General features: G+C 63.0%; 51 protein-coding genes and 2 pseudogenes (1 of these 53 running past the window's edge). 28 read left to right on the plus strand and 25 right to left on the minus strand.

Annotation, left to right across the window (positions count from 1 at the left end; translation table 11 throughout):
* From B0G74_RS29415 to B0G74_RS29435, 5 genes are all read right to left on the minus strand, one after another.
* Positions 1-581 carry the 5' portion of a phytoene/squalene synthase family protein gene (locus B0G74_RS29415; RefSeq protein WP_132378819.1) on the minus strand. 466 nt of this gene lie to the left of the window's left edge, so only the first 581 of its 1,047 coding nucleotides appear in the window; the start codon lies at positions 579-581; its stop codon lies beyond the left edge, outside the window.
* Between the two features lie 119 nt (positions 582-700).
* Positions 701-1,585, minus strand: coding sequence for an amidohydrolase family protein (locus tag B0G74_RS29420; RefSeq protein WP_132378821.1), 885 nt, complete (start codon positions 1,583-1,585; stop codon positions 701-703).
* 34 nt (positions 1,586-1,619) lie between these two features.
* Positions 1,620-3,458, minus strand: a complete 1,839-nt coding sequence (locus tag B0G74_RS29425) for a feruloyl-CoA synthase (protein ID WP_243658376.1) — start codon at positions 3,456-3,458, stop codon at positions 1,620-1,622.
* A gap of 107 nt (positions 3,459-3,565) precedes the next feature.
* Complete coding sequence (locus B0G74_RS29430; RefSeq protein WP_132378825.1) at positions 3,566-5,017, minus strand: aldehyde dehydrogenase; 1,452 nt, start codon at positions 5,015-5,017, stop codon at positions 3,566-3,568.
* Between the two features lie 81 nt (positions 5,018-5,098).
* Entirely contained in the window at positions 5,099-5,926 is an 828-nt protein-coding gene (locus B0G74_RS29435; RefSeq protein WP_132378827.1) for a p-hydroxycinnamoyl CoA hydratase/lyase, read from the minus strand.
* 137 nt (positions 5,927-6,063) lie between these two features.
* On the opposite strand from B0G74_RS29435, the gene B0G74_RS29440 reads away from it, so the two are divergent.
* The 9 genes from B0G74_RS29440 (at position 6,064) to B0G74_RS29480 (ending at position 16,981) form a co-directional block, all read left to right on the plus strand.
* On the plus strand, positions 6,064-6,564 hold the full coding sequence (locus tag B0G74_RS29440) for a MarR family transcriptional regulator (RefSeq protein WP_132378829.1): 501 nt from the start codon (positions 6,064-6,066) through the stop codon (positions 6,562-6,564).
* A 347-nt stretch (positions 6,565-6,911) separates the two neighbouring features.
* The gene (gene mhpT / locus B0G74_RS29445) at positions 6,912-8,141 is read left to right on the plus strand and encodes a 3-(3-hydroxy-phenyl)propionate transporter MhpT (protein ID WP_132379486.1); all 1,230 of its coding nucleotides are present in this window, start codon (positions 6,912-6,914) and stop codon (positions 8,139-8,141) included.
* Positions 8,142-8,204: 63 nt separating this feature from the next.
* Positions 8,205-9,344, plus strand: a complete 1,140-nt coding sequence (locus B0G74_RS29450; RefSeq protein WP_132378831.1) for a porin — start codon at positions 8,205-8,207, stop codon at positions 9,342-9,344.
* 10 nt (positions 9,345-9,354) lie between these two features.
* Complete coding sequence (locus tag B0G74_RS29455; RefSeq protein WP_132378833.1) at positions 9,355-11,088, plus strand: tannase/feruloyl esterase family alpha/beta hydrolase; 1,734 nt, start codon at positions 9,355-9,357, stop codon at positions 11,086-11,088.
* Between the two features lie 360 nt (positions 11,089-11,448).
* The gene (locus B0G74_RS29460) at positions 11,449-12,924 is read left to right on the plus strand and encodes an ATPase domain-containing protein (RefSeq protein ID WP_132378835.1); all 1,476 of its coding nucleotides are present in this window, start codon (positions 11,449-11,451) and stop codon (positions 12,922-12,924) included.
* 6 nt (positions 12,925-12,930) lie between these two features.
* Entirely contained in the window at positions 12,931-13,281 is a 351-nt protein-coding gene (locus tag B0G74_RS29465; RefSeq protein WP_132378837.1) for a response regulator, read from the plus strand.
* Positions 13,282-13,482: 201 nt separating this feature from the next.
* Positions 13,483-14,916: an MFS transporter gene (locus B0G74_RS29470; protein ID WP_132378839.1), complete on the plus strand. Its 1,434-nt coding sequence runs from the start codon at positions 13,483-13,485 to the stop codon at positions 14,914-14,916.
* Positions 14,917-14,954: 38 nt separating this feature from the next.
* A complete protein-coding gene (locus tag B0G74_RS29475; protein ID WP_132378841.1) occupies positions 14,955-16,154 on the plus strand; it encodes a CoA transferase in 1,200 nt (399 codons plus the stop codon).
* A gap of 2 nt (positions 16,155-16,156) precedes the next feature.
* Positions 16,157-16,981: a citryl-CoA lyase gene (locus B0G74_RS29480; RefSeq protein ID WP_132378843.1), complete on the plus strand. Its 825-nt coding sequence runs from the start codon at positions 16,157-16,159 to the stop codon at positions 16,979-16,981.
* Between the two features lie 15 nt (positions 16,982-16,996).
* Here B0G74_RS29480 and B0G74_RS29485 read toward each other — a convergent pair whose 3' ends face one another.
* Positions 16,997-17,761, minus strand: coding sequence for an IclR family transcriptional regulator (locus B0G74_RS29485; RefSeq protein ID WP_132378845.1), 765 nt, complete (start codon positions 17,759-17,761; stop codon positions 16,997-16,999).
* 280 nt (positions 17,762-18,041) lie between these two features.
* Between B0G74_RS29485 and tehA the strand changes: the two genes are divergently transcribed.
* Positions 18,042-19,058 (plus strand): dicarboxylate transporter/tellurite-resistance protein TehA, encoded by a 1,017-nt coding sequence (gene tehA, locus B0G74_RS29490; RefSeq protein ID WP_132378847.1) that lies wholly within the window; start codon positions 18,042-18,044, stop codon positions 19,056-19,058.
* A gap of 47 nt (positions 19,059-19,105) precedes the next feature.
* Here the strand turns inward: tehA and B0G74_RS29495 are convergent, their stop codons facing one another.
* Positions 19,106-19,570, minus strand: coding sequence for a DUF4126 domain-containing protein (locus B0G74_RS29495; protein ID WP_132378850.1), 465 nt, complete (start codon positions 19,568-19,570; stop codon positions 19,106-19,108).
* Positions 19,571-19,828: 258 nt separating this feature from the next.
* A complete protein-coding gene (bla, locus tag B0G74_RS29500) occupies positions 19,829-20,776 on the minus strand; it encodes a class A beta-lactamase (RefSeq protein ID WP_132378852.1) in 948 nt (315 codons plus the stop codon).
* A 100-nt stretch (positions 20,777-20,876) separates the two neighbouring features.
* On the opposite strand from bla, the gene B0G74_RS29505 reads away from it, so the two are divergent.
* Positions 20,877-21,755 (plus strand): LysR family transcriptional regulator, encoded by an 879-nt coding sequence (locus B0G74_RS29505; protein ID WP_132378854.1) that lies wholly within the window; start codon positions 20,877-20,879, stop codon positions 21,753-21,755.
* On the opposite strand, the gene B0G74_RS29510 is transcribed toward B0G74_RS29505, so the two are convergent.
* Together B0G74_RS29510 and B0G74_RS29515 are read right to left on the minus strand one after the other, a co-directional pair.
* Entirely contained in the window at positions 21,752-22,009 is a 258-nt protein-coding gene (locus tag B0G74_RS29510) for a hypothetical protein (protein WP_132378856.1), read from the minus strand. The two genes, B0G74_RS29505 and B0G74_RS29510, sit on opposite strands and share 4 nt — an antisense overlap.
* A 68-nt stretch (positions 22,010-22,077) precedes the next feature.
* Positions 22,078-22,575, minus strand: coding sequence for a lecithin retinol acyltransferase family protein (locus tag B0G74_RS29515; protein ID WP_132379488.1), 498 nt, complete (start codon positions 22,573-22,575; stop codon positions 22,078-22,080).
* A gap of 471 nt (positions 22,576-23,046) precedes the next feature.
* Here B0G74_RS29515 and B0G74_RS29520 point away from each other — a divergent pair, with 471 nt between their 5' ends.
* Together B0G74_RS29520 and B0G74_RS29525 are read left to right on the plus strand one after the other, a co-directional pair.
* Positions 23,047-23,334, plus strand: a complete 288-nt coding sequence (locus tag B0G74_RS29520; protein ID WP_132378858.1) for a hypothetical protein — start codon at positions 23,047-23,049, stop codon at positions 23,332-23,334.
* 5 nt (positions 23,335-23,339) lie between these two features.
* Positions 23,340-24,110 carry a protein phosphatase 2C domain-containing protein gene (locus tag B0G74_RS29525; protein WP_132378860.1) on the plus strand — a complete coding sequence of 257 codons (771 nt, stop codon included), beginning with the start codon at positions 23,340-23,342 and terminating at the stop codon, positions 24,108-24,110.
* Between the two features lie 24 nt (positions 24,111-24,134).
* Here B0G74_RS29525 and B0G74_RS29530 read toward each other — a convergent pair whose 3' ends face one another.
* The 9 genes from B0G74_RS29530 to B0G74_RS29570 all read right to left on the minus strand — a co-directional run bounded on the left by B0G74_RS29530 (position 24,135) and on the right by B0G74_RS29570 (position 36,818).
* Positions 24,135-25,490 carry a sigma 54-interacting transcriptional regulator gene (locus B0G74_RS29530; protein ID WP_132378862.1) on the minus strand — a complete coding sequence of 452 codons (1,356 nt, stop codon included), beginning with the start codon at positions 25,488-25,490 and terminating at the stop codon, positions 24,135-24,137.
* Positions 25,490-28,546 (minus strand): peptidase domain-containing ABC transporter, encoded by a 3,057-nt coding sequence (locus B0G74_RS29535; protein WP_132378864.1) that lies wholly within the window; start codon positions 28,544-28,546, stop codon positions 25,490-25,492. Before B0G74_RS29535 ends, B0G74_RS29530 begins: the two co-directional genes overlap by 1 nt.
* A 67-nt stretch (positions 28,547-28,613) precedes the next feature.
* On the minus strand, positions 28,614-29,366 hold the full coding sequence (locus B0G74_RS29540) for a peptidylprolyl isomerase (protein WP_132378866.1): 753 nt from the start codon (positions 29,364-29,366) through the stop codon (positions 28,614-28,616).
* 37 nt (positions 29,367-29,403) lie between these two features.
* Entirely contained in the window at positions 29,404-30,777 is a 1,374-nt protein-coding gene (locus tag B0G74_RS29545) for an HlyD family efflux transporter periplasmic adaptor subunit (RefSeq protein WP_132378868.1), read from the minus strand.
* Positions 30,755-33,337: an FHA domain-containing protein gene (locus B0G74_RS29550; RefSeq protein WP_132378870.1), complete on the minus strand. Its 2,583-nt coding sequence runs from the start codon at positions 33,335-33,337 to the stop codon at positions 30,755-30,757. The genes B0G74_RS29545 and B0G74_RS29550 overlap by 23 nt, the downstream gene beginning before the upstream one ends.
* 229 nt (positions 33,338-33,566) lie before the next feature.
* The gene (locus B0G74_RS29555; RefSeq protein ID WP_132378872.1) at positions 33,567-35,021 is read right to left on the minus strand and encodes an efflux transporter outer membrane subunit; all 1,455 of its coding nucleotides are present in this window, start codon (positions 35,019-35,021) and stop codon (positions 33,567-33,569) included.
* A 226-nt stretch (positions 35,022-35,247) separates the two neighbouring features.
* Complete coding sequence (locus B0G74_RS29560) at positions 35,248-35,529, minus strand: hypothetical protein (RefSeq protein WP_132378874.1); 282 nt, start codon at positions 35,527-35,529, stop codon at positions 35,248-35,250.
* A 303-nt stretch (positions 35,530-35,832) separates the two neighbouring features.
* A complete protein-coding gene (locus tag B0G74_RS29565; RefSeq protein ID WP_132378876.1) occupies positions 35,833-36,267 on the minus strand; it encodes a DUF4399 domain-containing protein in 435 nt (144 codons plus the stop codon).
* 47 nt (positions 36,268-36,314) lie between these two features.
* Complete coding sequence (locus B0G74_RS29570) at positions 36,315-36,818, minus strand: DUF4399 domain-containing protein (protein ID WP_132378878.1); 504 nt, start codon at positions 36,816-36,818, stop codon at positions 36,315-36,317.
* A 367-nt stretch (positions 36,819-37,185) separates the two neighbouring features.
* On the opposite strand from B0G74_RS29570, the pseudogene B0G74_RS29575 reads away from it, so the two are divergent.
* Positions 37,186-39,160 (plus strand): annotated as a pseudogene (locus tag B0G74_RS29575) (SUMF1/EgtB/PvdO family nonheme iron enzyme).
* Between the two features lie 54 nt (positions 39,161-39,214).
* On the opposite strand, the gene B0G74_RS29580 reads toward B0G74_RS29575, so the two are convergent.
* Positions 39,215-41,359, minus strand: a complete 2,145-nt coding sequence (locus B0G74_RS29580; protein WP_132378880.1) for a serine/threonine protein kinase — start codon at positions 41,357-41,359, stop codon at positions 39,215-39,217.
* Positions 41,360-41,775: 416 nt separating this feature from the next.
* Between B0G74_RS29580 and B0G74_RS29585 the strand changes: the two genes are divergently transcribed.
* The 13 genes and pseudogenes from B0G74_RS29585 to B0G74_RS46830 form a co-directional block, all read left to right on the plus strand.
* Positions 41,776-42,054, plus strand: a complete 279-nt coding sequence (locus B0G74_RS29585) for a hypothetical protein (RefSeq protein ID WP_132378882.1) — start codon at positions 41,776-41,778, stop codon at positions 42,052-42,054.
* Between the two features lie 88 nt (positions 42,055-42,142).
* A complete protein-coding gene (locus B0G74_RS29590) occupies positions 42,143-42,427 on the plus strand; it encodes a hypothetical protein (RefSeq protein ID WP_132378884.1) in 285 nt (94 codons plus the stop codon).
* A gap of 183 nt (positions 42,428-42,610) precedes the next feature.
* Positions 42,611-42,820, plus strand: coding sequence for a hypothetical protein (locus tag B0G74_RS29595; RefSeq protein WP_132378886.1), 210 nt, complete (start codon positions 42,611-42,613; stop codon positions 42,818-42,820).
* 316 nt (positions 42,821-43,136) lie between these two features.
* Positions 43,137-43,343 carry a hypothetical protein gene (locus B0G74_RS29600; protein WP_132378888.1) on the plus strand — a complete coding sequence of 69 codons (207 nt, stop codon included), beginning with the start codon at positions 43,137-43,139 and terminating at the stop codon, positions 43,341-43,343.
* A 675-nt stretch (positions 43,344-44,018) separates the two neighbouring features.
* Positions 44,019-44,297 (plus strand): hypothetical protein, encoded by a 279-nt coding sequence (locus B0G74_RS29605; RefSeq protein WP_132378890.1) that lies wholly within the window; start codon positions 44,019-44,021, stop codon positions 44,295-44,297.
* A gap of 88 nt (positions 44,298-44,385) precedes the next feature.
* The gene (locus B0G74_RS29610) at positions 44,386-44,670 is read left to right on the plus strand and encodes a hypothetical protein (protein WP_132378884.1); all 285 of its coding nucleotides are present in this window, start codon (positions 44,386-44,388) and stop codon (positions 44,668-44,670) included.
* A gap of 183 nt (positions 44,671-44,853) precedes the next feature.
* Positions 44,854-45,063: a hypothetical protein gene (locus tag B0G74_RS29615; RefSeq protein ID WP_132378892.1), complete on the plus strand. Its 210-nt coding sequence runs from the start codon at positions 44,854-44,856 to the stop codon at positions 45,061-45,063.
* A gap of 399 nt (positions 45,064-45,462) precedes the next feature.
* The gene (locus B0G74_RS29620; RefSeq protein ID WP_132378894.1) at positions 45,463-45,750 is read left to right on the plus strand and encodes a DUF3303 domain-containing protein; all 288 of its coding nucleotides are present in this window, start codon (positions 45,463-45,465) and stop codon (positions 45,748-45,750) included.
* Between the two features lie 7 nt (positions 45,751-45,757).
* Positions 45,758-47,395, plus strand: a complete 1,638-nt coding sequence (locus tag B0G74_RS29625) for an MFS transporter (RefSeq protein WP_132378896.1) — start codon at positions 45,758-45,760, stop codon at positions 47,393-47,395.
* A 152-nt stretch (positions 47,396-47,547) separates the two neighbouring features.
* A complete protein-coding gene (locus B0G74_RS29630) occupies positions 47,548-48,129 on the plus strand; it encodes a TetR/AcrR family transcriptional regulator (RefSeq protein WP_243658343.1) in 582 nt (193 codons plus the stop codon).
* A gap of 93 nt (positions 48,130-48,222) precedes the next feature.
* Positions 48,223-49,449, plus strand: coding sequence for a YbfB/YjiJ family MFS transporter (locus B0G74_RS29635; RefSeq protein ID WP_132378898.1), 1,227 nt, complete (start codon positions 48,223-48,225; stop codon positions 49,447-49,449).
* A gap of 154 nt (positions 49,450-49,603) precedes the next feature.
* Positions 49,604-49,759: a DUF3309 family protein gene (locus tag B0G74_RS29640; RefSeq protein WP_012429014.1), complete on the plus strand. Its 156-nt coding sequence runs from the start codon at positions 49,604-49,606 to the stop codon at positions 49,757-49,759.
* A 150-nt stretch (positions 49,760-49,909) separates the two neighbouring features.
* Positions 49,910-49,996, plus strand: a pseudogene (locus tag B0G74_RS46830) (sugar dehydrogenase); the annotation flags it as partial.
* Between the two features lie 13 nt (positions 49,997-50,009).
* On the opposite strand, the gene B0G74_RS29650 reads toward B0G74_RS46830, so the two are convergent.
* The 5 genes from B0G74_RS29650 to B0G74_RS29670 all read right to left on the minus strand — a co-directional run bounded on the left by B0G74_RS29650 (position 50,010) and on the right by B0G74_RS29670 (position 56,294).
* Entirely contained in the window at positions 50,010-51,356 is a 1,347-nt protein-coding gene (locus tag B0G74_RS29650) for a four-carbon acid sugar kinase family protein (RefSeq protein ID WP_132378900.1), read from the minus strand.
* A 26-nt stretch (positions 51,357-51,382) separates the two neighbouring features.
* Positions 51,383-52,681, minus strand: a complete 1,299-nt coding sequence (locus B0G74_RS29655) for a ribulose-bisphosphate carboxylase large subunit family protein (RefSeq protein WP_132378902.1) — start codon at positions 52,679-52,681, stop codon at positions 51,383-51,385.
* Complete coding sequence (locus B0G74_RS29660) at positions 52,678-53,217, minus strand: VOC family protein (protein WP_132378904.1); 540 nt, start codon at positions 53,215-53,217, stop codon at positions 52,678-52,680. Before B0G74_RS29660 ends, B0G74_RS29655 begins: the two co-directional genes overlap by 4 nt.
* 102 nt (positions 53,218-53,319) lie before the next feature.
* The gene (locus B0G74_RS29665) at positions 53,320-55,206 is read right to left on the minus strand and encodes a TRAP transporter large permease subunit (protein ID WP_132378906.1); all 1,887 of its coding nucleotides are present in this window, start codon (positions 55,204-55,206) and stop codon (positions 53,320-53,322) included.
* A 62-nt stretch (positions 55,207-55,268) separates the two neighbouring features.
* Complete coding sequence (locus B0G74_RS29670) at positions 55,269-56,294, minus strand: TRAP transporter substrate-binding protein (RefSeq protein ID WP_132378908.1); 1,026 nt, start codon at positions 56,292-56,294, stop codon at positions 55,269-55,271.
* A 198-nt stretch (positions 56,295-56,492) separates the two neighbouring features.
* Here B0G74_RS29670 and B0G74_RS29675 point away from each other — a divergent pair, with 198 nt between their 5' ends.
* Entirely contained in the window at positions 56,493-57,548 is a 1,056-nt protein-coding gene (locus B0G74_RS29675) for a LacI family DNA-binding transcriptional regulator (RefSeq protein ID WP_132378910.1), read from the plus strand.
* Positions 57,549-57,671: the final 123 nt, after the last annotated feature.

A 57,671-nucleotide genomic window follows, 5' to 3' on the forward strand; every position in this document is an offset into this window, starting at 1 on the left:
CGCCGTGCCATCGTCTCGGACCGCTCCTTCAGCGTGCCTGGCATGTGCGCGTAGGTCATGGTGGTCCAGAATTCGCCGACGCAGCCCGCCACCAGATACGTATAGCGGTCGAGTTCGTCGTATTCGCGCAGCGACGCGATCTGACCGGAACGTTCGTCGGGGAAGGTGCGAAGATCGAACTCCATGCCTTCGGTCAGCGTCGAGACGATCTCGCGCACGGCCTTGCGATCCGATTCGCTCAGCTGCGACAACACATCGAGCGCAGGGCCGAGCGATTCGAGCAGCACTTTCTCGTCCGACTGGATCTGCTGCCCCGCCACTTCGGCGGCCATGCGCTGGAACAACGCGCCGTCGTCGGTTGCGCCATTCACCTGAGCACGCAGCGACAACAGCAAGGCGAGTCGTTGTTCCGGCGAGATCAGCGAGGTGTCCGCAATCGTATCGGCCGCGCGTGCCAGCAGGTAGGCGAGTCCGATCGGATCGCGCATCCCGACGGGCAGCACGCGCAAGGTGAGATAGAAGGAACGTGAAACGCCTTTCAGGAGCGGGCCAAGAAGGAAGGCCCGGGTCGGATTCGGCATGGATGGGATCAGGTCGGTATTGGGCAAAAAAACAGGCAAAAATCAGGCGCTGCCGAATTGTATACGGCGAAGCGCCTCTGCCGTGCGCAGTGGACCTGCACTGCTACCCACCAACGCTTTTAGGTGTCGTTCTGAAGCCCCAGCAGGCCGATCGCGTTCTGCTTGAGAATCAAAGGCTGCACCTCTTCCCTGAAACCGACCTGCCTGAAATCCTCCAGCCAGCGGTCCGGCTGGATCAGCGGAAAATCCGAACCGAACAGCATCTTGCGCTTGAGCACCGTATTTGCGTGGCGGATCAACTCGGGCGAGAAATATTTCGGCGACCAGCCAGACAGGTCGATATAGACGTTGGGCTTATGCAATGCGATCGACAACGCCTGCTCCTGCCACGGCCACGACGGATGCGCGATCACGATGTTCATATCGGGGAAATCCGCCGCGACGTCGTCGAGATGAATCGGCTCCGAATATTTCAGGCGCAGTCCGCCGCCGCCTCGCATGCCTGACCCCATGCCGGAATGGCCGCTGTGAAAAACCGCCGTGAGCCGGTGTTCGGCGATCAGTTCGTAGAGCGGATAAGCAAGCCGGTCGTTGGCGAAAAAGGCTTGCATCGTGGGATGAAACTTGAAACCGCGCACACCGTATTCCTCGATCAGCTTGCGCGCCTCACGGACTCCCATCTTGCCCTTGTGCGGATCGATACTCGCGAAGGCAATCATGATGTCGCTGTTTTTCTGCGCGAATTCGGCGATCTCCTCGTTTGGGATGCGCGGCCGTCCGAGGTTCGCTTCACAGTCCACGGTGAACATCACGAAGCCGATCTTGCGCTCGCGATAGTGTTCGATGGTCTCGGGAATCGTCGGCCGCCGGCCGAGTTTCAGCACGGTGCCGAAGTACTTGTCGGCGGCATCGTCGAATTCCTTGCCGAACAGATCCGGCGGCTGGCAGCACGAAACTTCCGCGTGCACGTGAGTGTCGATTGCGACGAGTTGGTCGAGATTCATCTAGCCTTTCCTGTCTGATCCTGCGGCGCACGCGTCACGTCGCGCCGCATGCACTCGCGACGATCACGGCCGGATCGCGCTGTGCCGCGTCATACATCGCCTCGACGAGCGCGGCGCGATGCGTCAACACCGCGCGTTGATTGATCGAGCCTTTGTCCGTGATCTCACCGAGATCGAGCGACGGCGCGACGTCCATGAGCCGCAGCCGCGCAATGGTGGTCGCGCCGCCCGTGGCACCGCGATTGAGCGTGTCGAGCAGAGCCGCGAAGTGCGCGCGCACGGTGGGTGCTTCGACCACCTCTTGCGCGCTCGCCGAAACGGGCAAACGAGCCAGCCGCTTGCAATCGTCGAGACGTGGGAAGACCAGCAGCCCCACATCGTCGCGATTCATGCCGGCGACCACCACGTCCTGCACATACGGTGCGCCTTCAGAAATCACGCGCGCCCGCATCGGGCCGACGCTCACGAAAGTGCCCGAGCTCAGCTTGAAGTCCTCGGCAATGCGCCCATCGAACAACAGCCCAAGTTCCGGCTGCGCCATGTCGACAAAGCGCAGTGCGTCGCCGCTGCGGAAGTAGCCTTCTTCGTCGAAGACGTTCTCCAACTCGGCCGCATCGGCGCGCCAGTACCCGGCCATGACGTGCGGCCCGCGATAACGCGCCTCGAGCTTGTCGCCGACCAGCGCTAGTTTGACTTCGCAACCGTGCGCGGGCAGGCCCACATAGCCCGCGCGCATGATCGGCCCCGTGGTGAACAGACACGACGGCGACGTCTCCGTCATACCAAGTCCGGCCATGATGCGTATCCGCTCGCCGCAATACGTTTCAGTGACGCGTTCGAGCCTGTCCCACGCCGCTTGCGACAAGCCGGCACCGGAGAAGAAATACACCTTCACGCGCGAGAAAAAAGTCTCGCGCAATTGCTCGTCGCGCTCCAGCGCGATCGCCAGTTCCTCCCAACCCTTCGGCACATTGAAGTAGATAGTCGGGGCGATCTCGCGCAGATTGCGCAGCGTTTCCTCGAACTTGCCGTTGACCGGTTTGCCGTCGTCGATATAGAGCGTGCCGCCGTTGTAGAGCGCGATGCCCACGTTATGGCTGCCGCCGAACGTGTGATTCCACGGCAGCCAGTCGACCAGCACCGGTGGCTCCGTCGCGAACTCGGGGAACGTTTCGAGCAGCATCTGCTGGTTGCTGCATAGCATGCGGTGGGTGGTCGGCACCGCTTTCGGCAGTTTGGTCGAACCCGAGGTGAAAAGGAATTTGGCGATCGCGTCGGGGCTCATCGTGGCGTGCACGGAATCGACGGTAGTGGGCGTTGTGTTCAGCAGGTCGCCGAACGAAGTCAAGCTACGCGCGGTCCGCTGTTCTCGTGGCAAGTTGACGGCAATTACTTCGACATCGGCCGGCACGACCGCCTCGATTGCCTTGGCGAACGTATCGTAGCTGCTTGCAAACACGAGACCTGGCGTCAGCAGGTCGATCGTATGGCGCAACTTGCCGAAGTCGCCGGAAGCAAGCGCATAGGCCGGCGAAATCGCGGCATAGGGAACGCCGGCCCACATTGCGCCGAGCGCAATTTGCAGATGTTCGAGATCGTTGCCCGACAGAATCACGATGGGCCGTTCAGCGGAAAGATCGCGCGCGAGCAGCGCCTGGCCGATTGCGCGAGCGCTTTGCAACGCCTTTGCGTAGCTCAGGCCGATCCATTGACCGTGGGTGCCGCGACGCGCCGCGAGCCATCGGTCGGGATGCGCTTGCGCACCGCTCGCGAGCCGTTCCGTCATACGTTGCGGATGCTCGCCGAGCGGTTCTGCCGCGCGCAGATACCACGTGTCGCCCTGGCGCTGCGTGTGCAATGATGAAGCGCCGATCGTCGTCGCCCGGTAGCGCTTCGGCGCACCGGGGGTATTCGGTTGTATCGGCTCGGAATGCAAAGCCTGTCTCCTATCGATCAGAATGAAAATCGCGATCGCAACGATCAAATCGGATAGTGCCGCGGTCCGGTTTGAATCGTGATCCAACGCAGATCCGTGAACTCGGCAATCGACGCCTTGCTGCCGAATCGCCCGTAGCCGCTCTTCTTCACGCCGCCGAACGGCATCTGCGCTTCATCGTGCACGGTCGGACCGTTGATATGGCAGATGCCCGATTCAATGCGCTTCCCGACGTTCAACGCGCGCGACACATCGCGACTGAATACCGCGGCTGAGAGTCCATATTCGCTGTCGTTGGCGATTCGAATCGCTTCTTCGTCGCCGTCCACGCGTTGCACCGTCACCACCGGCCCGAACGATTCTTCCGCATACAGCTTCATTGCAGGCGTAATGCCGTCGACAATCACCGGTTGCATCACAGCGCCTTCGACCGTGCAGCCGACCGGCAACCGCGCGCCCTTCTCATGCGCGTCTTCGATCAACGCCTCGATGCGCCGCGCGGCAGCCGCGCTTTCGAGCACACCGAGTACGGAATCGGCAGCGGCCGGGTCGCCGGCTTTCAGGCTTCGCGCTTTCGCCGCGAGTTTCTCCACCAGCGCATCCGCAATTTTCCGGTCGACGATCACGCGCTCCGTCGACATGCAAATCTGCCCCTGGTTGAAAAACGCGCCGAACGCGATGCCTGCGACGGCCGCATCCAGATCGGCATCGTCGAGCACCACGACCGGGGCCTTGCCGCCGAGTTCGAGCAACGCCGGCTTCAGATGCAGCGCCGCATGCTGCGCGACGATGCGCCCCACTCGCGTCGAACCGGTGAAATTCACCCGACGTACCGCCGGATGCGCAATCAGCCGCTCCACGATCGCCGGCGCGTCTTCGGCGGAATGTGTGATCACGTTGACGACGCCATCGCCGAGCCCGGCTTCCTGCAGCACGCTGCCGATCAACCGATGCACGCCCGGACAACCTTCGGACGCCTTGAGCACGACCGTGTTGCCGCACGCGAGCGGCATCGCAATGGCCCGCGTGCCGAGAATCACCGGCGCGTTCCACGGCGCCATGCCGAGCACCACGCCGCATGGCTGGCGCACCGCCATCGCGAGACTGCCTGGCACATCGGACGGAATCACGTCGCCGTCGATCTGCGTGGTCATGGCCGCGGCTTCGCGCAGCATGTTGGCGGCCAGCATAACGTTGAAGCCGTACCAGTTCGGCATCGCGCCCGTTTCGGCGACGCCGGTTTCGATGAACTGCGCGGTGCGGGCGTCCATCAGATCCGCTGCCGCCAGCAAACGCTTGCGACGCTCGGTCGGTGCCAGCGCCGACCAGGCCGGAAAGGCCTGCGCGGCCGCTTCAACCGCGGCGTCGGCATCGGCCAGCGTGGCCGCCGCCGCACGCGAAGCAGCCTGGCCGCTCGCGGGATTGATCCGCTCGAACGTCTTGCCGTCCGATGCGCCGCGGCTTTCGCCGCCAATCAACAAAGTCACTTCATGCATGTCCGTCGTCTCCTCGCTGTCTCTCTCGCTGCATCACTCACCGTAGTCTGCGTGAACCGAAGTCCACACCGATGCGACCGATTAGCGCTTGTACGTTTGCAGACCGGGCTTGATCGCCTTGTCGTCGAGGAACTGCTTGAGGCCCTGTTCGCGGCCGCCTTCGGGATCGCGCAGTTGCGCCTGATCGAGCTTGGCGTACAGATAGTCTTCATTCTGATCCCACGTCAGTTCGCGGCAACGCTTGAAACCCTGCTTGGCGGCGCGCAACACCACCGGATTCTTCTCGAGCAGTTTGCCGGCGAGCGCACGCGTAGCTTCGCGCAACTCGGCGCGCGGCACGCTCTTGTTGACGAGGCCCATCTGCGCCGCTTCCTGCCCGGTGAACGTCTCGCCCGTCATGATGTAATACAGCGCCTGACGATGCCCGACGGTATCGGCCATTGCTTTGCTCACCAGGTTGCCCGGCGGAATGCCCCAGTTGATTTCGGAGAGGCCGAACACGGCTTCGTCGGCGGCAATCGCGAGGTCGCACGCCACCAGCGGCGAGAATCCGCCACCGAAGCACCAGCCATTGACCATCGCGATGGTCGGCTTCGCGTACATGCGCAGCAGTTGCCATTGCCACCGGCACGCGTCGCGGCGAATCTTTTCCTGCAGGATTTCAGGGCCCGCGTCGACTTCGCGGAAATATTCCTTCAGGTCCATGCCGGCAGTCCACGCGTCGCCTTCGCCGGTGAGTACCAGAACCTGGGCTTCCGCGTCCAGCTCAACGGCTTCGAGCACCTCGATCATTTCCTTGTTCAGCGTGGGGCTCATCGCGTTGCGCTTCTCAGGTCGATTGAACGAGACCCATGCGATTCCTTCCACGACATCGACCTTGACGGTATTCCAACGGCCTTCATAACTCATCTGCTTTCTCCGTGAACGTTGGCCGCGACCGCGGCCTGATGAACACATTTAATATCAGGCTGCCTGATATGTAAAGTGGAAAATCGCCCGCTCGGTGCAAACCCCTAGCGGCGGAATTTCCGTCGAGGCGCGCTAAGATACGGGATAGACCGAACCTTCTGCCCACGATGAGCAAAAATCAAAACTCGCCTGCCGAGCCGACCGCCACACGCACTCGCCGTTCCAGCCTGCGCCTGACCTATGTGATCGGCAGTCTCGACCGCATCCTGCGGCGCCGTATGACCGAAGCGCTCGCGCCGCTCGGCCTGACGCTCGCGCAATTCACCGCGCTTTCCGTGCTCGAAGCCAAAGGGCAAGCATCCAACGCACAGGTCGCCGAGCGTTCCTTCATCACGCCGCAGTCGGCCAATGAGGTGATGAATGCGATGGCAAGCCGCAACTGGGTAAGCCGCGAACCGGACCCGACGCACGGCCGCATCGTGCTGCTGCGACTGACGGACGAAGGGCGCGCCGTGTTACGCGAATGCGAGCAGGCCGTCAAGGCCATCGAGAAGCAGATGATGGAAGGCATCGAACTCGACGCCGCCGGCGCGGTGCAGACCCACCTCGAAACTTTCGTTCGTAATCTGCGCGGCTAGATCCGCTGGCCGCCTCGCCGAATTGCTAGGTGTTTTCACCGAACAATTTGCGCTTGTGTTATCAGCCTACCTGATATTAAATCCAGTCCACGATGCGGCGTGTGGAGACGCGCCGCATCGCCTCGAAGCAAATGCACCGTCGTCTGGCCATCGAAACGATGCGCCGCGCGCGGCGGTGATTGCTGCGCTGCTGCAGGGTATTCCATCGTGGCCTCGACGATGATCTGACGCCCGCTTGCCGAACCCGTCTGGCATGCAAGACGGCGACTCGGCATCTGCTGACTTCCAGCAAAACCGGAAAACCACGCCATTTAATAAGGATCACTAACGTGAAAAGAGCCGGAACATTGAATTCGACCGAAGGCACTGCGCTACGGGCGACGTCCAGCCGGACAGGCGCCTTCGTCACCCTCGGATTGTGTTTTGCGATTGCCCTGCTCGAAGGGCTCGACCTGCAGTCGGTCGGCGTCGCCGCGCCGCGCATGGCGCGCGAGTTCGGCCTCTCGGTCGCGCAGATGGGCCTGGCGTTCAGCGCCGGCACCTTCGGCTTGCTGCCCGGCGCGATGTTCGGCGGACGGCTCGCCGACCGCATCGGCCGCAAGCGCGTGCTCGTGATCTCCGCCTGCCTGTTCGGCCTGCTGTCGATCATGACCGCGCTGGTGAGCGACTTTCACACGCTCGTGATCGTGCGGGTGCTGACGGGTATCGGACTCGGTGGCGCATTGCCGAACCTGATCGCGTTGTCGTCGGAAGCGGTCGAGCCGCGTTCGCGCAGCACCGCCGTGAGTGTGATGTATTGCGGCATTCCGTTCGGTGGTGTGATCGCGTCGGTGATCGGCGTGCTGAGTGCGGGCGACACCGAGTGGCGCCACATCTTCTACGTCGGCGGCGCGGGACCGCTGGTGCTGGTGCCACTGCTGCTCGTGTTTCTCGCGGATTCGAAGGCGTTCACGCAAGCATCGCGCGATGGCCACGCCAAACCCGCGCCGGTCGGTGAAATCCTGTTCGGTGGCACGCGTGGGCTCTCCACCGTGCAGATCTGGGTCAGCTATTTCTGCACGCTGATCGTCCTCTACTTCCTGCTCAACTGGCTGCCCTCGTTGATGGCGGCAAGCGGTCTGACGCGCGCGCAGGTCGGCTACGTGCAGATCTTTTTCAACATCGGCGGCGGCATCGGCGCGTTGTGCATCGGCATGTTGATGGATCGCATGCGCTCGGGCGTGGTGGTGGCGGGCATGTATGTCGGGATCATCGCGTCGCTCGCGGCGCTTTCGATGGCGCCCGGCTTCGGCGCGCTGGCGGCCTCGGCCTTCTTCGCGGGGATGTTCGTGATCGGCGGCCAATCGGTGCTGTATGCGCTGTCCGCGGCATTTTATCCGACGGCCATGCGCGGCACCGGCGTTGGCGCGGCGGTGGCGGTGGGCCGCGTCGGCTCGGTGGTCGGGCCGCTGGCCGCGGGTCAATTGCTGGCGATGGGCCGCAGTTCATCGACCGTAATCGGCGCAAGCATTCCCGTCACGCTGGTCGCCGCAGCAGCCGCGCTGCTCCTGCTGCGCCGCCCGCGCGCCGACGACTGACCGTCCGCACAAAAAATTCAACAACAACACACACATTCATTCAACGGTTCGGAGACACCCTTCATGCAAGCATCCGCACGTCTTTTACTCTGCGGCGCACTGTGCACCCTCAGCGGCGCCGCAGCGGCCCAATCGAGCGTGACGCTCTACGGCATTGTCGATACCGGCATCGAATACGTTTCGCACGCGAACGCCGCGGGCAAGAGCGTGTTCCGCATGCCGTCGGTCACGGGCGAACTGCCTTCGCGCTGGGGGCTGCGCGGCAATGAAGACCTGGGTGGCGGCTATAGCGCGGTCTTCACGCTGGAAAGCGGCTTCAATGTGCGAGCCGGTGACCTCGGCCAGGGCGGGCGGCTGTTCGGCCGTCAGGCATTCGTCGGCATCAAGAGCCCGTACGGCACGGTCTCGTTCGGCCGCCAGTACACGATGACGTACCTCGCGCTGATGGGCGCGGACCTGATCGGCCCGGACATCTATGGTCTGGGCTCGCTCGACGCCTATGTGCCCAACGCCCGCGCCGACAACTCGGTGGTCTACCTCGGCAGTTATGCGGGCGTGACGCTCGGCGCGAATTACTCGTTCGGCCGCGATTCCGCCGGCACCGGCAACTCGCCGGGCCAGGGCACGTGCACCGGTTCGGTCGCCGGACAGGCAACCCAATGCCGCGAATGGTCAGTCATGCTGAAGTACGACGCGCCGCTCTTCGGCGTCGCTGCGTCGTATGAAGAGCAGCGTGGCGGCAGCACCGCGGCGGCGAACTTCTTCGACGGCATCGCGCCGACTCCGCTCACCAGCGCCGGCGACAAGGACATTCGCGCGCATGTGAGCGCCTACGCGAATCTCGGCAAGGCCAAACTCGGCGTGGGATGGCTCAACCGCCGCGTCGAGCCGGCGGCGGACACGATTGCGAGCGTGCGCTCGAATCTGTTCTTCGTCGCCGCGTCGTACTACGTGACGCCTGCCTTCATCGTCGACGGCGAGATCTATCACATCACCAATAGCGAGCACGACACCCGCGCCACGATGGGCACGCTGCGCACCACCTATCTGCTTTCGAAGCGCACCGCTGTCTACGCCCAAGGTTCGTACCTCGGCAACAGCGCGAAGGCGCGCTACTCGGTCAGCGCCGGCGGCGGCGGCACGACGCCCGCGGCAGGCACCGGCCAGACCGGCGTGATGGTCGGCGTTCGTCATTCGTTCTAGGAGACACAGCATGAAGTGCACCTCTATCGCGCTCGCAGCGGCTGCGGCGCTCACACTAGCCGCGTGCGGCGGCAACGATCTCGGCAGCAGCGCGGGCACCAGCGCCACCATCGCCGCGTTGCCGCAACTGAGCGCCGCCACGCCGGGCACGCTCGCCGGCAATTGCGCGGCGCTCGCCGCGAAGCTCACATTCGCCAATACGGTCTTCACCACGGTGACGGACGTCGCGGCAGGCACGCTGAAAGTAGCGGGCAAACCGATCGCCGAACACTGTCTGATTCAAGGCAGCATGAATCAGCGCGTCAGCAGTGTCGACGGCAAGACCTATGCGATCGGCTTCGAAATGCGCCTGCCGATCGCATGGAACGGGCGTTTCTTCTATCAGGCCAACGGTGGCCTCGACGGCAACGTGGTCACGGCTACCGGCGAGATCGGCGGCGGCGGTCCCACGAGCGACGCGCTCAACATGGGCTTCGCGGTCATCAGCTCGGATGCGGGGCACAGCTCGGCGCAAAATCCGCTGTTCGGTCTCGACCCGCAAGCGCGCATCGACTACGGCTACAACGCGGTCGCCACGCTCACGCCGATGGCCAAGCAGGTCATCAAGCTCGCTTACGGCAAGGCACCGGACCGCAGCTACTTCGACGGCTGCTCCAACGGTGGACGTCATGCAATGGTCGCGGCGGCACGCTCGTCGGCGGAATATGACGGCATCATTGCGGGCGATCCGGGCTTTCATCTGCCGAAGGCGGCCGTCGGCGAAATGTGGAGCGCGCAGCAACTCGCGAAAGTGGCGAGCGCGACAAAGTCGAACGGCCTGCCCGATATCACAACCGGCTTTACCGCGGCAGAACGTCAAATGGTGGCGTCGAAAATACTGGCCAAGTGCGACGCGCTCGACGGCGCCAGCGACGGCCTCATTCAGGATATCAAGGCATGCCAGGCAAACTTCAACCTTGCTACCGATGTCCCGACCTGCACGAACAACGTGCGCGACGGCACGTGTTTGACGGGCGCGCAAAAGGACGCCATCGGCAATGTGTTCTCCGGCGCGCGCAACAGCGCAGGCACAGCCCTGTATGCGAGCTTCCCATACGACGCCGGACTCGGCCCGGGCTGGTCGGCATGGAAGCAGGCCAACTCGATCACACTCGATCCGGCCGCAGCCGCCTTCACGTTCACCACGCCACCGCAAAGCGCTTCCGTGTTGAGCCGGTTGTCGGCGTACGCGCTGAACTTCAGCATGGACACCGACGCGCCGAAGATCTTCGCCACCAGCGGCGCGTATAGCGAGTCGGCGTGGTCCTTCATGACGCCGCCCGACGAAACCAACCTGAGCGCATTGAAGCAGCGCGGAGCGAAGCTGATGGTTTATCACGGCACGAGCGACCCGGTGTTTTCATCGAACGACACGACCGACTGGTATCAGCGGCTCACGACGGCGAACGGCGGCGACGCGTCGAACTTCGCGCGTCTTTACACGATTGCCGGCATGAACCACTGCAGCGGTGGACCGAGCACCGACCAGTTCGACATGCTCACGCCGCTCGTCGCGTGGGTCGAACAGGGCAAAGCGCCGGACAGCGTGGTCGCCACCGCGCGCGACGCGAGCAATGTCGTGCCGAACACGGACGTGCCTGCCGGTTGGGGCGCGGGACGCACGCGGCCACTTTGCGCGTATCCGAAAGTGGCGCGCTATCAGGGCGGCGACGTCAACGCCGTGAGTAGTTTCGTTTGTAGTTGAATCGAAAGCGGGTTATCGGCCCGCCTCGCTGTAAGCGCCTCGCGCACGCGGTGCACCTTTGCACGAATTGCATGCGCGAGGCGTAGTCTGAATCTCCCTCTACTTACATCGCGTTGAAAAGTTCGCCGCCACTCCGGCGGTCGACAACGCGCCACTCCACTGCCTCGTACGACCGCGAACCGCACGCCTGCGTGCCGTTCGCCAAGCGCGTCGCCGCCAGGTAGAATCCCCTGCATCTCATGCCGACGCGCAGCATTGCCGCCCCGGAGCGGGAACGCGGCTTGCTAATTAGAGGAGTTGAGCAATAGACGATTCCTTACGAGCCGTCGCTTCTCCGCACTTTGAAATGACACTTCGACAATGACTAACCACGAATCTCAGACATCTTCCCGATCCAACGTGGAAACGGGCGTCCCCGGTCTCGACGAGATCCTGGGCGGAGGTCTGGTCCGCGGCGGCGTGTACCTGCTGGAAGGCATGGCCGGCGCCGGCAAGACGATTCTGTCGAGCCAGATTGGTTTTCATCGTGTAAGCCAGGGCGAGAAGGTGCTGTACATGACCTTGATCGCCGAATCGCACGACAAGCTGTTGGGTCATCTCAAGGGCCTGAGCTTTTTCGACGAGAAAGCGGTCGCCCAGCAGATGCTGTTCGTGTCCGGCTATCACGAACTGATGCAGGACGGTCTCGACGGCTTCCTCAAGCTGATTGCCTCGAGCATTTACGATTACCGCCCGAGCCTGATGATCATCGACGGCTTTCGTAGCGCGCGTGAATTCAGCGAGACCGAGCTGTCGCTGTCCAAGTTCATCCATGAGTTGAATGCGCTGGTCGCAGCGATGGATTGCACGACCTTGCTGCTTGCCCCGCTCTCCGGCAACGAACCGCATCCGGAACATACGCTGGTCGATGGCCTGATCGAGCTGAACCGATTCAACGACGGCATGCGCCGCGCGCGCGAAATCGAAGTCCACAAGATGCGCGCGCGCAATCATCTGATGGGCAAGCATTTCTTCCGCATTGCCGAAAGCGGGCTCCTGATGTTCCCGCGCCTGGAAGCGCAATCTGCTCTGCCGCCCGGTCCGGTCGATCTGAAAGCGCGTCTCGGCTTCGGCCTTCCGCATCTCGACGGCCTGCTCGGCGGCGGCTTTGCGCAAGGCTCCACGACCACGCTGATCGGGCCGTCGGGCGTCGGCAAGACGTTGCTCTGTCTGCAATTTCTCGCGGCCGGCGTCGCGCGCGGCGAACGCTGCGTGTACCTTGGCTTCTACGAAGGGCCGCAGCGGCTGATCGGCAAAGCGGAGGCCGTGTCGATCGGACTGACGGACGCGTACGAGGACGGCCGGCTCGTGATCCAGTGGCAACCGGCCATCGAACTGGCCGTCGACGAACTCGCGGCCACCGCGCTCGCCACGGTCAAGAAGATCGGCGCGTCGCGCATCGTCATCGACGGGGTGGAAGGTTTCCGCGATTCCGCGTTGCGCACCGAGCGCTTTGGCCTGTTCCTGAATGCGCTGCTGCATCAGCTTCGCGAGGCCTGCGTCACCACACTCCTTACAGAAGAGTTGCCGCTTTACGCCGACCCCGGCCACGCGAGGAGCGTGCGGGTTTCGGCCCTGACCGAGAACCTCGTGCTGCTGCGTTACGCCGAAACGGAAACGGGTCTGCGGCGCATGATTTCCGTGGTCAAGCAGCGTGAAAGCGCCCACGACACTTCGTTGCGCGAGCTTGTGATTTCGTCTCAGGGTCTCGACGCGATCGAAAACTCGGGGAGCCCCGCCAGCCTGTATTCGGCGGCCGGCCTGTCGGCCACGCTGCCGCCGCGACGAAATACCTAGCCGCCCATGAAAACCATTCTGGTCGTGGACGACGAGTTCGACATCCTGACAGTCTGGCGGCTGTTGCTGGAGCGGCACGGCTACACCGTGCTGACGGCGTCGAACGGGGCCGCCGCGCTCGAGCAGATACGCAAGACCCGGCCCGACATCATCGTGTCGGACTGCATGATGCCGGTCATGTCAGGGCTGCAACTGTGCGCGGCGTTGAACGCCGATCCTGATCTGCGTGCCATTCCGATCATTCTGTGCAGCGCGGCCGCGGATATCCCCGTGCAACCGAATCCCGTCATCGAATACGCGCGCAAGCCGCTTTCGTTCGACACGCTGCTGGCCATGCTTCAACGCATGGCCGCATAAAACAGCGGACCGCCCACGCGGCGGACGGGCGGGCGCGCTTGCTGCGCGAACGCCCGTCCGCAAGCGACTTTCCCCCCTCTCCAGGTAAAAACCCGGATTCCTGCCGTCGGCCGCACGGACTACTCTCGGCACACTCATTAAACAGAACATCGTTCTTTCCAACAGAACGACGCTGACAAAAGACACCCGAAGGAGGATTTCATGGCAAGCCTGCCGATCGACACGTCCGGCGCGTCGCCCCATTCAAGCGCCGGCGCGCCGGAGCTCACGCCCGGCGTCAACGCGCGCATCGACCGCCTGCCCGCGACGCGTGCCGTGTGGATGCTGGTTTTCCTGCTGTCCATCGGCGGCTGGTTCGAGTTCTACGATCTGTTTTTCACCGCGTACGTCGGCCCCGGCCTCGTCAAAAGCGGTGTCTACTCGACAACGACCGCGTCGTTCTTCGGCGTGTCCGGACTCGGCGCGTTCGTGGCGGCGTCGTTTGCCGGGCTTTTCATCGGCACGTTCTTTCTGGCGGGCATGGCCGACCGCTACGGCCGCAAGACGGTGTTCACTATTTCGCTGCTGTGGTACTCCGCCGCGACGCTGATCATGGCGCTGCAAAGCACGGCGCCCGCCATCAATCTGTGGCGCCTGATTGCCGGCATCGGCGTGGGGGTCGAGCTGGTGACGATCGATACGTACGTCAGCGAACTCGTGCCAAAACATTTGCGTGGCCGTGCCTTTGCGTTCGTTCATCTGGTGCAGTACACCGCGGTGCCGTCGGTCGCGTTTCTCGCGTGGTGGCTGGTGCCGCTCACGCCGTTCGGACACGACGGCTGGCGCTGGGTCGTGATCATCGGCGCGTTGGGCGCGGTGGTGGTGTGGGCAATTCGCCGACGCGTGCCGGAAAGCCCGCGCTGGCTCGCGCAGCAAGGCCGCGTCGCCGAAGCCGAGCAGGTGCTGCAGGCGCTGGAAGCGAAAGTCGCCGCGCAATACGGCAAACCTCTGCCGCCCGCCGTGCCGACTGTCGAACCGGCGACCACCAAGGCCGCCTTCCGCGAAATCTGGCAGCCGCCGTATCGCAAACGCGCGATCACCATGCTCGTCTTCAATCTGTTCCAGGCGATCGGTTTCTACGGCTTCGCCTCGTGGGTGCCGACGCTGCTCGTCTCCAAAGGCGTAACGATCACGCACAGTCTGCTGTACTCGTTCGTGATTGCGGTTTCGAATCCGTTCGGGCCGCTGATCGGCATGGCGATCGCGGATCGCATCGAACGGAAGACGTTGATCGTGCTGTCGGCGCTCGGTATTGCCGTGTTCGGCAGCCTGTTCGCGACGCAAACCTCGCCCGCCATGCTGATGACGCTCGGCGTGCTGATCACACTGAGCGGCACGCTGCTCTCGGTCGGCTATCACGCGTATCAGACCGAACTCTTCCCGACGCGTTTGCGGGCGCGCGCCGTCGGCTTCGTCTACTCGATGTCGCGTCTGTCGGCCATGTTCTCCGGCTTCATGATCGCGTTCGCGCTGCGTCACTTCGGTGTAAGCGGTGTGTTCGCGCTGATCAGCGCGTCGATGGTGATGGTGATGGGCGCGATCGGCATCTTCGGACCGCGGACCAACCATCGCAATCTCGACGAAATTTCGCATTGAACTGCGTCGCATCGTATTTTGAACAAGAGGCTTTAAAGATGACGCTGCCGTTGGCTGGAGTCCGCGTACTGGACTTATCGAATGTATTGGCCGGGCCGTTTTGCGCGTATCAACTCGCGTTGCTCGGCGCTGAAGTGATCAAGGTCGAACACCCGGAAGGCGGCGATCTGGCGCGGCGCCTCGGCGCCGACAAGGATGCGTCGGCGCGCAACATGGGCGCCTCGTTCGTCGCTGTGAACGCGGGCAAGCAGTCGCTTACGCTCAATCTGAAAGACCCGCGCGGCAAGGCGATTTTGCGCGAGCTCGTCGAAACCGCGGACGTGCTGGTCGAAAATTTCCGGCCCGGCGTGATGACGCGTCTCGGCCTTGATTTCGAGGCGCTGAGCGAGGTCAATCCGAAGCTCGTGTATTGCGCGATCTCCGGCTTCGGCATGGACGGCGAGTTTTCAAAGCGCCCTGCTTACGACCAGATCATTCAGGGCATCTCCGGCGTGATGAGCGTGACCGGCGATGCCGACAGCGCACCGTTGCGCGTCGGCTATCCGGTGTCGGACACAGTGGGCGGTCTCACCGCGGCGTTCGGCATTTGCGCCGCGTTGCTCGACGCGCGCGCCACGGGACACGGCCGCATGCTCGACGTGTCGATGCTCGAAGCCACGCTCGCAACCATGGGCTGGGTCGTCTCGAATTTCCTGAACGCCGGCGTCACGCCGACGCCAATGGGCAACGAGAACTTCACCGCCGCGCCGTCGGGCACTTTCAAAACCGGCGACGGCCCGCTCAATATCGCCGCGAACGAAAACAAACAGTTCGCGAGCTTGTGTCAGTTAATCGGCCGCGCCGATCTGCTCGACGATCCGCGTTTTTCCGAGCGCAACGCCCGCAAGCTGAATCGCGCGGCATTGAAAGCGGAGATCGAAGCGGCACTCGCGCACGATAGCGCCGCGAACTGGGAAGCGCGTTTCTTCGAAGCCGGCGTGCCGGCCGGCCGCGTGATGTCGGTGCCGGAGATTCTCGCGCATCCGCATCTGGAGTCGCGCGGCTTCATCCGCGAGTTTGCCGCCGACGCCAACACGGACCGCCAGCGCGTGACCCGCGCGGGTTTTCGTCTGCACGACGCGGACACCGCGCCGAGCACGCCCGCGCCGGTTCTCTCGGCTCACACGCATGAACAACTCGCCGCGCTCGGTTACGACGACGCACACATCGACCAACTACGCGCCGAAGGAGTGATCTGAACATGACGCAAGCATTCGACGCAGCGAAGCTTGCTGCCGATTATTGGAGCACGTCGATCATCGACATTCATCCGGGCTCGATCAATGTCCGCGGGTTCCCGATTCAGGAGCTGATCGGCAACATCAGCTTTCCGCAGATGATCTGGCTGATGCTGCGCGGCGAACTGCCCGACGCCGCGCAGGCGCGCTTGTTCGAAGCGGCGCTGGTGTCGTCGGTGGATCATGGCCCGCATGCGCCATCGATTGCGATCTCACGGATTGCGACCAGTTGCGGCTTGCCGCTGAACGGCGCGATGGCCTCGGCGATCAACGCGCTCGACGACGTGCATGGCGGCGCCGGTCAGCAGGCGGTCGAACTGTACGACTCGATCGATGCGCGCATGCAAGCCGGCGCCACGTTGGAAAACGCCGTCGAACAAGGTGTGGATGCCTTCATCGCGGCGCACGGCAAATATCTGCCGGGCTTCGGGCATCGTTTTCATCCGGTCGATCCGCGTGCGCCGCGGCTTCTCGCACTAGTGGACGAGAATGTCCGCGCGGAGCGTATCAGCGGACGCTATGCGGCGATCGCACGCGGCATTGAAGCGCTGCTCATGAACCGCAAAAGCAAGCCCGTGCCGATGAATATCGACGGCGCCACCGCGGTGATCTACGCCGAACTCGGCTTTGCGCCCGAGTTGGCGCGTGGTGTGTTCTGCCTGTCACGCGCGGTCGGCATTCTGTCGCATGCATGGGAACAGCGCGGACGCAAAGAGCGCAACAAAGGTCCGATGCCGCGCCAGATGGCCTACACGTACACCGGCAAGCCCGAGCGGCATTTGCCTTGATCCATTTGTCCTGAACTACTTGTCCTGAACTTCGGCCGCGCGCCGCTGCGCGTTGCGCATGGCACGCGAATCGCCGCCCAAGGCGTCGGTGGCGCGCGCGGCGCAATCGAACAGTGCGCCGAGATTGCGTTCGAGAAACGCGTGATCGATACGCGAGCTCGGACCGGCCAGCGTCACCACGCCACGCAGGCTCTGCCGCACGCCGAATACCGGCATGGAAATACCCGCCGTCTCCCGGTCGCGTTCGCCGATCGACACACAGTAGAAGTCCTCGCGAATCTTCTCGTACGGTGCGCCCGGCATGCCGTCGAAGGCGAGCAATGCGTGGCCGCCCGAGCCGCTTTCCAGCGGCAGCACGTCCCCTTCACGCACGTGAAAGCGCACCGCGTGCTTCGAATCCACGCGATGCAAACACACCCGCACCGCTTCGTCGCGCACATAGAACGACACGCTTTCGCCGCTGATTTCGGCGAGTTCGCGCATGAGCGGCACCAGAATATCGCCGAGGTTCAGGCTGCGCTGATACAGGGCGCCCAGCATGAAAGTGGCGGAACCGAGCTGATAGCGGCCGTCGTCGAGACGCAGCAGCAAGCGATGCTGGATCAGCGAGCCCGCGAGCCGCAACAACGTGCTCTTGTAAAGCCCCGTGCGCGCCGCCAGTTCGGCGAGCGTGAGCGCGTCATCGTCCGGCCGGAAGGCGAACAGGATGGCGCAAGCACGATCGATGACGGCAACACCCTCGCTTTCCTTCGTGTTCGATTTGTCCGCAGGCGTTGGCATGGGTGGCATGACTTCATAGGGAAGCGGAAATTTTACGCCATGACGCCGGGCTGTCATACCCGCCACGGGCGCTTCGGCGCCGATTCCGCGCGGAGTCCGGAGCATGAGCGCAAACCACGGCGCAAACGCCCACCGAATACGGCACGTCGCATCTTGAGACGATCGCGCGATTTGTTGAGCGCGCCCAGCATTCAGCGTTTGGCCGCCGGCTTTTACAGTACGTCATCGATCGCGCGAAGCCGGAACAGCGGAGCGCGACGCAACTTTCGGAGGATCGGTGATGAACAGCAAGCGTGGGACGATTCCAGTTGCCTTCTTCGGGATCGCGGTGGGCGCACTGGCGTTCGCCAATCTGTGGCGCGTGGCAATCAGGCTCTGGCACCTGCCCGCCGCCGTGGGCGACTTGATGACAGTGGCCGCGCTCGTCGTGTGGCTATTGATTCTGGTGGCATACGGGCAAAAATGGCTGACGCATGCCGCCGAAGCGCGCGCGGAAATGCAGCATCCGGTGCAATCGTCGTTTGCGGCGCTCGGCCCCGTCTCCAGCCTGCTGGCCGCGCAGCTTCTGCAACCGTACGCTCATACGTTGGCGCTTTCGTTGTTCGGCGTGGCCGTGCTCGCGCAACTGGCGCTCGGCATGTATTTGCATGGACGGCTCTGGCAGGGCGGCCGCAAGCCTGAACTGGTGACGCCCGCCATTTATCTGCCGACCGTGGCGCCGAGCTTCGTAGCCGGCACGGCTTCGGCCGCCTTCGGTTTCCATCAGTTGGGCGCGCTGTTTTTCGGCGCGGGTTTGCTGTCGTGGCTCGCGATCGAATCGCTGATCCTGCACCGCGCCGCCGTGCATGAACCGCTGCCCGACGCATTGCGCCCGGTGCTCGGCATCCAGCTTGCGCCGCCGGTGGTGGGTGGCGTGACCTATCTGAGCCTGAGCAGCGGCGCGCCTGACCTGCTCGCCCTCGTGCTGCTCGGTTATGGCTTGTACCAGGCTCTGCTGCTCCTGCGTTTGCTGCCGTGGATTCGCCAACAGGCTTTCGTGCCGGCTTATTGGGCCTTCAGCTTCGGCGTCGCCGCCCTGCCGACGATGGCGCTTCGGATGGTCGAACGAGGCGCGACGGGTCCGGTTGAATGGGCCGCGCCGGTTCTGTTCATCGCGGCGAATGTGATCATCGCGATTCTGGCGGTGAAGACGTTGGGCTTGCTGGTGCGCGGCAAGCTGATCCCCGCCACCGCGGCTATCGGTGCCCTGCCCGCACCGCGGACATCCACCGATTCACGTATCGCACGGGCCAGCTAGACTGCCCAAACCGCTTCAGCGAGGCGCCCCCGTCTCGCTGAAGCGCATCAACGCAACGCCATCACGATCAACGCCGCGCCGACGATCGCCACCGCATCTTCGATCAACGCCGCCGGCTGGTCCCGTCCAAACGCACGCGCCATCGCGCCGCGGACCCTCGCGCCGCCCACGGTGCCGATCACAACGCCGATCAATCCCGCGATCAACCCGTTCCCTACTCCGCCATGCGCCGCACCGATCGCCGCACCGCTCAATCCGCCGAGCACGAGACGCGCGCCGAATTGCATCGGCACGGTACGGCTGGGGGTTTTCGGCAGTTGATCGGTGATCAGTTCGACGATGGCCAGCACCGTGAAGATATACGGCGTGGCGGTGAAGCCGAGAAATGCCAACGGGGTGTCTTGCAGCGGCAACCAGCCCAGATGCGCCGCCCAACTGACCGCGGCGGGCGCGGTCATCGCGCGAAGACCGGCCACGACGCCGATCAGCAATGCCAGGACATAGACAGACATAGGGGACTCCGAATCAAGGACAACGATGCGTGGTTGAACAAGCCGACGGCTTACCTGGACGAACGTCGGCAGAAGGTGTCGAGCATTTCCATGGACAGTCAACTTCTCACCGCATCCATCGAGGCCGATTCGCAGTTGCCTCCTTTCGGTGTGGCCCTAGTGTCGCATACTTCGATCGGCGCATCGGCGGCGATGACCGCCGGATTTATCGGCCATCACATCCTTATCGCGTCGCGTGTGCTCCTGTCCGCGCCGAGATCAGATAGATGCCACCACCAGCGCGCCCACGTTCGCGATCGCCGCGTTGCTGCGTGCCGCGTCGCCATCCGTTTCGGTCAGGTACACGGTTACCAGCACCGGACCGCGTCCGGGCGGCCACAGAATCGCCACGTCGTTGGCGGTGCCGTGATCGCCCGTTCCGGTCTTGTCGCCTACGCCCCACTCCATCGGCAGCTTCGCGCGAATCCGTGCGCCGCCGGTCTCGTTGGCCGCGAGCCAGGCCAGCAGTTGGGCTCGCGACGACGAGCACAAACGCTCGCCGAGCAACAGCTCGCGCAGGTTGCCGAGCATGGCGTTGGGCGTGGTGGTGTCGCGCGGATCGCCGGGAATGGCCTCGTTCAGTGTCGGCTCGTTACGGTCCAGACGCGTGATGCCGTCACCGAGGCCGCGGGCGAAGGCGGTCAACCCAGCCGGCCCGCCGAAGGTCGCCAGCAACAGATTCGCCGCTGTGTTGTCGCTGAGCGTGATCGCCGCCTTGCATAGCTCGGCGATGCTCATGCCCGCGTTACCGGTGAGTTCGCTTGTGTGCTTGCTCGTAGCCGGCGAGTTCGACACCACGTCGCGTTGTGAGAACACCACGCGCCGCTGCAAGTCTTCCTCGCCGCGATCCGTGCGCGCCAGTACGGCGCCCGCCGCCAGTACCTTGAAGGTGCTGCACATCGGAAAGCGCTCGTCGGTCCGCAAGCCGGCGTGCAAGCCAGACATCGTATCGACGATCGACACACCCAGCCGCCCGCCGCTCGCCGCTTCGATTTCAGCGAGCCGTCTACGGATCGCATCCGCCTTGGCCAGCTCGCGCCCTTGCGCCGCCGTGCCCGTTTTCACCGCCTTGCCAGATGCGTTGCCGAACGCGCCGGCACTGCCAACCGCAACCCCAGCTATCGAAACGCCCAGCATCGCGCCCGCGAACTTCCGTCTTGTGATCATCGCCGCTCCTTTGTGTGAAGCCGCAACTATCGGTTTTCCGCCGGCTGCTGACAAACGATGATAAGTTAGCCAACTCACAAGAAAATCTTATGCCTTCGCCATGAGACCGTACCTTCCGTTAAACGCGCTGCGCGCCTTCGAATCGTCCGCCCGACACCTGAGCTTCACGCGCGCGGCGCTCGAATTGAACGTCACCCAGGCCGCCGTCAGCCAGCAGGTCAGGACCTTGGAGGAGCGGCTGGGCACCGCGCTCTTCAAGCGTCTGCCGCGCGGCCTCGCCATGACCGACGAGGGCCTCGCGTTGCGTCCGGTGCTGACCGACGCATTCGATCGCATCGAAGCCGTGCTCAAGCAATTCGAAGGCGGCCACTTTCACGAGGTGCTGACGGTCGGCGTGGTGGGCACCTTCGCGGTGGGCTGGCTGATGCCTCGCCTCAAATCGTTTCGCGACGCGCATCCGTTCGTCGAACTGCGGCTGCTGACGAACAACAACCTGGTCGATCTCGCCACCGAAGGTCTCGACTTCGCGATCCGTTTCGGCGACGGCACATGGCCCGGTTCGCTCGCGACCCGCCTGCTCGACGCGCCGCTCGCGCTGCTATGCACGCCGGAAATCGCGGCGCGCCTGTCGGAGCCGGAGGATCTCGCCGACGAGACCTTGCTGCGCTCCTATCGCGCCGACGACTGGATGAGCTGGTTCACCGTCGCCGGCATTCCGCCACGGCCAATTCGCGGGCCGGTGTTCGATTCGTCACGGCTGATGGTGGAAGCGGCGATGCAGGGCGCGGGTATCGCGCTCGCGCCCGCGCTGATGTTCGATCACGAGATCAACACGGGCCGGCTGGTGCGCCCGTTCGAAGTGGAGGTTCACGCCGGCAGTTATTGGCTGACATGGTTGAAGGGCAAACCCATGACGCCGGCGATGCTGCTGTTCAATCAGTGGATCATCAAGGAAGCGTCCGCGCAGGCGCGGAACTAGGCAGCTAGCAAAGCGCGGCGATGGCCATTCATTGCGGGCCGCTCCGCTTGCGGCGGAAACACATTCCACGAGCCGTCGTCATGACGGAAGAAGAAGATCGACAGCAGACCGCTCGGCCGCAAGGCTTCCACGCACACATAGCGCTGATGTTGCGACGCACGGTGGCAGAACTGCACGACACGTGCGGGCATCGACGGGGTCGGGGCGAGCCATTTGTCTACGGCCCAATGCAAGGACTTTTCTGCGGCGGCCATGATGTTCTCCTTGAATCCTTGAATGATTGAGTCACTAAAATGAGTCACTGAAATTCGGTGTCGCCGGTTCAGGCCATTTGCGCGGAACCGTGAGCGCCCTTCGCGGTGCTTTCCACAAAAGCCTTCACGAGGCACACCAGCGCATGCATGCCGGTGCGCGGATGGCGCAGGCAGCAATGCACTTGTTCGCTACGGCTTTCGCCGAGCAGGCACCATGCGCAGAAGTGCTCGCAGTTGTTGGTCAGCAGGCGATAATGGTTTTCGCCGAGGCGGGAGCGTGCGCGGCGCACGGCTTCGTCGCCGACGTAGCGGGCGGACGGGGTTGAACGGATCGTCAGCGGATGGCCGGCGGCGAAGCGTTCCAGTTCCACTTCCTCAACCGGGCCGCGATGCGCTGAACTCGCAAAGCCTGAGTAATGAACCACGCGGCCATTGCCCACATAAATGCCGTGGTGTTCGTAACCGGGGCGTTGCGTGACGAGATGCGCGCCGATCGGCAGGTCGATGGTGGACGCGGCGTCGCAGCGGTCTTCGCTGTTTTCGCTGCCGGTTTGGTTCGTGTTCATGGCTGGCCTCGCTTCGATTTCCAACACTGTTGCGAGATCTTTTGCATCATTCGGGCCATGTGCGCGAAAGCCTTTATTTAAAGGGCTTCGCGGGAAAACGAGACGTTCCGGATGCGACGAGTGTACGTTGCGGGCCGACAGAAATTTGGCCGAAGTGTTGGCGAGCGGCGCTCTTTTGCCGCTGCGGTGGAAGGGGATGTGCGCCGATTGAAACGGCGCGGCGAGCACGAGGAATGTGTTGGGTCGCGCACCGTTTCGAGTGCGGGCATGTTGGCTGCCAGCCGACCGATGAATTGATGCGCGCCGAAGCGCTCTATACGCAAGCTCGCGGAATCGCCCGGCAATCAAGGCGTTACGACAAACCGCCTGAATCACTCACGAATTGGCATGGCACTTGCACTATAACGGCCAGATACTTCTTAACCGCGCGTCACCGCGCGCGTTACACACGCGGCCAACCGGAGAAACGACATGGCTTCTATTACAGTAAGCGACCTCTCGCTGAACCTCGCGCTAGACCGTAAAGCGATGGCGGCGATCCGCGGCGGCGGCGGCGCCCCGTGGGTGTACGGCTGGATTCAGCCTTATGTACGCGATACGCCGAGCTTTGGACCCGTCGTGAACCTGTACGATGTGACCAACAACTTCTATGCTAACCAGATGATCAACACGTTCCAGTCGGTCGACGTACGCAACACCGGCGCGAACTCGAACATCAGTGTCTCTCCCGACGCACGCAGCAGAAACGATACGGTGTAAGCGTTGTGACCTGTGCGAGCCAATTTCGCTGGACGTCGTCCGCGCGTTCCGACGCTGGGCGCGTCCGCGAGATCAACGAAGATGCCTGCCTCGACCAGTCCGCACTCGGACGCTGGGCCGTCGCCGACGGCATGGGTGGACACGCGGTCGGCGATCTGGCGAGCCGTCTGGTGATCGATGCGCTTGGCCGGCTCGCGTCACCGGTCAGCATGAAGTCCTTCGTCGCCGACGCGCGCGCGCGCCTGCAAACCGCCAATCGTCAACTGCGGGAAGAAGCCGCGCGCCGTCAGGTGCAGCGTATCGGCAGTACGGTTGTCGTGCTGCTCGCCTGCGATCGTTTCTGCGGCTACATCTGGGCTGGCGACAGCCGCCTGTACCTGCTGCGTGAAGGCAGCCTGCGGCAACTCACGCGCGATCACAGTCAGGTGGAAGCGCTCAAGTCGCTCGGCGTCCTCACCGAAGAAGAGGCGCGCCATCATCCGGCGCAGCATATGATCACGCGCGCCGTTGGCGCCACCGACGTGCTCGAACTCGACGACGATGCCATCGAGGTCGCGGACGGCGACGTCTTCCTTCTCTGCAGCGACGGCCTGAGCAACGAAGTCGGCGAAGAAGACATGCTCGCTGTGCTGAGCAAAACGGCCGGCGCGAACGCGTCTGAAGAACTCGTCGACCTGGCGCTCGCGCGCGGCGGCCGCGACAACATCACCGCCGTGGTCGTGCGCGCCGAAGACCCTAATGCGTCAGACAAAACTCTGCTTAACCCGGCGCCATGAAGCTATTGGCGTGACGCCGCGGTCTCAGGTCTCGTTGTCTTCATCGTCGTGGCCTTCAGCGCCGTTCTTGTTCCCGGCCGGCTGATTGCGGTTGCGGAAATCCTTCGAATGCAGGCCGTGTTTCTTCAGAAGCATCTGCAGATGCGAGCGGTTCATGTCGATACGACGCGCGAGTTCCGCGACCGTGCCGCTCACTTCTCGAAGGCCGCGCTCGAGAAAGGCTTTTTCGGCGTCGTCGCTGGCGGCACGCTTTGCGTCGCTCAGCGACATCAGGTTCGCCACGCTGATCGGCTCCTGCCCCGTCGCGGTCGCAGCGCTGGACGCCATCGCCGAGCCGGGCGCCGCCGGCCGCATGTCCACCGGCAAATGATCGACATCGGCCATATCGCCGGCCAGACACGACACCCGATACATCACGTTGCGCAACTCGCGGATATTGCCCGGATACGCATAGTTCAGCAGAAAGTCCCGCAGACGCGGCGTCATTCGCACGGGCCTGCGCTTTAAGGTGCCGGCGGCTTCATCGCCGAACCACGCGATCAGCAGGGGAATTTCATCGCGACGCTCCCGCAGCGGCGGCAACGTCACATGAATCACGCTGAGCCGGTAGAACAGATCCTCGCGGAACTTGCCCTCTTCGCTGAGCTGCCGCAGATTGCGATTGGTCGCCGCGACGATGCGCGTATCCACCGCAATCGTTTCATCGGATCCGACGCGTTGGATCTCATGCGCTTCCAGCACGCGCAGCAGCTTCACCTGGCCGGCGAGCGGCAACTCGCCGATTTCGTCGAGAAAGATGGTACCTGTATGCGCGCTTTCGAATTTCCCCTTGCGATCGTTCGAAGCGCCCGTGAACGCCCCCTTGCGATGCCCGAACAATTCCGACTCCAGCAGATTGTCGGGAATCGCGCCGCAGTTCACTGAAATGAAGGGTTTGTCGGAACGCGAGCCGTTGGCGTGAATCACCTTCGCCATCAACTCCTTGCCCGTGCCACTTTCGCCGTCGATCAACACGGGTAAATCGGTCGGCGCCGCTTTCTCGGCGATTTCGAGCGATTCGAGCAGGCGTGGATTGTCGCCGAACGTCCCTTCGAAAATGAAACTGCGTTCGAGCAACGCTTTGCGGCGCGCGCCACGCGATAGATCGCCGCGCTCCTGCGGCTCCGCGGCCACCGCCGCTTGCACGAAGCGCTCCTTGTGCGAGAGCTGCATCACCTCGTCGCGCAACGAGGTGGCTTGCCGGAGCAGCTTGTCGATGTCCGCGCGCTCCAGCCGCGACGACCAGCGCAATGTCGAGCGCAAAATCTCGATCCGCTCGATCAGCCCCGCGTACGAAATCGCGGGGCTGGCCTCTTCAACCTGGTCGAGTATCTTCATCATCACGCACTCAACTGTTTCTGGACCAGCTGGTAATACATGCCGCCGCGCTGGATCAGTTCATCGTGACGGCCCTGTTCGACAATCGCCCCTTCGTACAGCACGAGAATCTTGTCCGCACGCATGATCGTGCTGAGCCGGTGCGCGATGATCACCGCCGTGCGGCCCTTCAGAATGTCGTGCATATTGCCGAGGATGTTGCTCTCCGATTGCGAGTCCAGTGCCGAGGTCGCTTCGTCGAATACGAGCAGACGCGGGTCGTGATACAGCGCCCGTGCAATGCACAGCCTTTGGATCTGCCCGCCGGACAACCCAATTCCGCGTTCGCCCACAATCTGCTCATACCCTAGCGGCATCTTGCTGATGAATCCATGCGCGTCGGCCATCTTCGCGACTTCCTCGATGCGGCGCCGGTCGGGCGCGTCGTCGCCGCTCGCGATGTTCTCCGAGATCGTGCCGGAGAACAGCAAATTGCTTTGCATCACATAGCCGATCTGCGCACGGTAATAGGCTTTGTCGACCACGCCGAGATCGTAGCCGTCGATCGTCATCTTGCCTTCGGTCGGCGCGTAGAAGCCGACCAGCAATTTGGCGAGCGTCGTCTTGCCCGACCCGCTGCGCCCGACAATCGCCACCAGTTCGCCGGGTTTGATATCGAAGCTGATGTTTTCGAGCACGTACGCCGAGTCGTTTTCGCCGTAACGGAAATAGACGCCGCTGAGGCTGATTTCGCCTTGCAGTTCGGGCAGCATCACACGTGAAGGCAAATCCTGCGGCTTCTGCTCGGGCTCGATATCGAGCACATCGCCGAGGCGCTCCATCGCCACACCCGCGTCGTTCAACATGCTCCACAAGCCGACCAGGCCCATGAGCGGCCCCAGTACGCTACCCATGAACGCATTGAACGCGATCAACTGACCAATCGTCATTTCACGCGCGAGCACGAGATTCGCACCGACCCAGAGAATCGCAATCGTCGTCGCGGAGTTCAGCAACTGACTGCCGAGTCCTACGAGAATGTTGAACGCGTGCGCGCGATATTGCACTTCGAGCGCCTTCGCGTACTTCTTCTCCCAACGCAGACGCACCGGCCGTTCGATACCCATGCCCTTGATGGTCTCCACACCGGCGAGCGCTTCCATCAGAAATGACTTCGATTCAGTCGACGCGGTGAACACTTCCCGCGCATAGCCTTTGATCTTCGGCGTGGCGATCGCGGTCAGCGCCATGATCGGAATGACGAACGCGATCAGCACCAGCGTCATCTTCACGTTGTAGACGAACATGATCGTGAAGTAGATGAACACCATCAGCAGATTCAGCGCCGTGGTGACGGTGGATTCGGTGAGGAACGCGCGGATCGTCTGGTTCTCCTGGAAGCGCGCGAAAATGTCGCCGGTCTTGCGCTTGGCGAAAAACGAAAACGGCAGCGACATGGTGTGCTTGAAGAACTGCGACATCATCGCGAAGTCCATGTTGCGCACCATGAAATTCGCGAGGTACGCGCGAATCGACGACATCAATTGCGAAAAGACATTGGCGATGATCAAGCCGCCAATCAGCAGATGCAGCAGGCTGACATTCTGATGCACGATCACGCCGTCCAGAATGTTCTGGATAATCAGCGGGGGAATCACGCCCAATACCTGAATCACGAAAGTGGCTAGAAACAGGTGGCCGAGAATCTTCTTGTACGGTTTGAGGTAGCCGACAAAGCGTATCCACGGCGAACGCGCGGCGGACATTTGCAGCAGATGCGGTCCACCTGTAAACAGCAAACAGGTGCCGCTCCAGCCGCGTTCGAAATCCTCCACGGTCATTTTTTTGAAGCCGACCGCGGGGTCCGCCACCCACACGTAATCCTTGGAGAGCCCGTACACCACGACGTAGTGATAGCCCTCCCAGTGCACGATGAATGGCAGATCGAAACCGCGCAACGAATCGAACGTACATTGCACGCCGCGCGCCGTGAAGCCGAGCGATTCACCCGCGCGGGCGAGACTGTCGAGCGTCGCACCCTGGGTCGTAACGTTGGCCAATTCGCGCAATTTGCCGAGCGTCATCGGAATGCTGTAGTGGCGGCATACCATCGCGAGGCACGCTGCACCGCAATCCATTTCTTCGGCCTGTTCGACCAGCGCGAAGCGTTTGATGACTTTCTCGCCGAACTCGGGCTTGCTCTGCAAATCGAGCATCAGCGGCAGCTTGCGCCGCTGTTCGACCCGCTTTTGCCGCTGCAATTCGCGGTCGCCGTAGCGAATCCGCTCGTCGAGCACTTCGCGCAGCTTCGGATTGCGTTCGAGAATGAAATGGACCGTGCGCTCCGGAATGACCAGCAGCCGCGTATCGGTCGTCGCGACCACCGACGCCATCTGCTCCTGGCGCATCAAGCAAGCTTTTTCGCCGAATATTTCGCCTTCTCCGAGCGTGGCGAGCGTGTAGTCGTGCCCCTCCTCGTGCCGCACGATACGCACTGTGCCTTGGCGCACCACGTACAGGCGCCGGTCCTCGCGTCCGTCCTGCTTGAGGATTTCCTTGCCCGCAGCCACCCGTTTCACGCCGACGCTGCGCACATACTCTTCGAGTTCCGCCTTGTTCAGCTTGCCCCGCAGATCGAATAACTGCGCGACGAAACCGCCTGCCGAATTGATCGCCACGTAGCTGGCAACGAAAGCCAACGCAGCCTGATTGCCGGCCATGACCGGTTCGATCGCGGCACGCGGAATGAACAGCAATTCGGTTTTCGCCGATGCCCGCACTGACGCTTCGTGGACATAGGTACGCAACATCGCAATATCGGCGAAGATCTCGCCCGACTTGCGCACCCCCATGCTGGTTTCCTTGCCGTGCTCTTCCGTGAAGATCCGCACGGAACCCGAGCGAATCACGTACAGCCCGTCAGCCGTCTCGCCCGCGGAACAAACCGTTTCGCCGAACGAATAGAAGCGCGCTTGCGCATATTCGGCAAGACGCTCGATCTCATCGCGCGAAAACGGCGAGAGAATTTCCACCGAGGTGAGAAACTCGGCTGCGGAAGGCGCGGTCTGGGGTGCATCCATGTGCTTGCGGACCTCGAATCGGCGTGTCGTTGCGTTGTTTCAATACGGCGTGCTAGCCCCGATCGGGCTAGCGCGCTTCGATCACGTGCTCCTGAGCGCGTGCGATCAGCCAGCCCTCGCGCAGCAGCCGCCGGACTTCGGAGGCCACGTCAGCGTCGAGGGTCGCCGGATATTTGGCCGTCACGGCGAAAATCTCGAAGCACGAGCGATCCGCCGACGGAAACGGACCAAGCAGATCGCCCACCGCCGCGTTGAAAATCTTCGCTTCGATTTCCGGCTTCAACGAGCCGCGCAGCACCTTGCCGATTACGCCGCCCGCTTCGCGCGTATCCGCGATCGAATGCTCGCGCGCCATGTCGGCGAAACTGTCGGGATCGTCGTGCAGGTACGAAATCATTTCCTTCGCCTTGCCCTCGCTGTCGAGCACGATGTGGCTCACTTCGATTGCATCGAACTTCGGCGAATTCAGCGCGAAGTAATCCTTGATCGCGGCCTCGTTGCCGATCTCGTCGAGCATCTTTTCCTGATACAGGCCGTCGGTAATGAAGGCCTCGAATTCGTCGAGGCTGACATTGAGGGCGTCGAGGTACTGATTCATATCCGTCGCGCGATGCAGGCCGCGCACGCGGCGGAACTGATCGGCGCGTTGCTGGATTTCATCGGCGGTGACAGTCATGCCTTGCTTCTTCGCCGCGTGAACCGTGAGCTTGTCGCGCACGATCTGCTCGATCAGGCTCTCGAACTGGCCGGTCAGTTTCAGAAGACGAATAAATTCGGCCACGTCCACGACTTCGTCATCGATTCGCACTATCGCGGTCATTTCTTCCGCTCCTTTAATTGACGTGTGATCCGCGCGGTCATCCCGCAACCTGCCTGAACGGATCGAGACCCAGATCGATCAGGCGCCGCTCGCGCACCACGATCTCAGCGCTTGCCGTCATGCCGTAACGCAACGGATAGCGCGTGTCGGCAATCTGGTAGTAATTTTTGTCGAGCGTGACGCGGCCTTCGTACACCGGCTGCTTGTCCGTCGCCGACGGCTTGGTGGCCGGCGAAATATAGGCCAGCGTGCCGCTGATCAGCCCATAGCGTTGATACGGAAAGGCGTTGAATTTGAGCTTGACGGGCAGGCCCTCATGCAGAAACGCGCGATCGTGTTCGGCGATTTCGATCTTCAGCACAGGCCGTGCGTCTTTGGGCGCAATACCGCCGAGCGGCGCGTTCGCCTGAATCTTGTCGCCGCGCTGCGTCGACGTCACGTCGGTGATGACGCCCGAGACCGGCGCGAGAATCAGCAGGAAATTGTCTTTGTCGATGTTCTCGAAGCGAATCCGCGCGGCCGCTTCGGACACCAGCCGCGCACTTTGCAGTTGCAGGCGCAACTTGTCTTCCGCGTCGGTAATGTCGCGCACCGCCGAATCGTATTGAAGCTGCAGGTCGGTGGTCTGCTGGCCGCTGGTTTCCAGTTGCGCATTTGCCTGCGTATATTCGTGGCTCAAGCGGAAATCCAGCTCTGCGAGCTTCGATTGCGCGACACGGTACGCGTTATCCGCTTCCATCGCCGCAGTGCGCTTCTGCTCCACCTGCAATTCGGCAATGCCGCCGCCGCCCGGCTGCGCGAAGAGACGCGAGTAGCGGTCCAGTTCCTGACGCGCCGCTTCACGCGTGCGCCGGGCATTGTCGAGGATGCTGCGTGCTTCGTCGAGTTCGGCCTTCTGCCCTTCCGCGAGTTTGGTCGTGCCTTCGGAGACGCGATTTTCGTGCTGGCGCGCTTCCACTTCCATCTGCGTCTTGAGCGCGGCGGCTTTGCGCTCCAACAGCGCCTTCTTCTCGGGGAATTGCTTCCAGTCGCGCTCGGCGTCTTCCAGTTTGAGTTGGGCTTGCAATGCGTTGCTGGCGGCCTCGATCGCGCCGCGCGCATTCAGGCGCGCGAGCACGTCGCCTTTCGACACCGGTTGCCCCTCGGCGATATACAGATCGGCGAGTTCGCCGTCGATCGGCGCATAGATCCGGCGCACCTCCGATTCCGGCGACAAAGTGCCTTGCGCGCTGACGATCACGTCCGCACGTCCCACGAACGACCACAACAGCCCGACCACGACCAGCGCGACCATCGCCCAGATCAGCGCGCGCGCGAGACGCACTGGCTCCGCCATCAGAATCGCGATGCCCTCGACGCTGTGATCCTCCAGCGCCTCCGACAACGGCCTAGGGTGATTGTCGCGTTTCACTCTGCTCGCCCCCGATTAATGCCAGCTTCGCTTTCAGAAGTCCCGGATCCAGCACCATGCGCAACTCCGTCAGCGAGCGGCGCTGCAAATTGGTTTCGGCCTCGATATCCGCAAGCAGCCGGTCGAAGTCGGCGGGATGATCGGCCTTCAGTTGCGTGTAGATGCGCATGCCCTGTTGCGCCGATGTTTGCGCATCGGAAAGCAGACGCGCCTCGCTGCGAAATCCCGGCGAAATACCGGCTTCGAGACGCTGCGTACCGCCGATCGAGCCACCCGCGCGATACTGTTTCCACAAACTCTGGGCACGCAACATCAAGTCTTGCGCACGCGCCAGCGCTTTGTCGTGCAAGGCGGCGACGTCTTTCTGGATCGACTGCAGGAACCACACGTCCGTTGCCGGGTCGAGGCTCGCGTAGAACGACAGAAGGCGCTGGTCGTAATCCTTGTCGCCGTGCGTCTTCTGCAATTGCGCGTACTGATCGAGCAGTGCCTTCTTGTGCGCCAGTTCCGCCGCGAGCACGTCGGACCAGGGCCCTGCGGGCATGGCCTGCAAACCGGCCAGCGCCTGTTGCGCGTCGCCACGCCGCCATGCCGCTGTCACCGCGTCATGGCGCGCAATCACGTCTGACGAAGGCAAACGGCTGGCCGCCAGCTGCTGAAATTGAGCCTGAAAAGGCGGCGTGCTGAAGCGCGCCGATTTCAACATGGCGAGCAACGGCACCAGTTGCCGGCTCAACGCGGCGTTCAACAAATCCGTGTATTGGCGCAAATCCTGACGCACCCGATCAATGCCGGCGAGACGCGGATAGCGCTGTGCATAATCGTCGAGCACGGGAGGCAGCGCGTCGGGTTTGTCGCGCGCCAGTTCGGTGCGGATCGTCCCATTCAGACGGTCGATGGCGGCGAGGTACACCGAATCATCGCTTTCGAGTTTACGCAGATGGCTCAGCGCCTGCGCATAGGGATCGGCGAACACGGGCACGTAGGAAGCGATGCGGTCGAGCGCGCGCTGATGGCTCTTCGCGTCGTCTTCCCAGCGTTGCAGCAGGTTGTCGATCGTGCCCTCGTCCACGTACATGCGAATCGGCGCGTCCATGCCGCCGCGCGCCGCGACGAAACGCTCCAGATCGCCCACCCATTGCAACTCGCCGATCAGCGACGCGGCGTCCGCATTGTTCGCGCTCAGCGAGCGCATCTCCTTGAGCAACGCGTCGGCTTGATCGAACTGAGCCTTTTGTAACGCGTTCAGCCAGCTGGGGAGCTTCGCCTTCAACAACGCTTCGCTCGCTAGCGCGCTGACTTTGGTGTCCGTGGGATGGTTCGCCAGATAGCCCGATGCCGCGGTGACCGCGCTCGTGTAATCGCCGTTCGCCAGCAGGTTCTTCAACTCGCGCTCCGACGAACCGCGCATGTAAAGCGCCGACGCAATCGCCACTATCACCACGACGCCCACGCCGCCCCATGTCGCCATGCGCCGCACGCTCGCGCGATCGTCGATTGCAAACGCCTTGCCGAGTTCGCCCGCGAGCAAGCGCCAACGGCGCGGCCGGCCCTTCGCGGCGGCCGTGCTGGCAGCGCCATTCGCACCGTTGGTTCCGTTCGTGCCAGTCGCCCCTCTTGCCGTGCCGGTCGGCGCGTCGCGCTTCGCATGCGCGGACGCGGCCTGTGCCGCCTCGTTGACTTCGTCTTCGCGTTGGAGGCCGGGGTCGACGCAAAAGATATCGAGGAATGAATGCGCGGCGCCGACGAAGGTGGTCTTGTCGGGATCGGCTGCTTCGTCGGCGGCCGGATTGAGGAATAGTTGTGTCACGGTGGGCTCGACTTCAGGGGGTTTCTGCAGCGTCACCCTGTAGACGAAGTGGTCTCCGCCAAATGCAACGAGGTCGCCCTCTACAAGTGGCAGCGCGGACTCGTCCAGCCGCTTTCCGCCGACGAATGTGCCGTTGGTGCTGCCGAGATCTTCGACATAGAGCTCGCCACCCTTCAGAAAGATATGCGCGTGACGGCGCGAGATGTAATTGACCTGATGCGGATAGCGGTCCTTGTAGCGCGAGAAGACTTCGTCCGCTTTGCTGACCAGAAACGGAAATGCCTGCACCTCGATGGGTTGCAGGCCGAGATCGTCGCGCTGCGGCACGAGCAGCAATCCCGGTGCGGTGGGCGAACTCGCGGCCGCCACGATACGCGCGCGCGGCTCGATGCTCACCCGGTAGCAGAGCTCGCCGCCGAAGCACAGTTCGTCGCCGGCGCGCACGCGGGCCGGTGTTTGCCGCACCGCCACGCCGTTGACCGTCGTGCCGTTCTTGCTGCCGAGGTCGGCGACGTAGACCGCGCCGTGTTCCGTGAAAACCCGCGCATGACGGCGCGACAGGCGCGCAATCCGCTCGGCGGGATAGTCGGTAAAAGGTGCCTCGCTGCGCCCGATTGCAAACAGGTTGTCGACGATCCGGATCGCGTCGAGCGCGGGACGTTGCGCGGACGCAGCCGGCGACAACACCACGTCGAACGCGGCGTCTTCTGTCGCGCGCATCTCAGCAATCGGAGCTTCGCCGGCGGCCATTTTATCTGGATCACTAAGCGTTTACCCGTTGCGGCGAGAGCGCAACGGAAACGGGACGAAGGACTACGGCGGAAAGATATTGTTCGAGTGAGCCGTGCAAAAACCGGCCCCTTAAAGATTGTAAGTCACACATGGCGAGTGTCAATTTTCCGATCGTCGAATTATGAAGGCAACGAGTGCGTCAGATACAGCCGAAATACCCACGCTGCGCGCCACATTGCGGATTAGCTCAGTGTTCCTTTACTTCAGCCTGCACGTCGACGCTCGGCCAGCCGCCGCCCAGCGCTTTATAAAGCAGCACCGTGTCGGACAGAATCTGTTGATGGTTGGCGAGCAATTCCTGCTGCGCCTCCAGCAAGGTCCGTTCGGTTTCGAAAACCTCCAGTTGCGACACCACGCCGAGGCGCAATTGCGACTGGATCTGGTCCGCGACGATTTGCAGCCGCGACACCTCCTGCTGCAACTCCACCCGCTGTTCCTTGTGCGAATTCACATTGACGAGCGAGTTTTCCACTTCCTCGAACGCGGTCATCACCGCCGCGCGATACTGCTGTTCGGCCACCGTCGATTGCGCTTGTGTGACTTTCACATGCGCCCGCACGCCGGGATCGAGCAGCGGAATGTTGATGCTGGGCATGAAGCCGTACGTGAACGATTTCAGCAGATCGGTCAGCGCAAAGCTCGCGGTGCCGGCGTGTCCGGTCAGGCTGATGGTCGGCAGCTGCGCGAGCTTGGCCTGTCCGACGAGGTCGTACGCTTCCAGCACTCTGAACTCGGCGGCCACCACGTCGGGACGGCGCGCCAGCAGTTGGGCGGGCAAGCCGTCCGGCACGGGCGGCAATTGCACGCGCTGCTGCAAATGCCCCTTGGGCATCCGGAACTCGCCCGCCGGCACGCCGATCAGCGTGCAAAGCGCGTTATTGGCCAGCGCGCGTGAACGGCGCAGGTCGAGCAGCTGATTGGTCAGGCGGTTGATCTCCGCTTGCTGGCGCAACACGTGGGTTTGCGGTATGAGGCCGTTGCGGCGCTGGCCGTCGTAAATCGCGAGAATCTGCCGGTTTGTTTCGAGCGTTTTCTGTTGCTGCTCGATCTGGTCGTCGAATTGCAGAATCTGGAAGTACGTGCTGGCCACGTTCGACACCAGTTCCAGATAGCCGGCGCGCCAGTCCGCCTCGCTGGCATGGAATTCGGCCTTTTGCGCCTGCACGCCCTTTTCGACTTTGCCCCAGATATCAATGTCCCAGTTCACCTGCGTCGCGAGGTTGTACTGCTTGGAGAAGGTCTGGTGCGTGGTCTTTTCGAAATCGGCGCCGAAGCCGAGATCCATGGTCGGCAAGGCGCCCGCTTTGGCTTCGCCGATCTGCGTGCCGGCCACGTCGATACGCGCGGCCAGTACCTTGATATCGAAGTTGCCGGCAATCGCTTTCGCGATCAGCGTGTCGAGATAGGGATCGTGGAAGCCTTTCCACCAGTCCGGTTCGATCGTCGCGGCGGCCGATACGGGCGCGCCTTTCTGATCCGACCACGAGGCTTTGGCGGGCGTGTCCGGACGCTTGTAGTCGGGCATGCTGACATCGACACAGGCCGACAGCGAAAGCACGCATATCGTCGCCGCGCAAACGCAGCGCAGCGCAGATGTCCTGCGGAAGAAGCGCTGACGAGCTGATGAAAGCAACGCTGACACGATGGTCTCCGATGGCGCCCAATTCGTTGCACGAGTGGAGCGCGCCCTTTAAGTAAAGCATCTCCTGCGCGGCTTCACCATCGAAGCGATGCAAGAAGATCGGCGCGGGAATCGGGCGGTGAAACGGGGGGTCGCGTGAAAAGAACGATTGGCTGCGAAATCTTTTTGAGGAGCGGCCGGTAAGAGTCCGCGGAGGCTGTCGTGCCTCCGCGGCGGCCTGCGCCGTTTAGTGCACGTTGATGTTGTTGCTGGCGTACACGTGCGGATTGATCGTGGACGAGATGCCCGAGACGAACGCTGCGTTGTTGCCGTTGGCGTTCTGGATGTTCATCGTCGTGTTGATCAGCTGGGTGGCGTCGACGGTCTTGCTGTTGTTCGGCGCATACACGGGCATGAAGTTGAAGTACGACGAGGACGGATAGTAGCCGGTGCCGCCGCGCACGGCGCTCATGGCCTTGCTGTCGAGTTGTTCGGTGATGGACAGGTCTTTGATCATCAGCGTGTTCATGGTAAATCTCCTGGGAAGGGAATACAGCACAGTTTGCGGTTGGGTTCGAGCAACTTGTCTGCTCGAGTGTCACTAACGCATGGGCTGTGCCAGGATTGCTTTCCTATCCTAAGAAATGTGCCGGAATGCTGTAGATAAAGGGTTGCGGGGCTGGCAGTGAGGCGAACGTGAGACAAAGCGGTGAAGCGGCGTCCGGAGGATGGTGGATTGCGGCCAACAACCCGTGAGAAATTGTTGGCTGCGGCGTGACACTGAGGCGCTGACCGATGCGCCGCGTCACGCCGCGCAATACGCAACCGCGCGTCACCGCGCAATGACGGTGATCTTCTTCGAATACACCGGTGGATTGTGCGGCACGTGCATGTCGTCGCCCATCAGCAGCTGCAACGTGTGCTTACCCGGCGGGAGTTGAATCATGGTCTCCGTTTCGCCCGCGCCGAAGTGCAGGTGATTGCGATCCGATGGAATCTCCTGATCCATCGGCGGCAAGTCAGTGTCGATCAGCAGATGATGGTGGCCGGTATTCGGATACTTGACGCCTTTGGGCGCCACGCCCATGTAGCGCAGGCCGAACCACACCTTGAACGGCTTGTTGGCAGGGACGACCTGGCCATCGTTGGGATAGCCGATATACGCATAGGCGCCGGCCGGCGCCGGCGTGCTGCCTGCAAGGGCGACATTCGGCGAAGCCAATGCCGCCGACATGACGAGCGCCGCGACCGCGATGATCTTGTACATGAAGGTCTCTCCGTCCTGACGGACCCGCTTTGAACGAACGGATCGCGCTAGTCTTTTAGCACGGTGATGGTGATCTTTTTCGAATACACAGGCGGCACATGCGGCACGTGGTTGTGGTCGCCGAGTATGAGTTGCAACGTGTGCTTGCCCGGCGGCAACTCAATTCGCGCGTCCGTCTCACCCGCACCGAAGTGCAGGTGATTGCGATCCGATGGGATTTCCTGATCGAGCGGCGGCAGATCGGTGTCGATCAGCAAATGGTGATGGCCGGTGTTGGGGAATACGACGCCCTTCGGGCACACGCCCATGTTCCGCAGTCCCATACGCACCCACAACTTGCCGCCGTGAATCACCGTGCCGTCCGATGGCCAGATGATGTATTCCTCGGCGCCCGGCGGCGACGCCGTTTGCTCGGCTGCCGCAAAGACGCTCGGCACCATGTTGCCGAACATGAGGACGAGCGTCGCGCGCAAAGCCCGGCGCAGCGCCTCGCGACGCGCATTCGATCCATGACGCACGTCGAGAACAACGGGGGTAACGGTTCTTCGCATAGCGCACTCTCCCGAAGAGTGGTCATGGCCAGGTCGGCTGCACAAGGCAGGCCGGGCGTTCCGGCTGGATGTCGCGGGCGCACGCGCGATTGGACGGCCACTTGGTTAAAACGAGCTTGCCGCCCTACTTTGTGAATTAGCTTAGGTCGTAACTTGCCAAAAAGATACGCCACACTCGTTAACCGTATAACGCATTCGGGGCACGCGGACAGTTGTGGCGCGCAAAGCGCGTGCTATCGTTATTAAGAGGTTGCAGATGGATGGTCGATAGCGGCGTCGATGTTTCTCGCAATTCACTCCAGCAGTTGATGCGAGTAGCGTGGTCCTCGATTGCCTATGTTCTGTCCGGAACAAACAGGATGTAAAGATGTGGCGAATATTCATGCTGGTATGCGTGGCCGGGGCGATGCAGGCGCATTGGGGCGACGCTTTTGCGGCGCCGCAACGTGACGGCGCCGAGCGGGATACGAGTGCGGCGAGTTTGCCGCTCACGCTGGTCACTCCGTTCGCGCCGCCACAGGGCAATCTGCTTTCTCCACGTATCGCGCTTGTGATTGGTAACGGCGCGTACGGTGCGGACGGTGTGGATCGTACGGATCGCACTGACACGCAAGTGGACGCGCTGCGAGAGAACGCGCCGCGCGACGCCGAAGCCATGCGCGACAGGCTCCAGACGCTCGGCTTCGACGTCATCATGCGCATGAATGCGACGCCCGCAGCAAATGCGCGAGGCCATTGGCGAATTCCATCAACGCTTGCGGGCAGGCGGTGTTGGCCTCTTTTATTTCGCGGGACACGGCATGCGAATCGGCCCGCAAACACTGCTCATCCCAGCGGGAGTGGATGCCCGCTCGCCGGCTGAGGTCGTGAGCAACGGTGTCGATTTGCACGCCGTATTGCAGGCCATGCGCGGAGCGCGTGACGGCCGGCTCAATCTGGTGATCCTCGACACGTGCCTGAATAATCCGTTCTCAGCGGACGTGACGGACGATACGGCCGCGCTTCCCGGCAATACCGTGGTTGCCTACGCCACCGCGCCCGGCGGATTCGCGGCTGACGGCACACGCCACGGTGTCTATACGAATGCATGGCTTCACGCGCTCGACAGCGCTCCGTCGCTGGCGCTGCCAGATCTGTTGCAACGCGTCGCAGCGCAGGTTCGCGACGCGACCGGCGGCGAGCAATCGCCGTGGCTTGCCTCGTCGCTTCCTCAACCCTTACTGATGGCCGATGCTGCGTCCACCGCTCGGGATAATCCCTTGGTCGCGCTGCATAGCAGAGGCATCCTGCCGAAAGACAGCAGCGAACAATACGAAATCACGTTCTGGAATTCGATCAAGGACAGCAACTACCCGGGCGACTACGAGGCGTATTTGAAGGCTTATCCGAACGGCCGCTTCGCCACGCTCGCTCATGCGCGCATCGACCGCTTGCGTGCCGCGGCGACGTCGAACACGCCGTCCACCGCCACGCCTGCTGCGCCTTCAGTTGCACCCGCGCCGCAAGCCGCGCGGCCAACGCCGCCGGCTAGCACCCCGGCACCCAAGCCCACTGCAAGCGCTGCTCCGCCGGCCGCACCACCTGCAGCAGCGGTCGCGCAAAAGCCCGTCACGCATGCGCCGGTTGCCGGCGAAAGCCGCGATTGCGCCACCTGTCCGATCATGATCACCGTGCCCGCGGGTTCGTTCTCGATGGGCAGCAGTACCGACGACCCGTCCGAAAAGCCCGTTCATCACGTGACCATTGGCGCGCCGTTCGCGATCGGCAAGTACGAGGTGACGGTCGACCAGTGGAACGCGTGCGTCGCCGCCAATGGCTGCCAGAAGCTCACGCCGGAAAGCAACACCAACAAGGCCGCACCGGCGCGCGACCTCAGTTGGGACGACGCGCAGCAATACGTGAAATGGTTGAGCAAGACCACCGGCAAACCGTACCGCCTGCCCACCGAAGCGGAATGGGAATACGCGGATCGCGGCGGCACCACGACCGCCTACTGGTGGGGCGATCAGATGCGCAAGGGCAACGCCAATTGCAAGGACTGCGGCGAACCGTGGCACAAGGAAGGACCCGAGGCCGCCGGCTCGTTCGCGCCGAATCCGCTCGGCCTGTACGACATGAACGGCAGCGTCTGGGAATGGACCGCCGACTGCTGGCACAACTCCTACCAGGGCGCACCCGCCGATGGCCACGCATGGGACAGCCCCGGCTGCGACATGCGCGTGATTCGCGGCGGTTCGTGGCGCGAAGGCGGCAGCTACATGCTCAGCGCGACACGCTTCAAGTACAGCTCGGGCGTGCGTCAATCGCAGGATGGCTTCCGGGTCGTCAAAGATCTCAAGTGACTTGTCGGCTTCGCGGGCGGTTCATAACCGGCTCGCGAGCCGCGCTCGCGCCGCTCAGGGCGAGCGTGGTTTCGTCGTGATCGGCGCGAAATCGGCGACGATGTGATCGTGGCCGTATTTGCCGCCGATCTGCGCAAGCCGCGTGTCGAGTGCGCGCAGATAGTCGGCGCGCGATTCGCTCTCCGGGCGCGGCTTATCGAAGAGCGGCGCCGGCGTGATCAGCAGCACGACCATCTCCGATCCGAACGGCTTTGAAATGATCCAGTCACCCGCGCTGCCGATCGTGGCGGCGTAATGCGGCGGCGCCTGATTGTCCTTCGCGCGCGGGCTCGGCACCATGTGCACGACGCTGCCGTCGAGCTGGTAGTAGTCGAGGTTCACATACGAGTCGTAACCCGGCGTGGTGACGTCGACGACCAGCGGGTTGCCTTCGCTCAACTGGCCACCTGGCGGCCGCACATGCAGGGCCGCGACGTGACCGGCCTGCATGTTGTGAATCCAGTAGGGCGCGAATGCTTTGATGGTGTCGCATTTGTCGTCGGCGAGCGGCTCGACCTGGAGCGTCAGCGTATCGACGCCCGGCAACGCCGCCAGCGTGTCCTTCAGATGCGCCGCGCCATAGCGTTGCGAGACGTAGCCACGCACCGTCAGCGAGTGGTCCTGGACTGACGCGGACAGCGCCGAACAGGGCACTTGCGCCAGCGCCGGCGTGATGGCGGCGAGGGTCAGCGCCGGCTTCGGCGCGGGCGCCGCCGGTCGCGTGGCGGGCGCGGCCGCAACCGGACTTGCCGGGGGGGCCGCAGGCGGCGCGCTCACCGGCCCCGACACCGTTCCTTCCGAAGACGACGAACCCGTCTGCTCCGCCAAAGCCTGCGAAGCGCCCGCCTGCGTCTGTGATCCGCTGTGCCGGTTCGGCGCCGAGCGGAACGCGAACACGCCGACCGCCGCCGCGCACACTACCGCGAAACTCGCGAGCCCCACCTTCGCCAGCGTGCCTGACTTTTCCGCACGCGCTTCGTTATCGAACTCCGCGATGAAGCGCACCACGCTCGGCATGCGCGAATTGCGGTCGAACGACAGCGCGGCACGCAGCGCGCGCCATTGCCTGGAATCGAGATTGGCCGGCCGCTGCGGCTTGAAATCGGCATTGCGGGCTTGCGTCGCCGACAAGCGGTCGAACGGATGGTGACCGGTCAGCAGCTCGTACGTGATGCAGCCGAGCGCGTAGATGTCGTCGCGCGGATCGGGCTCGCGGTGCTCGATCATTTCTGGGCTGGCATACGCGGGCGTCAATGCGCCGAGGCTGCCCGGATCGAACACGGTTGCATCGCTCTCCTCTTCCGGACGCTGGAACACGCGGGCAATGCCGAAGTCGATCACCTTGACTTCGGCATTCGTCGTGAGAAACACGTTGGCGGGCTTGAAGTCGCAATGCACGAAGCCGCGTTCGTGCGCATAGGCGAGCGCGCTGCACATGCCGCGCACGATCGGCAGCGCCGCGCGCACCGGCATGCCCTGGTAGCCCGGCGTGCGCAGCAACTGGCTGAGCGGCTTGCCGGACAGGTACTCCATTGTCAGATAGACGATCGGCCCGTCGCGGTCGAAGTCGTACACCGTAATGATGTTGCGATGCGCGAGCACTTGCGCCTTGCGCGCCTCGCGCTGCAACGCCACCAGCGAATTCGGGTTGCCGCGGAACTGAACGTTGAGCACTTTGATCGCGAGATACGGCTTGCGATCCGAGGCCTCGAGCTTGCGCAGATCGAGTGCCTTGTACACCGTGCCCATGCCGCCGACCCCGAGGCATTCTTCGAGCACGAAGCGGTTGTTGAGCGTGTCGCCGGTGCCTTTGATCTGGTCGTGTCCCGCCGCACTGCCGGTGCCCGCTGCATTGGCCGAGCTTCCCGCGCTGCCCGCGCTGGCTGACCGTACCGACGGAATCTCGACAGTGGTCTGGATGCCGGTTTCGTCGCCGCCCGCCGCTACGTTCGACACGCGCAACTGCTCGATGCGTCGCCGCACTTCCACGTAGAGATCGTCGGGGAGCGGCGCCTTGCGATGTGCCGCGCCGAGCATGTCCAGCAGCTGCGTGGGGCCGAGTCCTTCGGTCGTCAACGTGCTGTCGAGTTGAGCCACGAACTCGTCACGGGACAGCTCGCCGTTCTGAAAGTCGTGAATCACACGCGCAAGGCTAGCCATTTGTGCGAAGCGCCGCCGCTGCCGTTGGGCCGGATCGCGCGCGATCCAAACCTCTCGGGCTGATAGAGAACCTTTCGTAACCAGTTACATGTGCCGCTTCGATACTAGCTCCCGCTCCGTGCTTTCGCAAACCAGGATTGGCCCGCTGCCTGCGCGGCGAGCCCGAGTCGTGCGACATCCAACAGCATGCGGCGGTCTGTCGGGCATATGCCGTCAGTCGTTTGATCGCTTTCACGCGGCTGTTCGCTACCGTGAACCCGGCACTGCAACGCGAAACCCTTGTGCAGCAGGCCTCCACCAACTTTCTTAGGAACCTTGAATATAACTGGCACAGCCCGTGCATTAGTGATACCCGAGCAGACAAGTTGCTCGCACCCAACCGCAAGACCCTGACCTTTACCTTCTGGAGACTCACCATGAACACGCTGATGATCAAAGACCTGTCCATCACCGAACAACTCGACAGCAAGGCCATGAGCGCCGTGCGCGGCGGCACCGGCTACTATCCGCCCTCGTCGTACTTCAACTTCAGCCCCGTCTTTGCTCCGAACAACAGCAAGAAGGTCGACGCCACCCAGCTGATCAACACCGAACTGAACCTGCAGAACGCCAACGGCAACAACGTCGCGTTCGCCACCGGCATCAGCTCGACGGTCAACCCGTACATCTCCACGAGCAACAACATCCACGTGTAACACGCGGCCTGGCGAGGCGACCGGTTCGCCGGTCCGCTTCGCCTGCCCACGATTACCCCCGTCTTCCGCGCACCTTTGGAGAAGCACCATGTCATCCCTCATGATTCGCGATCTGTCCGGCACCCGCGAGCTCGACCGCCGCGCCATGTCGGCGGTGGCCGGCGGCACCGGCAGCAGCGTGCCCGGCCTGCCCTCGGTCGCCGGCCTTGGCGGCATTGCCAACGTCAACGTCTCGATCAACCAGAACCTCAACCAGCTGCAGTACGTCAACGTCGCCGCACTCAACAACGTCGGCGTGATCGGCGCGGGCTTCGTGCCGCTGCACCTGAACGTCAGCCCGTCGCTGTGGGGCGCCAACTACGCCAACGTGTGACGGCTTGCCGTCGCGAGGGCCGGGGGGCCTCATTACTGTCGGCAGATCATCGCCGGCCAGCGAGCGGCAGACAGATTTCCTATACTGATAGTGCGAGGAGACCTCAGCACATTTCACGACACACCCGAGCGGCGGCCGGCGCATTGCACCGGCGCGCCGCTCGATTTCTTTCCTGGAGCCACCATGACCAAGCTGATCATCAGGGACCTCACCGATAGCGTCGAACTCGATCGTCAGGCGATGGCGGCCATCGTCGGCGGCGCGCCTATCGGCGCGCGGCTGAACGCGGCCGTGCCACTGGTGCCCGCTTCGGCACGCGTGGTCGAATATCCGCCGGGATTCCCCGCAGCGCATCAGACCATTGCCCGGGCCGCCGTGCAGCGCAAACCGTAGCGCGCCTCGCCCAAGCGTCGCACAGTCACAGCAACGGCACGCGTCACCCACGCGTGCCGTTTGCTTTTGTTGCCGGCGGAGCGGCGTGAGCCGACATTCCACACGCGATTGGTCGGGCCTCGACGAACAGTCCCCTCGATTCTTGCGCTCACGGAACGTCATGCTCGGCGAACGCATGACGTCTATCGCTTGCTGGCCTTGTGTGGCCGCCTCGCATTCGGTTTCCTCGCTCATCGCGCACAAATTGGCATAACCCTTGCAGAACGAAGGCTGAGCACCGCATCGTGCTCGCCTATCCACCTTCAGGAGTAACGCCATGAAATCCACGCTCATCATCAAAGACCTACCGCGCTCCGCGGATCAAGTACACGACGAAATGACGCTCACCGCCGAGCAGATGAAGGCGCTGCGCGGCGGCCGTTCCGTCGTCGTCACAGTCGACCGTGGCCCGCTCGGTCACGTCGACGATTTTGAAATCAACACCGCCATTTTCGAAGGACGCATTGGCGGAACCTACTTATAGGACGCGCGAGATGTCCGCAATTAGAAACAGGCCTCCTTCACGTCTTCGCCGTTGGAGGGGGCCTGTTCATTGACGTGTTGAATGTCCCACGTCTCGTTTTCTTATCGATGCATGCCTCCTGCCAGGCAACCCGTTTCAAGCGGCGTCGGCTTGACGCTCACACTTCGACGCCACCACGTTGAACGACACCTCTTCGGCCACTGCTTCGTCCAGGCCAACCAATCGATCGAATTCCTCGCACGAAGTCATCGAGTCTGCACCGGCATCGGGCGACCGTTGAAGCGATCCGCGTCTACGACGGCATAACAACCGACCGCGCGGTGCCGCGAATCTCACGCGCGTTCTTCGATTCCAGATCGACACCTTCCGCATCCTCTCGAAGTCTGAACGCCACCGGTCAGGGCGGGTCCGTTCGCCACTGCCCATGTCGTGCGACATCCAACAGCATGCAGTGGTCTGTCGGGCATATGCCGTCAGTCGTTCATCGCTTCCACGCGGCTGTTCGCTACCGTGAACCCGGCACTGCAACGCGAAACCCTTGTGCAGCAGGCCTCCACCAACTTTCTTAGGAACCTTGAATATAACTGGCACAGCCCGTGCATTAGTGATAACCGAGCAGACAAGTTGCTCGCACCCAACCGCAAGACCCTGACCTTTACCTTCTGGAGACTCACCATGAACACGCTGATGATCAAAGACCTGTCCATCACCGAACAACTCGACAGCAAGGCCATGAGCGCCGTGCGCGGCGGCACCGGCTACTATCCGTCCTCGTCGTACTTCAACTTCAGCCCCGTCTTTGCTCCGAACAACAGCAAGAAGGTCGATGCCACCCAGCTGATCAACACCGAACTGAACCTGCAGAACGCCAACGGCAACAACGTCGCGTTCGCCACCGGCATCAGCTCGACGGTCAACCCGTACGTCTCCACGAGCAACAACATCCACGTGTAACACGCGGCCTGGCGAGGCGACCGGTTCGCCGGTCCGCTTCGCCTGCCCACGATTACCCCCGTCTTCCGCGCACCTTTGGAGAAGCACCATGTCATCCCTCATGATTCGCGATCTGTCCGGCACCCGCGAGCTCGACCGCCGCGCCATGTCGGCGGTGGCCGGCGGCACCGGCAGCAGCGTGCCCGGCCTGCCCTCGGTCGCCGGCCTTGGCGGCATTGCCAACGTCAACGTCTCGATCAACCAGAACCTCAACCAGCTGCAGTACGTCAACGTCGCCGCACTCAACAACGTCGGCGTGATCGGCGCGGGCTTCGTGCCGCTGCACCTGAACGTCAGCCCGTCGCTGTGGGGCGCCAACTACGCCAACGTGTGACGGCTTGCCGTCGCGAGGGCCGGGGGGCCTCATTACTGTCGGCAGATCATCGCCGGCCAGCGAGCGGCAGACAGATTTCCTATACTGATAGTGCGAGGAGACCTCAGCACATTTCACGACACACCCGAGCGGCGGCCGGCGCATTGCACCGGCGCGCCGCTCGATTTCTTTCCTGGAGCCACCATGACCAAGCTGATCATCAGGGACCTCACCGACAGCGTCGAACTCGATCGACAGGCGATGGCGGCCATCGTCGGCGGCGCACGTATTGGCGCGCGGCTGAACGCGGCCGTGCCACTGGTGCCGGCTTCGGCACGCGTGGTCGAATATCCGCCGGGGTTCCCCGCAGCGCATCAGACCATTGCCCGGGCCGCCGTGCAGCGCAAACCGTAGCGCGCCTCGCCCAAGCGTCGCACAGTCACAGCAACGGCACGCGTCACCCACGCGTGCCGTTTGCTTTTGTTGCCGGCGCCCCGCAATAGTTAACGTGAACAACCCACGAGATATTCCCAGCTGGCAACAGCCCTCTTCGCTTTTTCGCCACGAAAGAGCGCTTGTTCAATTAGCCTGGTGAATGTCCGCACGCGGCGACGCCGGCCGCCCTACGCTCACCTATGATGCTTAGGACGCCACGTGGTTTTCTGATCGCTGTCCGCCAATAGCACGCACTATTCGGACAGCTAGCGGGCGCAGAGTGAACACGGCGCACCGCAACCGCGACGCGCCGTACCCATAAGCGACGATGGCAGCGCGCCACGAGCCGGCATCGCCAATTCGGATTGGAGACGCGCAATGAAATTTATCGTCCTTTGGAATGGTCTGCCGACCGCCGAGAGTTCCGTCATCGAACGTTTTATGAAGACCGGCGGCCGGGTGCCGGAGGGAGTCAAATTGCTGGGACGCTGGCACGCTATCGGCGGCTTGCATGGCGTTGCGATCGTCGAGTCTGACGACACGGGCGCGATGGCGGCGCTGGCGCTCGAATGGGGCGACCTGCTCACGATGAACATCTCCCCAGCCTTGACCGACGAAGAACTGGGCGGCGCCCTCGGCAAATATGCCGCAGCGGGTAACAAGTAAGCACGCCATGAGCGCCGGGCTCGCCGCGCCGCTTCCGAGCGGGCAACTGCTGCCGTTTCGCGAATCGCTGCTTGCGATGCTCGGCATCGCCTTCGTCGCGATGCTGGTGGCGCTGGATCAAACCATCGTCGGTACGGCGCTGCCGCGTATCGTCGCCGAACTGAAGGGCTTCGACCTGTACGCATGGGTCGCGACGTCGTACATGCTGGCCTCGGTCATCACGATTCCCATCTTCGGGCGGCTGGGCGATCTATTCGGCCGCAAGCGGTTTCTGATCGCCGCGATCCTCTTGTTCACCGGCGCCTCGGTATTGTGCGGGCTCGCCAACAGCATGTTGTTGTTGGTGATTTCGCGCGGCCTGCAAGGGATCGGTGGCGGCATTCTGATCGGCACGGTGTTCGCCACCGTCGCTGATCTGTTTCCCAATCCGAAACTGCGGCTGCGCTGGCTGGTGTTCGTCACCTCCGCCTTCGGCGTGTCGAACATGATCGGACCGACCCTCGGCGGAATGCTGACGCAGTACGGCGGCTGGCGGCTGGTGTTTTTCGTCAACGTGCCGGTCGGGATCTTATCGCTGCTGTTCGTTCAACGCTTTCTGCCGCCGCTGCTTCACCTGCGGCACAAGGGGCCCGTGCGGCTCGACTGGCTTGGCGCGTTCGTGCTCGCAGTCACGTTCGGCTCATTGCAAGTGCTGATCGAACTGTTTCCGAGGCGCGGTTTCGACACCACGACAGTCGTGCTGACCATCGTAGCTGCGACTTGCGGGCTGATTCTCTGGCTATGGGAGCGGCGCATCGGCTATCCGATCGTGCCCGTTGACATGCTCATGGACCGCAAGCTCTCCGCGCTCTTCGCGATGTCGGTGCTCGGCGGCTTCGCGCTCTTTTCGCTGGTGTTCTACGTACCGCTGCTGTTTCAGGGCGGCTACGCGATGTCCGCGCATGACTCCGGCATGCTGATCACGCCGCTGCTGCTCGGCACGACCGTAGGCAGCGTGCTCAACAATCGTATCGTCACACGGATCCGCCGCGCGAACGGCATCATGTATGCCGGTTTTGCGCTGTCCGCGCTCGCCTGTCTCAGCGTAGTCGTACTGCGAGGCACGGAACCGCATCTGGTGTGGGCGTCGTGCATGGGGATCAGCGGGCTCGGCCTCGGTCTGGTGGCAACCAGCCTGACAGTCTGTTCGCAGCAGATCGTCGCGCGAGATCATGTCGGCGCAGCCACCGCGCTGCTTCAATCACTGCGGACGTTCGGCGGCATGCTCGGCACGGTGATGACCGGCGCGTTGCTCGGGCATCTCTATTCGCGCGGCGTGCATCGCTCACTCGATTCCTATCAGGCGACGCAGTGGTTCAAATCCTTCGCCAGTCCTGAACTGTTGGTGGATCGCGCGGAGCAGGCCGCGCTGATCAATCGTCTGGTGAGTGCCGGCCAGTCGGGCGACGCCATGATGAGATCCGCGCGCGAAGCGCTGGTGCAATCCATTCACATCGGCATTCTGGTGGCGGGCGCCGCCGCGTTGATCGGCCTGTGTCTCGCGTGGTTCGTGCCCCCCGTGCGAATCAGCTATCCGGACACCGAACTCGCACCGGACGGGCAACCGTCCGCCGACGCCCTGCCTCCAAATCGCAGCGCACTGTAAACGCGCCGCCGGACGTCCTCAAATCTTCTTCTTGCGTTATGTATCACTCGATATATAATCGCCTTCTATATCGACTGATACAGAACTAGTCGTCAGTGACGCTGGAAGGACATTCACCATGGCAAGACCCCCGCGAATTCGATGAACACGAGGTGCTGGAAGCCGCCAGCGCGGCCTTCTGGACGAAGGGCTACGAGGCGACCTCCACGCGCGACCTGGTCAAATCGACCGGCCTGACGCAGCCGAGCCTCTACAACGCGTTCGGCGACAAGCGCACGCTGTATCTGCGAGCGCTCGAGCATTATCTCGAGCACACCTTGCGCGAACGGATCCGGCGATTGGAACGCACCGTATCGCCGGCTCTAGGCATCACGATGTTTTTCCAGGAGATCCTTGAGCGAACGCTTGCCGATCCCGCCCAGCGCGGCTGCATGCTGGTGAACTCGGCGCTGGAAACCACATCGGAGGACGAAATATTCCGTGACATCGTCGCCACGGAATTCGCCGAAATCCGCGCGTTTTTTTACCGCTGCGTGGTTGCGGCCGGCGAGAGCGGCGAAATCACCACCGTCGTTTCCGCCGATGACGCCGCCACTCATCTGCTCGCCACATTGATCGGCGTTCGCGTTCTCGCGCGCGTCAATCCGCAACAGGCGCTGCTCATCGGCGCGATCGCGCCGGTGTTGCTGCTACTCGGTTTGCCTGCCCTGCCGGCAACAGACAACGACGTCTGAGCTAGGCGCCTGACAAGGCGCGCCCCTTCGCTTCGCTTTCCCCACCGACATCCGGCAGCGCCGCTACCAGCGCGCACCGGTAAAGGAACCGTCATGTCCGCTGCACCCATAGCGTCCGATAGTCCAGTCTCACTCGATGCCCGCGCGCTCTTCGCAACGCTCGCGGGGCTGTGCGGCAGTCTCGTCGCCATCGGCCTCGCCCGCTTCGCGTACACGCCGTTGATTCCCTCGCTGATCCAGGCGCACTGGTTCACGTCGTCGCAAGCGGTCACGCTCGGCGCGGCGAACTTCGCCGGCTATCTGGTCGGCGCGTTCATCGGCCGTCCGCTCGCAGCAGCACTATCGAACCGCAGCGCGTTGCGCATGCTGATGGCGGTGGTGACGGCCGCCTTCTTCGCCTGCGCGTATCCGCTTTCGGTGAGCTGGTTTTTCACGTGGCGTTTGTTGTCGGGCATTTCCGGCGGAGCGATCATGGTGCTGGTAGCGACATCGATTCTTCCGCACATTCCGGCGCCGCGCCGTGGCTTCGTGAGCGGCATGATCTTTCTTGGACTCGGCTTGGGTATCGCGGCATCCGGCACATTGATTCCGCAGTTGCTTCACTATGGTTTGCAAACCACGTGGATCGGTCTCGGCGCGGTGGCACTGGTGCTGACCGTAGTGAGCTGGTTCGGCTGGCCTTCGACGAATCCACCCGCACCGGTCGTGCCGTCCGGCGCGCATCACGCGGCACGCCCTCACGGCTTGACCCTGCGCGTGCTGTACGCGCAATACGCGGCGAACGCCCTCGGTCTCGTGCCGGCGATGGTACTGCTCGTCGACTATGTCGCTCGCGGCCTGGGACGCGGCGCGGCAATCGGCGCGAACTACTGGGTGCTGTACGGCCTCGCTGCGATCGCCGGACCGGTGATCTGCGGCAACGTGGCCGATCGCATCGGCTTTGGCAAGGCGTATCGCGTCGGACTGCTTCTGCAAGCGGCCGCTGTCGCCATGCTCGCGTTTTCGGGCAGCTCGTTCGTGCTGGCGGCATCGACCGTAATTCTCGGCATCTTCACGCCAGGCATCGTGCCGCTCGTGCTCGGCCGCATTCATGAACTGGTGCCGCACGATCACACCGAACAACGAGCCGCATGGAGTCGCGCGACCACAGCCTTCGCGCTCTTCCAAGCGCTCGGCGGCTATGGGTACTCGTACCTCTTCTCGCATACGCATAACGACTACGCGTTGATCTTCACCTGTGGAGCAGTCGCGCTAAGTATTGCCTTCGTCGCTGATCTCCTTGCGTCGCGTATCGGCGCCGCACGTCACACCGCGATGTAACTGGTTTCGAACGGTGCCCGCTCGACTTTTAGCCTTGGGCATGCGGCTTGCTCAACCATGACACCGATACTGCCTTTCGCAGGAACGCCCGCAGGGCGTGCCTTGCGCGGCTGTCGTGAAGGCAGGTCCAATCAACCAGGCGGAGGTCATTCATATGTTGGGAACTATTCTTCTAGTCGTGCTGATTCTTCTGCTCATCGGTGCGCTCCCCACGTGGCCGCACAGTCGTGCGTGGGGTTACGGTCCTACGGGTGGTCTAGGCCTCGTTGTGATCGTGGTAATCGTATTGCTGGTCGTCGGCGTCATATAGCCACAACTTGCTTAAGCATTTCGTAGTGCCCGTGTTCTTCGGAATCGGGTCGGCCGCCGGATATCGGTGCAGTTCGCTGCATGGATATCCGGCGGCCTTGCTATATGGATGGTCGATGCACATTCCCACCTTGTCACGCCGGGAGCAGCGATGGAAAAGTTACTCGCGAATCAGGTCGCTCTGGTCACGGGAGTAAGTTCGGGCATTGATTCCGGCGTCGCCAAAGCGCTCGCGGATGAGCGCGCGGTCGTCAGCCGTTGCCTTCGAGCAGTTGCTCGAACAGATCCCCGTCGCCCATTTGCCCGCCTTTGAGCATGATCTCCATGCCGTCGAGTTCCGCGCGATCGGCGTGGAGACGGCACACTGTGACGCCCGCCGATAACGGCGCGAGATACGAGAGTCCCCATGCGCCGAGCGCGCGTACGGCGAAACTCGACGTATCGCCGCCCGCTATGCCGATGCGGTGCAAGCGCACGGCGCCGAGTACCTGTTGCAAGAGTGACGCACAGGCATGCGCGAGTTGCGGCAGCGCGCCGCTTTCGCTCGACGCGCGGCGCGTCGTGAAAGCCAGCACGTTGCGTCCGTCGCGCAAGGGCCCGGCTATTGCGGCCACGCGCTCCGCCAGATAATCGGAGCCTGCGTCACCGATCATTTTCAGCGGATCCAGTTCCACACGCAGGTAGGATGGCGCGGCGCCAATCTGTACCTCGGTCAATGGCGAGAGACTGCCCGCCAGCACGAATACGGGGCCGCGTGCGGGAGCCAGCGGCGGCGTGGTTCGGATTTCCGCCGTGGCATCTTTAACGCAGTGGTCATGCGCCAACGCATAAGCCTGCGCGACGCTGCTCGCACCGACCGCGAGCAATGGCGCCGACGCCGCGGCACGACGCGCGATCATGCGGCCAATCGCCAGCAGATGCGAATCGTCGAGCACGTCGAACAGCACGGCGTCGGGTTTCGAATCGAGCCGGTGTTGCACTTGCGCCTGAAGTTCGGCGTCGCCGTGCGCATAGCAGCGCCAGTCGATCGATTGCACATTCTTCACACCTTGGCGCTGAAGATGCACACGCAAGTCCGCTTCGTTCATCGGCGTAACGGGATGGCGGCTCATCGTCGGATGACGGTCGATGCGGTAGATCGACTGCGCGCTATCATCCGCGCCGGCTGCCGCGAAGAGTTCGCCGAACACGCAATAGCGCCGCAGATTCGGCTGACCGCCAACCACCGCGACGAGTTCGTTCGCGCAGTACTCGCGCAACGTGCGGATCGCCACGCCGATACTGCCGGTTTCCGGCGCGCTATCGAACGTCGAGCACACCTTGTAGTGCATCACCCGCACGCCGAGCGCGGCGAAGGCGGCGCCGACACGCTCGAGTTCCCGCCGTTGCGTGGCGGGCGGCATGGTCCGCGCGGCGCCCGCTACGCCGAGTGCGTCGAGCCGGCCGAGCATCGAAAGACGCGCGCCATCCGGCGGGGCGAAGAACAGCATGGTGCGCAAACCAGCGCGAGCGAGATGGGCCAGCGTGTCGGTTGCGCCGGTGAAGTCGTCGCCGTAGAAGGCGTAGGCCGGACCGTTGCTATGTGCTTCGTCGCTCATCTTTTGTTCCGTGCCGCCGGTGATGTTCACGTGCGGCTGCCGAAAAACGCCAAGGCGCGCCGCAACTCCGGCATGTGCTCGGCGTACACCGGCAGCGGCGTGCCCGCCTGCACCGCAGCCCACGCCTGGCGCACGCTCGTGACGCCCGCCGCGGGACCGTCCGGATGCGCGAGAATGCCGCCGCCCGACATGAACAGCAGGTCGGTGGAGCGCGCGGCGTCATATGTCGCTTGCACGGTGCCGGCCCATTGCCCTGATGAAAACGCCGGCAGCACGGTATCGTCGCAACCGGCGGCGAGCGGCGTCGCGCAATCGCGCGCCGATTCGATCACTTCGGCGTCGCTCTGCGCGAATTTGCCGGCAAGGCCATGCACGTGCATATGATCGACGCCGCTCAGTCGCCACAACGACTGATACGCCTGAAACGACATGCCCAACGCCGGATCACGCGACATCATGCCGTAGCCGTTGCGGTGCGCGTGAAGCACGAGCGGCGTCGCGCGGCGCAGCGTCTGGATCGCGGAAAAGCCGCACCAGTTGATGCTCGCCATCACGCAACTGCCGCCCTCGCGTTCGACCAGTTCCGCGTGACGGCGCATGGCGTCGAGGTCGTCGGTGATATTGAACGCGACCATCACAGGACGGCCGCTGCGTTCACGGTAGCGGCGCACTTCGGCCATCACCGCCCGCACGCGCTCCGCCAGCGGCGCGTGGGCGGGATTCGCGCATACTTCGTCATCCTTGATGAAATCGACGCCCGCTTCGCACAGATCGCGCGCCAGCGCCGCCGTTTCCGCCGCGCTCAGGCCGACGTTCGGCTTGATGATGGTGCCGATCATCGGCCTGTCTTTCACGTCCGTCAGCGCGCGCGTGCCGGCCACGCCATGACGCGGTAACTCGAACCGCGCACGGTACGAAGCCGGCAAGCGCAACGACAGCAGCCGCATGCCGGTCACTTCGCCGAGATCGTACAGATTGCCGGCGACGGTCGCGGCCAGCGTGGGCAGATTCGCGTCGATGTTGGCGAGCGGAAACGACAGCGTGATGCGCGCGCGCCGCCACGGTCCCGGCGTGCGTTGACGCTCGAGCCATGCGTTCGGCAAGCTGGGCTGCACCGCTGCCTCCAGTTCCTCGATGCGCAGCACGCTCGCGCGGCTGCGCGCGCGCAGCGCATCGGATTCATTGGCGACGCGCACGAACGTGCCGCTCGATTGCTCGCCGGCCATGACATCGGCGACACGTGCGGGATCGAGCGGCGTCTCGATCAGATAGTCGGCCTCGAGCGTATCGTCGTCGACGGCGCGCGGTTGCAGCGTCTCGCTCATAGCGTGCCCAGATCGGGAAAGCGGCGCACCGGCTCGCGGCCGTCCCAGTCGCGCGACGCCGCGTAGATCATGTCGAAGAGCTTGCCCTTCGGCCCGGCGATCTCGGACAACTCGATTACCGTGCCGGGATGATTCTCGGTATCGAAGTAGACGAAGCGCCCGTTGCGCCCCACTTCGCCGCTCATCGCGACTTTGAAACCCTGCTCCTGCAGACGCGCAAGATCCGCGTCGAACGACGTGGTCCAGTACGCGTTGTGCTGCAAGCCGGTATGGCCCGCGGCGAGAAAGTCACGATACATCGAGGGCGCGTCGTTGCGTGTCTGGATCAGTTCGACCTGCAACGGTCCCGAGTTCGCCAGCGCCACCGAGTTGTGCACCTCGTACGATTGCCCACGGTAGGTGTAGTTCTCGATCGGCACGCGTTCGTTGTAAAACCACGGACCTACGCCGAGCACGCGGCTCCAGTAGTCCATCGCGGCTTCGATGTCCCGCACCACATAGCCTGCCTGCCGGATTTCGCCAAAGAAACGACTCATGAAACTCTCCCGATGCTGCGGGTTGAAAGACGAGCGACGCCCCGGCGCGGCGAAAACGCGGCGCCCGAAGGTCGAACCTGTTAATAAACTTGAGAGACCTGCTTAGAGAAAACCGATCGAAATCCAGGGAATCGCCGCGACCAGGATCAGGCCGACGATCAACGCGCCCATATACCCGACAATCGGACGAATGCCCGCATCGGGATTGACCTTGCTGATCGCGCACGCCGAGTAGTAGCCGACACCGAACGGCGGTGAAAAAAGACCCACGCCCATCGAAAGAATCACGACGATCGCGTAATGCACTTCGTGCACGCCCGCGAGCCGCGCGATGGGAAACAGCAGCGGCCCGAACAGCACAATGGCGGGAATCCCTTCGAGCACGCTGCCGAGCATCACGAACACGACAATCGACACCGCGAGAAAACCGTAGGCGCCGCCGGGCATCGAGCCCATGAGTTGCGCGAGGTCCTGCGAAAAGCCGGATTGCGTGAGCGCCCAAGCCATTGCCGTGGCGCAGCCGATGATGAAAAGAATCGCGCCGGACAAAGTCGCCGCATCCACCAGCATGCGGCCAAGCCGCCGCCATTCGAAGCGGCGATACACCAGCAGGCCGATCAGCATCGAATACGCGATGCCGATGGTCGACACCTCTGTCGCCGTTGCCACGCCTTCGACCACCGCCATGCGAATCACGAACGGCAACGCCAGCGCCGGCAGCGACACGATGAACAGACGCCCGATCTGCCGCTTGCTGAAACGCTGAGCGCCGCTCAGGTCTTCCTCGCGATAGCGCCACCACACCACCACGCACAGAATCAGCGCGAGCACCGCGCCCGGCAGCATGCCCGCGGTGAAGAGCGCGGATATCGACAGCCCCGTCACTGAACCGATCGTGATCAACACGATGCTCGGCGGAATCGTTTCGCTTTGTGCCCCGGTCGTGGCGAGCAGCGCGACCAGATCGCCTTCGGAAGCGCCGCGTTTTTTCATCTCCGGAAACAACACCGGCGCGATGGCCGCCATGTCGGCCACTTTCGAACCGGAGATGCCCGACACCAGATACATCGCGCCGATCAGTACGAACGACAACCCGCCATGCACGTGACCGACGAGACTTGCGAGAAACTCGATCATTGCGCGCGCCATGCCGGTCATTTCGATCAGCAAGCCGAGAAACACGAAGAGCGGCACAGCGAGCAGCACGAGATGCGACATGCCTTCGTCCATGCGGCCGACCACGACTTCGAGCGGCGTAAAGGTAGAGAGTCCCAGATAACCGAACGTGGCAAGCGCAAACGAGAAGCCGATGGGCACGCCAGAGAAAATCCCGATCGCCACTACGCCGACGAAAAAGATCACCAGATTGGTTTTGCCGAGCGTCTGAAACCACGGACCGGCGAACACGGCCACCGCGGCCAGCACAGCCGTGATTGCGAGCACGATCACGACGTCGCGCACACGGCTCACCTGGGCGAGACGGATCAGACCGACCAGCAGCATGAGCGCCGCGCCGATCGGCAAGGCGAGCGCGCGCCATGCGTTGCTGATCTGCAAGGCGGGCGTCACGATCGCTGCCTCGCCGGACGCATAGTCGTAGGCGGGAGCGATCAGCAGCGCAAGCAACGCGATCGATGCGGCGATCGCCAGCGTGTCGACGAACGCGCGCCGCTGCGGCGAGAGTCGACTGACGAGCGCCGTCATCCGCATATGTTCACCGCGCCGCAACGCAAGCACGGCGCCGAGCATGGCGAGCCACAGGAACAGAATCCCGGCCAGTTCATCCGACCACACGAGCGGCTGATGCAGCACGTAGCGGCACACCACGCCCGCGAGCATCACGACGATTTCCACGACGAGCAGCGCCGCCGCGCACACTTCGACGAGCGCGATCAAGCCGCGATCGAAACTCCTCAGCCAGCGGCGCGGCATGCTCGCCGCGTGCAACGGCACGCCCGCGTCCGCCGGATTCAATGCGTGATTCGACATCCTGCTGTCTCCTCGCGGCGACTCGCCGCGCTTCTTCTCAGGCTCACCCGTATGCGGCACGCTCAAGCCAGCTTGCCAACCGATTGTTCGAGCAGGTCCCACGCCTGATTGCCGAACTTGCTCTTCCACTCGGCGTAGAAACCCGCCTGGCGCAGCGCCGCGCGGAACGTGTCCGGCGCGGGACGGTTGATCGAGAGACCCTTGCTTTGCAGATCCGCGACCGCCGCGTCGTTCAGCTTGCGCACGTCTTCACGCTGCTTGAGCGCCGACTGGTTGAACGCGTCACTGGCAATGCCCTGCAGATCCTTCGGCAAGCGCTGCCACGCGCGCGGGTTCAGCACGAACCAGTAGCCGTCCCACATGTGATTGGTAAGCGAACAGAACTTCTGCACTTCGTAGAGCTTCGCGACCTGCACGATAGGCAGCGGGTTTTCCTGCGCATCGACGATATGCGTTTGCAGCGACGAATAGACCTCGCTGAATTGCAGGCTGGTCGGCGCAGCGCCGAGTCCCTTGAACATGTCGATGCTGAGCGGACTCACCGGTACGCGAATCTTCAGACCGCGCATGTTCTGCGCGCTGGTGATCGCACCGGTGCTGGTGGTCGTCTGACGAAAGCCGTTGTCCCACATCTTTTCAAACGATTCGAGTCCGGCCTTCTGCATCGCGGCGCGCACGTAGGCGCCGAGCTTGCCGTCCATGGCGCTCCACACCTGGTTGTAGTCGCTGAACGCAAAGCCCACCGCGTTGATCGCAACCGATGGCGCGAGCGTCGATACCACCAGCGCGGACGGCGTGAACATCTCGATGCCGCCGCTGCGCACCTGCGCGAGCATGTCGGTATCGCCGCCCAACTGGTTGTTAGGGAATATCCGGATCTCCATGCGCCCTTTCGACGCCTCTTTGATCTGATTGGCCGCTTCCTGCGAGCGCACGTTCAGCGGATGCGTGAGCGGCAGGTTGTTGCCGTACTTGAACACGAACTCCGGGCCGGACGCCGCGCGCACGATGGCCGGGAAGCCCAGCGCGCTGGCTACCGGCACGGCGGCTGCGGCACGCAGCAGGGTGCGTCTCGCGAGGTTGGTCATTTGAGCGTCTCCTTGCTTATAATTGATGTGACTGTCGAATCCATCAAAAACCATCATCGCCTGCTCGCTACGCCGTGATTTCCGGTCTCCGGTGTTGAGTCGTCGCGTGATAGCTGCAAGACTAGGCGTGCGCGGCAACTGCTGTCAAACCGCGAACTTGATGTTTTTTGATGGAATTCCCTTCTGCGAAGGACCGCTATGTCCGAAACGGTTCACCTCACCGCCGCCGCGCGCGCCCGCATTCCCGACATTGCACGCGCCGCCGGTGTTTCGACCGCCACAGTGGATCGTGTGCTCAACGGCCGCGAAGGCGTGCGCGCCGTGACGGCGCAACGCGTGCTGCAAGCGGCCGCCCAACTCGGCTATCTGCTCACGCCAGAGGCACCCGTCGTGCCCGCCTCGAAGCCGATGCGCATCGCGTTTCTGCTGCCCGCCGGCACCAACCGCTATTTGCACATGCTCGGCGACTACATCGACTTCGCACACGATCAGTGGAACGCGTTGGACATGAAGTGCCGCGTGCACTACGTCGAGAGTTTCAACCCGAAGGAACTGGCCGACCGTCTGTTGCACTACGGACAGCGTGCGGATGGCGTCGTGTTCATGGCGCTCGAACATCCGGTGGTGCGCGACGCCGTGAATGCATTGGCGGACCAGGGCGTGCCGGCCATCACGCTGATTTCGGACTTATCGAATGCGCGGCGGCTGGCTTACGTGGGCATCGACAATCGTGCGGCGGGACGTACCGCTGCTTTGCTGCTCGGGCGCTTCATGGGCCCTCGACCGAGCGGGAAGATCGCCATGCTCGCGGGCAGCCTCAACTATCGCGGGCATGAGGAACGCGAGATCGGTTTTCTGCATTTGATCGAATCGACGTTTCCACAAGTGCGCGTGATCGGATTGCGTGAGGGACACGACGATAGCGAACGCAACTATATGCAGACACGCAAGCTGCTGGAGCAGCATCCCGATCTCGCCGGCATTTACAACAGCGGCGGCGGATCGGATGGCGTGGCGCGCGCGATTGTCGAGGCGCGCTCAGAGCAGAAGATTCTGTTTGTCGGCCATGGCTTGACGCCTGACACGCGAGCGTTGCTGATCGACGGCACCATGGATGCGTTGATCACGCAAACGCCACAAGCGATGGTGGGAAATTGTCTGCGCATTTTTCGCAACGTGCGCGAGAAGCGTGACGCGATGAGCGACGTGAAGCCGGTGCAATTTAGCATCGTCCTGCGGGAGAATTTGCCTTGACGTTACCGTGGCGGCGTCGAACCAGACTTGCATGCGGTGAGGTTCGGCGCCGTACTCGGCAGCATCGAGCAGCCACCGCTGGCTTGAGATGACACGTCAGGCACGCCGGATGCTCAATCACCT

This window comes from Paraburkholderia sp. BL9I2N2 (assembly GCF_004339745.1).
Taxonomy (GTDB): Bacteria; Pseudomonadota; Gammaproteobacteria; order Burkholderiales; family Burkholderiaceae; genus Paraburkholderia.

Coding starts and splice junctions, on each gene's coding strand:
- B0G74_RS29420 (WP_132378821.1), bottom strand. CDS start 1,585: ATGAATCTCGACCAACTCGTCGCAATCGACACTCACGTGCACGCGGAA.
- B0G74_RS29430 (WP_132378825.1), bottom strand. CDS start 5,017: ATGCATGAAGTGACTTTGTTGATTGGCGGCGAAAGCCGCGGCGCATCG.
- B0G74_RS29435 (WP_132378827.1), bottom strand. CDS start 5,926: ATGAGTTATGAAGGCCGTTGGAATACCGTCAAGGTCGATGTCGTGGAA.
- B0G74_RS29450 (WP_132378831.1), top strand. CDS start 8,205: ATGCAAGCATCCGCACGTCTTTTACTCTGCGGCGCACTGTGCACCCTC.
- B0G74_RS29455 (WP_132378833.1), top strand. CDS start 9,355: ATGAAGTGCACCTCTATCGCGCTCGCAGCGGCTGCGGCGCTCACACTA.
- B0G74_RS29460 (WP_132378835.1), top strand. CDS start 11,449: ATGACTAACCACGAATCTCAGACATCTTCCCGATCCAACGTGGAAACG.
- B0G74_RS29465 (WP_132378837.1), top strand. CDS start 12,931: ATGAAAACCATTCTGGTCGTGGACGACGAGTTCGACATCCTGACAGTC.
- B0G74_RS29470 (WP_132378839.1), top strand. CDS start 13,483: ATGGCAAGCCTGCCGATCGACACGTCCGGCGCGTCGCCCCATTCAAGC.
- B0G74_RS29475 (WP_132378841.1), top strand. CDS start 14,955: ATGACGCTGCCGTTGGCTGGAGTCCGCGTACTGGACTTATCGAATGTA.
- B0G74_RS29480 (WP_132378843.1), top strand. CDS start 16,157: ATGACGCAAGCATTCGACGCAGCGAAGCTTGCTGCCGATTATTGGAGC.
- B0G74_RS29485 (WP_132378845.1), bottom strand. CDS start 17,761: ATGCCAACGCCTGCGGACAAATCGAACACGAAGGAAAGCGAGGGTGTT.
- tehA (WP_132378847.1), top strand. CDS start 18,042: ATGAACAGCAAGCGTGGGACGATTCCAGTTGCCTTCTTCGGGATCGCG.
- B0G74_RS29495 (WP_132378850.1), bottom strand. CDS start 19,570: ATGTCTGTCTATGTCCTGGCATTGCTGATCGGCGTCGTGGCCGGTCTT.
- bla (WP_132378852.1), bottom strand. CDS start 20,776: ATGATCACAAGACGGAAGTTCGCGGGCGCGATGCTGGGCGTTTCGATA.
- B0G74_RS29505 (WP_132378854.1), top strand. CDS start 20,877: ATGAGACCGTACCTTCCGTTAAACGCGCTGCGCGCCTTCGAATCGTCC.
- B0G74_RS29510 (WP_132378856.1), bottom strand. CDS start 22,009: ATGGCCGCCGCAGAAAAGTCCTTGCATTGGGCCGTAGACAAATGGCTC.
- B0G74_RS29515 (WP_132379488.1), bottom strand. CDS start 22,575: ATGAACACGAACCAAACCGGCAGCGAAAACAGCGAAGACCGCTGCGAC.
- B0G74_RS29520 (WP_132378858.1), top strand. CDS start 23,047: ATGGCTTCTATTACAGTAAGCGACCTCTCGCTGAACCTCGCGCTAGAC.
- B0G74_RS29530 (WP_132378862.1), bottom strand. CDS start 25,490: ATGATGAAGATACTCGACCAGGTTGAAGAGGCCAGCCCCGCGATTTCG.
- B0G74_RS29535 (WP_132378864.1), bottom strand. CDS start 28,546: ATGGATGCACCCCAGACCGCGCCTTCCGCAGCCGAGTTTCTCACCTCG.
- B0G74_RS29540 (WP_132378866.1), bottom strand. CDS start 29,366: ATGACCGCGATAGTGCGAATCGATGACGAAGTCGTGGACGTGGCCGAA.
- B0G74_RS29550 (WP_132378870.1), bottom strand. CDS start 33,337: ATGGCCGCCGGCGAAGCTCCGATTGCTGAGATGCGCGCGACAGAAGAC.
- B0G74_RS29560 (WP_132378874.1), bottom strand. CDS start 35,529: ATGAACACGCTGATGATCAAAGACCTGTCCATCACCGAACAACTCGAC.
- B0G74_RS29565 (WP_132378876.1), bottom strand. CDS start 36,267: ATGTACAAGATCATCGCGGTCGCGGCGCTCGTCATGTCGGCGGCATTG.
- B0G74_RS29570 (WP_132378878.1), bottom strand. CDS start 36,818: ATGCGAAGAACCGTTACCCCCGTTGTTCTCGACGTGCGTCATGGATCG.
- B0G74_RS29580 (WP_132378880.1), bottom strand. CDS start 41,359: ATGGCTAGCCTTGCGCGTGTGATTCACGACTTTCAGAACGGCGAGCTG.
- B0G74_RS29585 (WP_132378882.1), top strand. CDS start 41,776: ATGAACACGCTGATGATCAAAGACCTGTCCATCACCGAACAACTCGAC.
- B0G74_RS29590 (WP_132378884.1), top strand. CDS start 42,143: ATGTCATCCCTCATGATTCGCGATCTGTCCGGCACCCGCGAGCTCGAC.
- B0G74_RS29595 (WP_132378886.1), top strand. CDS start 42,611: ATGACCAAGCTGATCATCAGGGACCTCACCGATAGCGTCGAACTCGAT.
- B0G74_RS29600 (WP_132378888.1), top strand. CDS start 43,137: ATGAAATCCACGCTCATCATCAAAGACCTACCGCGCTCCGCGGATCAA.
- B0G74_RS29605 (WP_132378890.1), top strand. CDS start 44,019: ATGAACACGCTGATGATCAAAGACCTGTCCATCACCGAACAACTCGAC.
- B0G74_RS29610 (WP_132378884.1), top strand. CDS start 44,386: ATGTCATCCCTCATGATTCGCGATCTGTCCGGCACCCGCGAGCTCGAC.
- B0G74_RS29615 (WP_132378892.1), top strand. CDS start 44,854: ATGACCAAGCTGATCATCAGGGACCTCACCGACAGCGTCGAACTCGAT.
- B0G74_RS29620 (WP_132378894.1), top strand. CDS start 45,463: ATGAAATTTATCGTCCTTTGGAATGGTCTGCCGACCGCCGAGAGTTCC.
- B0G74_RS29625 (WP_132378896.1), top strand. CDS start 45,758: ATGAGCGCCGGGCTCGCCGCGCCGCTTCCGAGCGGGCAACTGCTGCCG.
- B0G74_RS29635 (WP_132378898.1), top strand. CDS start 48,223: ATGTCCGCTGCACCCATAGCGTCCGATAGTCCAGTCTCACTCGATGCC.
- B0G74_RS29640 (WP_012429014.1), top strand. CDS start 49,604: ATGTTGGGAACTATTCTTCTAGTCGTGCTGATTCTTCTGCTCATCGGT.
- B0G74_RS29650 (WP_132378900.1), bottom strand. CDS start 51,356: ATGAGCGACGAAGCACATAGCAACGGTCCGGCCTACGCCTTCTACGGC.
- B0G74_RS29655 (WP_132378902.1), bottom strand. CDS start 52,681: ATGAGCGAGACGCTGCAACCGCGCGCCGTCGACGACGATACGCTCGAG.
- B0G74_RS29660 (WP_132378904.1), bottom strand. CDS start 53,217: ATGAGTCGTTTCTTTGGCGAAATCCGGCAGGCAGGCTATGTGGTGCGG.
- B0G74_RS29665 (WP_132378906.1), bottom strand. CDS start 55,206: ATGTCGAATCACGCATTGAATCCGGCGGACGCGGGCGTGCCGTTGCAC.
- B0G74_RS29670 (WP_132378908.1), bottom strand. CDS start 56,294: ATGACCAACCTCGCGAGACGCACCCTGCTGCGTGCCGCAGCCGCCGTG.
- B0G74_RS29675 (WP_132378910.1), top strand. CDS start 56,493: ATGTCCGAAACGGTTCACCTCACCGCCGCCGCGCGCGCCCGCATTCCC.